This is a genomic window from Oribacterium sp. NK2B42 (assembly GCF_000424445.1).
Lineage (GTDB): Bacteria > Bacillota > Clostridia > Lachnospirales > Lachnospiraceae > Oribacterium.
Map to the genome: position 1 here is coordinate 90,027 of NZ_KE384187.1, position 57,671 is coordinate 147,697.

The following is a 57,671-nucleotide window of genomic DNA, read 5'->3' on the forward strand; positions in this document are numbered from 1 at the left end:
AAGTTGTGTCTAATGGCGGTATTAAGACCGGAAATCAAGTACGGGTTGTGTCAGATGTGGACACTGAAACTGAGGTTAAGATGGTTATGCCGAAAGCTGAAGTTTCTTATGTATCTGAAATGGCTGCAAGGGTTAATGCTGTTATCAACAGTCATGTGGAGGAGATTTCGGGTTATGTGGAAAAACTGTTGGCCTTGTCTGAAAAAGAAAAGAGCCGGGACGGAATTTCCGACAAAAGCAGCGAAGCACTTGTGGATAAGATCATTGAGGACGGACATTTTTCCAAGGTGATGCAGGATCAGCTGAAGCAATATGTGAAGTATGCGGTTCTCAGCGGCATTGATTGGGAAAATGCTGTGCGAGAACTATATAGTGATGGAGTGCTTCCTACGATAGATAAGCGTGGTGGTAAGAAGGTACTAGATAGGATAAAACAATGCATTATGAACTGAACAGACCTTTTTCACATATTTATGTGGAGGAAAAGGTATTTCTGGATAAGGAGTATCGGAAAAAAGCGGAGGAGATAATCTCGCATTTTCCGGAGACGGTTGTGGTCCGGATAGGGCATTATAAGGATGTGTTTAACAGGCACAGGCAGAATTATGTCAGGCAGCATGAGGCGCAGGCGCTGATCCTTGCGGTGAAGCAGGGGACGCTGGTGTATCCTGGGGCTAAGGTTTGCCAGAGCATGGGGAATGAGCATTTTTACTATACTTCCTGTATGATGAACTGCCTTTTTGACTGCGAATACTGTTATCTTAAGGGCATGTATCCTTCCGGAAATATGGTGATCTTTCTGAATATCCGGGACATTTTTTCGGAGGTGGAAGCACTTCTTAAGGAGCATCCGGTTTATCTCTGCGTGTCCTATGATTCGGACCTGATGGCTATTGAAAGGCTTACTGGTTATGTGAGTGAGTGGATAAATTTTACGAACCGGCATCCGGGGCTTACCATCGAAATCAGGACGAAAGCGGGAAATATTGACTTTGACAGCTTGGTCAAGTCTAATGATGCGGAGGCTATAAACGGTAGCAAAATGGATGATAAAGCTGATGCGGATGTCGGGCATACTGCTGGAACGATGTCTTTCTCTGATGCGGTATTGATGGGGGATTGTGGAGAGTGTGACAAGGCGATTCACGGGGCGGCAATTGTGAGCCCCCGGAATATATTTGCATTTACTCTTTCGCCTGACTATGTGGTGAGGCATTATGAGCATAAAACAGGGAGTCCGGAGGGGCGGATCAGGAGTGTGAAAAAGGCGCTGGAGCTTGGTTTCACGGTACGGCTTTGCTTTGACCCCATGATCTTCTGTCCGGACTGGCGAAATGAATACGGAAGTATGATGGATAAGGTATTTGCTGAAATTCCTGTGGAAAAGATATTTGATTTCAGTGTGGGAAGCTTCAGACTTTCGGAAGAGTATCTCAAGAATATGCGGCGCAATATGCCGGACAGTGCCGTGGTGCAATACCCTTATGAGAACGATCATGGAGTGTACCACTATAGTCAGAAGCTTACGGATGAAATGGAAACCTGGATGGTGGATAGGCTCAGGAAGAAGCTTCCTGAGGGAAAGATCTTCAGATGGAGTTCGGTCAATGAATAGGGATTCTGTGCTTTTGGGCTTTGATATGAAATTATATACGGAATTGATTTTGACCGGTGATTTGGTTTGGAGAAAAATGACGGTGAAAGGTATACACTATGAGCTGTGATGTTATGGAAAAGAAAATTGCAATAGTGACCGGAGCGTCCTCCGGGATAGGAAAGGCGATATCTGAACGCCTTGTCAGGATGGGTTATGAGGTGTATGGCATTGGACGGAATTTCGGATTGTTTCCCAAGGAAAATGCGGCAGGTGGCGTTTCGGACGATTCTAAAGTGAATTCGGTTGACGGGAGATGCCGCGGAGAAGACATTGGCTCCGAATTATGTGGTTACGGGTGTTTTCATCCTATAGTGTGTGATCTCAGAGATACGGGGAGGCTGCTGGATATCCTTAGGAATATCATGAAGGAGGCGGACGGGAAGCTTTCGCTTTTGGTGAACAATGCCGGAGCTGCTTATTACGGACTTCATGAGGAACTGAATCCCGATAAGATCAGTGAAATGGTCAGGGTCAATCTGGAGGTTCCAATGATCCTGACGCAGCAGCTGCTCCGCACTCTTAAGGAGAATAAGGGTAATGTCATCAATATTTCCTCTGTCACTGCCATTTCAAGCAATCCCCACGGAGTTGCCTACGGTGCCACAAAGGCGGGACTCATGAATTTCAGCAGAAGCCTTTTTGATGAAGCGAGAAAATACGGCATCGGGGTGACTGCCATACTTCCGGATATGACGGATACGGCGCTTTACAGGAATGCGGACTTTGAAGCAGATGAACATCCTGAGGCACATCTTGAGCCGGAGGATGTGGCGGACGCGGTGGAATATGCACTTTCGGTCCGGGAGGGGACATGCGTCCCGGAGATAGTATTGAGACCTCAGCTTCACAGGATAAAGAAGAAAAAGGAGACGTGAAAATGGAAAATTGCAGGATCATAGTAGCAGGCATCGGAGCTGTGGGCGGACAGATCGCAGCCATGCTGGGAAGAAAATATGAAGATAGCATCACATTGATCGCAAGAGGGAAGCATGCTGAGGCCCTCAGGGAAAAAGGCCTGATATTTAAGAGCGAGTTTTACGGCGACAGCATTATGCATCCTGCGGCAGTGGTGGAACGTGGAGATGAGCTACCGGTGCAGGATTTTGTTTTTATATGCTGCAAGAACTATTCCATAGATCAGATCTGTGAGCAGGTACGTCCCTGCATCGGACCGAACACCATTGTTATGCCGGTGATGAACGGAGTTGAGCCCGGGGACAGGATCAGAGAGAAATTCCCGGACGCCATATGCATTGACTCCCTTATCTATACCATAACTTCAAAGGAGCCGGACTATTCCGTGAAGCAGTCCGGAAAGTATACTCATATCTTTATCGGTTCAAAACCCAGGGATGAGCGCCACATTGAGGCCTCCAAAAAGGTTTATGAGCTTTTCAAAAGTGTGGGCTTTGATGCGAGATATACTGACGATATCATGTCAGAGGTATGGCAGAAGTTTATCCTTAATTGCGGTTTTAATGTCATGACCTCCAGGTATCAGACCACCTCGGGGAAAATCCGTGAAAATGAGGTGTGGTGCAACGATCTTGCGGAACTCATGAAAGAAGCCGAAGCGGTTGGCCGTGCTGAAGGTGTAAACATCCCCGAAGGCACAGCAAAGGTGAAGTATGACTACTGTATGGAGAAACAGCCCTACGATGCTACCTCTTCAATGAGAAGAGACGTAGACGCCAAAAGACCCACAGAGCTCGATGCCTTTCTGGGCGCTGTTATCCGAAAAGCCGACAAACTTGGCATCGATGTGCCCTACGCAAGAAAATACCACAGAGAGCTTTCGGAAATCATAAATTCATACGGCGGAAACATTTGAGATTAAAAGGTTCCGGTCTGTGATGGTTCGTCACAGACCGGATATTTTTTTGATAAAAAATAGGAAAAACCTATGCTGCGCATAGCCAAAACATTATGAATATATCAGACACATTTAGATATGTCTTATATTCCCACGGTTTATGAAAATAAAATATTTCTTAAAATAATCTGCGAAAACCCTTGATTTTATGTTTGGATGCCATTATCATATAACCATAATTTAAAGCGTTTTGCAGATACATAACTTTTTAAGACCAAAAACAGTCTCAAAAATCTAACACTGTGTCCCTAATCATGTCTTTAAATGCTAACTGAAGCAGTGCCGGATGACCCGGGATGCAGGGGGCAGAAGCTTAAAGGTTATAGAATCTACAGAACCAATCATAAAAATGACGGAGGGGGACTTAATATGAACGACAACAAAAACGTTTCCATGGCTGCAGCTGCTGAGCTCGACGCAGATTCAAAGGCATTTGCAGGCGCAGATGGTAAGGTAAAGAAGAGCAGCGGAGCACTTTTCGGTGCAGCATTCCTGATGGCCACCAGTGCTATCGGACCGGGATTCCTGACACAGACTTCATCCTTTACAGGACAGCATCAGGCAAGCTTCGGATTCGTTATCCTGGCATCGGTTGTACTTGCGGCTATCGCACAGCTCAACATCTGGCGCGTGCTTTGCGCAACCGGCTTAAGAGGACAGGATATCGCCAATAAGGTTCTTCCGGGTCTCGGATATTTCTTGTCAGGACTTATCGTTCTGGGCGGTCTGGTTTTCAACATCGGTAATGTCGGCGGCGGAGCACTTGGATTCAACACACTTCTCGGAATTCCCACAACAGTGGGCTACGTACTGACAGGTGCCATCGCCATCGGAGTATTCCTTTCCAAGAATGCCAAGGGTGTTATGGATACACTGGTTAAGATCCTGGGCGGCGTTATGATCGCAGTTATCTTCATCGTCATCCTGATCGTAAAGCCACCTGTAGGTGATGCGGTTGTCAATACTTTCGCACCTTCAACAGGCTACGCACCGCTTTTCACTGCGATCCTTACACTTCTCGGCGGAACAGTAGGCGGATATATCACCTTCTCAGGTGCACACAGACTTATCGATGCAGGCATGACAGGTAAGGACAAGCTTTCAGAGGTTACAAAGAGCTCAGTTACAGGTATCCTTATCGCAGCACTTGTAAGAGTATTACTTTTCCTTGCAGTACTTGGTGTAGTAGTAAACGGAGCAACTCTTGACAGCGGTAACCCTGCGGCAGATGCATTCCGCCAGGGAGCAGGTCAGTTAGGATATCGTTTCGCGGGACTGGTTCTTCTCTGTGCAGCGGTTACATCGGTTATCGGTGCAGCTTATACATCAGTATCTTTCCTTAAGACCTTCAACAAGGGAATTTCAGATCACGAGAATTTATGGGTTATCGGATTCATCACAGTTTCAACACTGGTAATGCTCATCTCCGGTTCACCGGCGGCTCTCCTTATCATAGCAGGTGCCGTTAACGGACTTATTCTTCCTATATCTCTCGGAATCTCACTTGTAGCTTCACAGAAGAAGTCCATCATGGGCGCTGATTACAAGCATCCTAAGGTTCTCCTGGTTCTCGGAGTACTGGTAGTTATCATTTCGGCTTATGTAGGTATCACAGCACTCGGAAACTTCAGCAAGCTGTTTGCATGATCATTTAATTATTAAAAGTGTTTAAGAGTAAACGCTCATGTGGCTTACCCACATGAGCATTACTTATATTATTAGGTATAGGAGCATTTATGCAGAACATCAAAATAGTGCCGGAGGGAGATGCCTCGCTGCTTATACAGTTCGAGCAGGTCATAAGTCCGGAGGTCAATCAGAAAATCGCTGCGGCTGCAAAGCTCATCAGGGCACAGCAGATTTCCGGTATCATTGACATGATACCCACCTACTGTTCTCTTCTTATCAATTACAATCCTCTGGTAATAAGCTATGAGGCTCTCTTTAAGAGAGTGGAGTCCATAGTTCGTATGGAATCCCGCTCGGAGGCAGGGAAAAAGAAGGTCTGGGAAATCCCGGTGGTTTACGGCGGGACCTATGGCCCTGACCTAGGTGCCATTGCGGAGCATGCGGGAATAAGTGAGGAGGAAGTCATTAAGATCCACAGCAGTAAGGATTACCTTATATATATGTTGGGATTTTTGCCAGGTTTTACCTATCTGGGAGGTCTGGATGAAAAGATACATACACCGAGACTTGCGTCACCGAGAGTCAGGATACCGGCCGGCTCTGTAGGCATCGGCGGATCCCAGACGGGAATTTATCCTATGGACTCTCCCGGAGGATGGCGGCTCATGGGTATGACACCTGTGAAGACCTACGATCCGGACAGAGAAACACCGATTCTGGTGGAAGCCGGCGATTACATAAGATTTGTGCCTGTAACGGAAGAAAAGTACCTTGAGATCAAAGCGGCCGTGGAGGCAGGTACCTACGAAGTCACAGTGCATGAAGGGGAGGACTAAATGGGATTCAGAGTTTTAAAGGGAGGACTGCTTACCACGGTTCAGGACTTCGGAAGATATGGATACCAGAGCCAGGGCTTCAATGTAAGCGGCGTTATGGATCCGCGTTCCTTTAGGATCGCAAATCTTCTTTTGGACAATCCTGAAAATGAGGCAGTTCTCGAATGTACACTTATCGGTCCGACCCTGGAGTTTACGTCAGACCAGATCATAGCAATCACAGGCGGAGATTTCCGTCCTGAGCTTAATGATGACCCCGTGCCCATGTACACCGCCATCTATGTTAAGAAGGGCGATGTGCTGAAGGTGGGTTCCGCAAGAACCGGAAGAACCTGCTATATAGCGTTTTCAAATTACCTTCAGGTTCCCGTGGTCATGGGTTCCAGAAGTACGAATCTAAAGTGCGGTATCGGTGGTTTCAAGGGAAGAAAGTTAAGGGACGGAGACTACATTTCCACCAGAATCAAGAGAAGAAAGTATCTCCCGTATTTCCTTTCGAGAACACTGCCGCTTCATGAGTTTGATGATAATGCTGTCACCGTGAGGGTTGTGATGGGACCCCAGGCGGAGGCATTCTCGGCGAAGGGACTGGACACTTTTTTGAACAGCGAATTCACCATTTCAAGTAATTTTGACAGAATGGGCGTGAGACTGGACGGACCTTTTGTGGAAAGCAAGGCGGGCTCAGACATTATCTCTGACGGTATAGCTCTCGGAGCCATCCAGGTTCCGGCTCACGGAAAGCCTATCATACTGCTGGCGGATCACCAGACTGCCGGGGGGTATGCGAAGATCGGAACCGTTGCAACCGTGGATCTTCCGAAGGTGGCGCAGAGACGTATAGATGACAAGATAAGGTTTCAGCAGATATCGGTTGAGGAGGCCCAGCATCTTCTGAAGGTGCAGGAGCATGAGTATCAGGAGTTCAGAAACCGCATCCATAAGCCTTGCAAGGAGGTTCTGGAGGTGAGGCTCACTGCCAAGAGACTGGAGAGGCTGTTTGAAGAGTGAGATTCCGGAATTATATGTTCGATCCGGCACGGCTGAGAGATTTTGCGCCGGCGGAGAGTATTGTGATCAGACAGGAATCAGTAGATAGTGGAACGAATGGAAGGGGATACCTATGATTGATTTAGAGAAGATAGAAGGACTGGTAAAGATACTGGAGGGCTCAACTCTCGATACCATTTCCATAAAGGACGGGGATTTCAAGATCTCCATGAGTAAGACAGGAATCAAAGACTGCGGCGCTGCACAGCCGATGCTGTATCAGGGCGCAGTGGGAACACCGGTTGTGGTTTCCGGTAATGCAGCAGGCAGCTCGGCATTTTCGGCAGGAGGGCAGACTGCAGCTCTCGGAGCAGTGGATGATGAGACGGAGGTAAACATTACCTCTCCTATAGTAGGAACCTTTTACTCCGCAGCAGGCCCGGAGATTCCGGCCTATGTTAAGGTTGGAGACAAGGTTAAAGCGGGAGAGACCGTCTGCATAGTTGAAGCCATGAAGATGATGAATGAGATCACCGCAGACTATGACTGCGAGATCGAGGCAGTGCTGGTTTCCAATGAGCAGAAGGTTGAGTACGGACAGCCGCTTTTCAGAGTTAAGAAGATCTGATCCGGCGGTGGTCCGGAGGACAGTCGATACTTTCATCACTGTTTGTGCCGCCCGAAAAGGTGGCGGAATGGAGATATAGATGTTTAAAAGAGTTTTGATCGCGAACCGCGGCGAGATAGCCGTGCGGGTCATCAGAGCGCTCCGGGACATGGGCATTGCTTCTGTTGCGGTGTACTCAAAGGAAGATAAAAATGCGCTTCATGTGCGTCTGGCGGATATGAGGGTGTGTATCGGTGAGGGACCTGCAAGGGATTCCTATTTGAACATTGACGCCATCATTTCTGCCGCGATAAACACGGAGTGCGAGGCGATTCATCCGGGTTACGGTTTTCTGTCCGAGAACAGCGAGTTTGCCCGGAAGTGTGCGGAAAACAACATTGTATTTATCGGGCCTGATGCAGACATCATCGACAAAATGGGCAACAAATCCGCTGCCAGAAAGATGATGATGGCGGCAGGGGTGCCGGTGGTGCCGGGAACAAAGGAACCGGTTTTTGATGCGGCACTTGCCATGAAGGAAGCGGAGAAGATAGGCTTTCCGGTGATGATAAAGGCAAGCTCCGGCGGCGGTGGAAGAGGCATGCGTGAATGCTTCACGCCTGAGGATTTCGAGGATGCCTTCAATACTGCCCAACGTGAGTCCGCCAATGCCTTCGGTGATGACACCATGTATATCGAGAAGCTGGTGGTTCATCCGCGTCACGTTGAGGTCCAGCTAATTGGGGATAAGTTCGGTAATGTTGTGACCCTGGGGGAACGTGACTGTTCGGTGCAGCGTAATCACCAGAAGCTTATAGAGGAGTCGCCGTCGCCTGCCATCAGCGATGAGACCAGGGAACGGATGTACCGGGATGCGGCGCTGGCGGCAAAGACCGTTTCATATAACAGCGCAGGTACCATTGAGTTCATCGTGGATCAGAGCGGGGAGTACTATTTCATGGAAATGAATACCCGTATCCAGGTAGAGCACGGGGTTACGGAAATGGAAACCGGAACGGATCTTCTGGTGGAGCAGATAAGAGTAGCAGCCGGGGAGAAGCTTAGCTTCAGTCAGGAGGACATCGTGCTCAAGGGTCATACCATAGAGTGCCGTGTCAATGCCGAGATCCCCGAGAAGCATTTCATGCCGAGCCCCGGAAAGATCACGAATCTGCTGCTTCCCGGAGGAAACGGTGTCAGAGTGGATAGCGCTGTCTATACAGGCTATACCATACCTTCGGAATACGACTCCATGATCGCAAAGATCATAGTTCATGCTCCCGACAGAGCTTCTGCTATAATGAAGATGAAGGCGGCTCTTGATGAGACCCTCATCATGGGGGTTGATACAAATCTTGATTTCCAGTACAAGATCATGAACAATCCCACCTTCTGTGAAGGAAAGGCAGATACAGGGTTCATCGAGCTGTTTGTGAAGGGAGGTAGATGAGATGCGGGTAGATTTAAACAGTGATTTAGGAGAGAGCTTCGGGCGCTATACATTGGGGATGGACAGCGAGATAATCCCGCTTATAACAAGTGCCAATGTTGCCTGCGGATTTCATGCTTCGGATCCTACGGTTATGCATAAAACTATAGAGGCGGCAAAGGCTGCCGGTATCAGGGTGGGAGCACATCCAGGATACCCTGACCTCATGGGCTTCGGGCGCCGCAACATGGTGGTTTCCGATGATGAAGCTTATGATTACACTCTTTACCAGATAGGCGCTCTGGATGCTTTTCTGAAGGCACAGGGGATGAAGCTTCAGCATGTAAAGCCCCATGGTGCATTTTACAATATGGCAGCAAAGGACCCTGCAATGTCAGAGGCGATCTGTAAGGCCATAAAGGACTATGATCCGGAGCTTATAGTTATGGCCCTTCCTTCAGGAGAGCTCTGTAAGGCTGCAAAGGCCATGGGACTCCGAGCCGCGGCAGAGGTATTTGCCGACAGGGCTTATGAAGAGGACGGAACTCTCGTTAACCGTAAAAAGCCCGGGGCAATGATAACGGACGAGAACGAGGCATTAAACCGCGTGATCCGCATGGTGAAGGAGCAGAAGGTAACCGCCATAACCGGAAAGGACATAGATATTACGGTGGATTCCATCTGTGTACACGGAGACGGGGTGAAGGCTCTGGAATTTGTCCGGAAGCTCCGTGAAGGACTTACAAAGGATGGCATAGAGATAAAGCCTCTGGCAGAGTTCCTTTGATAATGATCCGGTTACCCAAAGAGGATTTCAAACTCCGGAATAAGCTGAAAGCATATAAAAATCCACGTTAGCCGGGAAGGCTTTGAAACCGGTGTAAATCAGCAAAATAATAGGAAATAAAACTCAGAACACCTGTCGGAAACAGTCTTCCGGCGGGTGTTAATTGTTTTTTTATAAGTACGAAAGAAGTTTTGCTGTTAAAAAGGATAAAGTTTTTTAATTTTCTGCCGATACAATATTTAGCGAAGAAAAATTGCGGATACCCAAAGGGATGTGGGCGGTAAGTAATCTTTGCAAAGGCTCTTAGGATGAGAGCGGATATAATTAAGGATGATTATGTTGTCTGCAAAGGATTGCAGCAGATTATAGGAGAAATCAAGGATGATTGATATATATTTACATGTGCACCCTATAACTTTCGAGGATTGTGGAGTTTTGGGTGGAAGAACTGCATTTGCGGAAGGTATCGAGATTCACAGCAAGAACGGCAAGCCTTCTTCGGATTTTATCGAGGATGTTCTCAGGGTTCTTGTCAGGAAGTCAAGACATGGGAAGCTGGTATATCCATTCAAAAGAATCGCAGTCTGCTTCATAGATTTTAACGGCGCCGTCAGCATCGCTTATACAGGCGATAATGATATAGAGAACAACACTTATTCTTATATATCCAATGACGGAAATACCGGCAAGGTTTTCTATTATTATGATATCGGTCAGATTTTCAGGCAGAGAAGCATACAGCTCTACGCAATCTTCCAGCAGCAGGAGGATGATACTTACAGAGTTGTAGGAAATAAGATTCATAATGAAAGATTTTATGTAGATGCTCCGGACAGGGAAGAGGCATTTGTTTCCCGTGAATTAAAGGGATTCAATGAAGGTTTTTCCGGCGGTAAGGATCCGTTCTTTTCCGGCACTTATAACAAGCCTTCATCAGGAGATTTCAATCCGGGCTTCGGACAGGTTTCAAGGGATAATGTTTCCGGCGAAACAAGGATGGGCACTCCGGTGATAGAGCCTGAGGGCGAAACCCTGGACGATGGTGGAGTTCAGGTAAATATCAAAGACCGTAGAGAGGTGTGCGGTTACATTTATGATGTACTGAGATGCCTTGATCTTCGCGGCTACTGCAGAACCAGAGTGGTTGAAGCTTCGGATTTCCGTAACTATATCAAGTACGATATGGGGCAGGATTTCTATATCGAGGCTTATGATAATTTAAATACTGATTCCCGGGAGTACTGGGTTGGCAGAGAATATACAAGAGACAAGATGCTCCTGGATTGTTTTTCACTCGATGATCCTGAAAAGGACGAGGTTATAGACGCGGACTGGAAGATCATGATCGATGACAGGCTTGCGGAGATTTTGTGCAATCTTACGGATAAGAATGAATATCTGCTTATCGACAATGATTATCGTCTCAGGATGTATGGCTTAAATCTTGTGAAGTAGTCAGTTTGAGAATTGTCTGAGGTGGGATGATAAAAAAATAAACCCTTCGGTTGGAGCCAGTAGTAACAGTCCGGCCGGGACTTGAGCAGATCAGACCCGGAGAGCAGCCATTTGAATACGAGTCACAACTCAGCTCAAAGTATTCAAATGGATGCTCTCCGGTTTTTTATTGCCATGGCAAGGCTGGACTTTTACAGTAAGTTATAATGTCGGAAAGCTGACAGGCATGACTACTGTTCCGGAGCTTGTAAAGGAGCTCGGTTTCTAAACTTTTTATGAACAAATGGCTGATGGATTGACACCGGTTTACGCCGGTGTTATTCTTTTCTAAATCATTAGCACTCGATTTAATCGATTGCTAACAGGACGATGTAAGCGCCTCACGTATGCCATACAAGGCTTGCCACCGATGAGAGACAGCTAAAGCTGCACGGCGGCAAGCAGGCAAGACACTGTGTGTGCTTCACATATTCCAGAAAGGTGTAATTTATGAAAGTATTGCCACTTTATAATGTACTGGTTTTACCGAATTCCAATATTTATTTTCAGACTCAGGCTTTCCGTGCCATTGCCGGTAACAATGTTTATCAGGGGGATGATGTCACACTCCTTATCATGAAGGAGCAGCAGACACGGGAAGAGATTACTGAGGACAGTTTTTATCCCATCGGTGTTGAAGGCAAGATCGAGGAGATCAGCGGAGAAGGTTATGTCATCATTAAAACCGGAAGACGTATCAATGTTGATGAAATTGCCATCAATGAGCAGCATGAGATCTTCGTCGAGACTTCGGTACGCGAGGATATAAAGGATTTGAACATTAACGAAGCAAGACAGAAGCTTTACGAGATAAAGGCGGATCTGAAGGAGCTTTTGTCCAGATTCCGCTGGGGCTCCATCATGGAGAATTATATCGATCAGTATACTTCCATAGAAGAGGCGGCTTCGGTCCTCAGCTCATGGATTTCCATCACAAATGAGGAACGCTATGCGGTTCTTGCCATGGATTCCGAAAAGGAAAGATTTGAAGCTCTGGAGAAGATCATCTATGAGTACGCGGAGGTGACAAAGGTTACCACGGATGCCCACACTGCCCAGCAGCAGGATTATCAGAAGCTTTACAAGGAGAATGCCCTTAAGAAGCAGATCGATTATCTCCAGAAGGAGCTGGATGAAATGCATCCGGAGCAGGTATCGGAGGTTCGCAAGTTTGAGCTTAAGATACAGGAATCCGAGATGAATGAGGAAGCCAGACGTGAGGCTACGAAGGTTCTCAACAGGCTGAAAAACGACGGCGAGCATTCCTCCGAGTCTGGAATGCTTTACGATTATCTTGATTTCGTTACGGGTCTCTCCTGGAAAAAGGAGCAGCCTGAGCTCATCGACCTTGATGAAGCCGAGAAGGTCCTCAGCGAAGAGCACTTCGGCATGAAGAAGGTAAAGGAAAGAATCATTCAGCAGATCGCGGTAATGAACCTTAAGAGAAAGCAGTCAGGTTCCATCATTGTGTTTGTGGGTGCGCCGGGTACAGGTAAGACTTCCATCGGAAAGTCCATTGCGAAGGCTCTCCACAGAAAGTATGTGAGGGTATCTCTCGGAGGCGTTAAGGATGAGGCCGACATCAGAGGCCACAGACGTACCTACATCGGCGCTATGCCGGGACGTATTATGGACGGTATCAGTAAGGCGGGAGTTTCAAATCCTGTAATGGTACTTGATGAGATTGATAAGCTTTCAAGCTCCTATAACGGTGATCCCGCAAGTGCACTTTTGGAGGTTCTGGATCCGGAGCAGAATAATACTTTCACGGATCACTACATGAATGTGCCTTACGATCTCAGTGATGTGCTTTTCATTTGTACAGCCAACACTCTGGATACCATTCCGGCACCGCTTCTCAATCGTATGGAGGTTATTCAGTTCCAGGGCTACACACCCCTTGAGAAATTCCAGATCGCGGAGAAGCACTTGCTCCCGAAAGCCCTGTCGGCAGTGGGGCTTCAGAAGGGAGATGTCAAGGTTACGGATGAGGCCATGGAGACCATCATTTCCGATTATACCCGTGAGGGCGGTGTCAGAGGTCTGAAGAAGAGGTTGGATACACTGTGCCGTATAGCTGCGGTGAAGTTTGTCAGGGAGAACGGGGTTCCGGAAGATAATGCTTCGGAAGAGGAGACTGTGGTTAAACCTGAAGGAGTCGAGCCGAAGATCATTGTAACGAAGGACGAACTGAGAGAATATCTCGACATGCACGCCCTGACCCACAACAAGGTAAAGGACGAGGCGAAGCCGGGAGTTGTCACAGGTCTTGCCTGGACCCAGGTGGGCGGCGAGATCCTCTACATCGAGACGCTGTTCACAAAGGGTGAAGGAAAGCTCAATGTTACGGGACAGCTTGGAGATGTGATGAAGGAGTCGGTTCAGATAGCATTGTCGGTGGTTAAGGCGAGATTCCCTGAGCTTGCTTCGAAGTTCAAGGATAACGATCTGCACATTCACGTGCCGGATGGCTCAACTCCGAAGGATGGACCTTCTGCGGGTATCACCATGACGACAGCCCTGGCATCTCTCGTTACCGGACATCCGGTTTCTCCACACATCGGCATGACCGGCGAGATTTCCCTTGAAGGTACAGTCAATGCCATCGGTGGACTTCCCGAGAAGCTCATGGCGGCAGAGCGTGCCGGGGTCACCAAGGTGTTTATCCCTAAGGATAATGTTGAAGACCTGAGGGACGTAGCGCCTGAGGTAAAGGACAAGCTGGAGATCGTTCCCGTGGAGTATGTTGAGGACGTGCTCAAGGCTGTTGGAATCATGACAGAATAATAAATCGACGAGATACAGGTGGCGATTGCTACCTGTATTTTTTCTTGAAAAAGCACAAGATGATAATGTAAACTATATTTGCAGGAGGTGCTGAAATGAGTATATTAGAAACAACTATTTCCCTGATGAAGGAGCTTCCGGAGATTGAGCAGAAGAAAGTGTTGCTATATGTGCAGAATGTTGTATCTTCACAAAAAAATGAAGATTATTATAAACCGGTTTCGAAATCAGAAATTCTAAATGATCTGGCTATATCAGATCAGGAGTATCTGGAGGGAAAGGCCCAGGATTTTGAAGAAGCCATAATGCATATGAGAAGAGAACATGGATTTATTTAATGTTATTATTACACCACGTGCAAAATCGATGCTTGATCAGCTTGTCTGTTATTTGGAAGTCAAAAAACAAAGCCCTCAATCGGCAGATAATGTTTTTATTGATGCCTTGGAAACAGGTGATCAGTTAAAGACACTGGCTGATAGCTTTGGGTATTGCGATGATTCAGATTTGAAGAGAATGGGATTTAGAAAATTAAAGTTTATTCATCATGATTATATTTTGATTTATCGAGTTGATGGGATTAATGCAGTAGTAGAAGCATTTTATCATCAGAGTCAAGATTATGAACATGTTTTTTCTAAAGATATTGGAATAGTTTGAAAAAAAGGAGTGGATTATTTGATGAGTAATGGAAGTGTTATCGATAAATTCAGGAAGATCACAAGGGTATCGGCGGTGGCGTTGGTGGCAGTGATGGTGATGGTGATGGGATGTTCTGTGACGTCTCTGGCGGCAACGAAGGTGGCTTGTATAGGAGATTCTCTCACAAGGGGCTATCTTCTTAAGAATCCGGAGGAGTCTTATCCTTCACAGCTTCAGAAGCTTCTGGGAGCGGATTATGAGGTGAAGAATTTCGGCTATACTGCGTCTTATGTTATTGACGACGGGGCGCTGGAGTATATCGATACACCGATATATCCTGACAGTGTGGCCTATGATGGAGATATCCTCATATTTATGTTTGGTGCCAATGACATCCGTGCTTACGACTGGACACCTAAGTATTTTGAAAACCAGTATGCGAAGGTTGTTAATACTTATACCAGAAGCAATAAGCAGCACAAGATTTTCTTTGTTATCCCGCCTGAGTCAAGGGATGAATATTTCAGCCTTCAGAGAAATGCCGTAGAACCTACACTCAAGGTTGCCGCAAGGTTTGGCGCAACTGTCATCGACAGCTATAATCTTGCCATCGGTCATCCGGAGTACTACATGGAAGACAAGGTGCACCTGACGGGAGCTTTCTATGAAAAGCTGGCTCAGCTTGCAGCAGCTTCTGTTAAGGGCGAGATTACAGGAAAGACAATTCGTGGTGCCGAGTATATCTATGCACCGGAAGAGACCGTGTCATCCGAGGTTACGCAGGAGAACAACGTACTTTATGCAGCGGCACAGGAGGCTAAAGCGCAAAGGGATGAGGCGAACAAGCCATACCTTGAGAAACTCCTGGCAGAGCATCCTGACTATGAAACAACGGGACTTTATAATTAAAGTGAAATGAGAACGGGAGCGGAGAAATCCGCTCCCGTTTTTTGGTTTGCAGTTGAGCATAAGATTATCTTTAAAGTATTTGATATACCCTAAATTTTAGGGTATATTATTGATATAAAAAAGGTATGGAATGGAGGTTGGTATGATCGAGCTTCTTTCAAAAAATCTTTATATACAGGAACGTCAATCCTCTAAGGGTAATCAGTTGAAATGGAAACAAGATGGTATCTGGTACAAGGCTGATTATACAGGTTATGAGGGAATTTCTGAATATGTGGTATCCAGGCTGATGACACAAAGTAATCTCCATACCGAGGAGTTTGTTTTGTATGAAACTGAGCAAATACATTATAAAAACAAAGATTATCTGGGGTGTAAAAGCCGGGATTTCCTGGGAGAATCCGGACAGCTGATAACCCTCGAACGATTATATAGGAAACAATATGGTTCAAGTTTTTACGAAGAGGTATATCATCTTTCTTCGGTTGAAGACAGGGCGAAATTCCTTGTGGATACAGTGGAGAAGCTCACCGGAATTACCGGTTTTGGTGAGTATCTTTGTAAGCTTTTAACAATTGATGTTTTTTTCCTAAATGAAGATCGGCATCTTCATAACATAGCAGTCGTTCTGGACAAAAACAGACGGTATCGGCTATGTCCATTTTTTGATCAAGGGGCTGCTTTACTGTCAGATACAAGCCTTGATTATCCCATGGACGGAGACATTTATGAGATGATGGATTCCGTTCATTCTAAAACAATTTCTCAAAGTTTTGAGGAGCAAATGGAGGCTGTATCAAATCTTTGGGGAGACAAATTAAAGTTTTCATTCAGTAAAAGTGATGTCAGAAATGTTTTGGAAGAGGAAGCTTTTTATCCGGACGTGGTAAAAAAACGTGTTGAAACTATTATTTATGAACAGATGAGAAAATATGCGTATCTGTTTGAGAAGTCCTAAAATTAAGGCTCAAAAATAGCGTTAATAGATGAGGAGGGTGATTGACTGTGGCTGCGACTCAATATGCATTTGCACCGGAAATGACCGGAGATGAGATAAAGACAGTAAGAAAAATGGTGAATATGACTCAGCAGGAATTTGCGGATTTCTGCAACGTATCCCGAAAAACGGTTGAACACTGGGAGAGCGGGAAGGTCAATGTGACCGGTCCTATAGTTGTACTGCTCAGGCTGGTAACGGAGGACACAGGTATTCCGAAGCAATACGAAGTACCACCTCAGACAACACCTTTACGTATTCTATATATGTACAAAAAGGATCTTTGTACTGTTATAGATGTGGATGACCGTGAAGAAACCGTTAAGATCAAAAATTATACGGATAATAATCAGTTCAGAGCTTTTGGAGTTATCACGGAACCGACCTATAAGGACTATCAGGATTTTTTGGAAGAAAGATGTTTTCCAAGAACACGGGACAAGATGAAAATCCAGTTGGAGGCATTGGATCTTCCGTTTTATGATCCCATGCTGATAGTTGAAAAGACACAGGGCAGAATGGCAGAAGATTTTTTTTGGCTGGATATAAGAAGAAAAGACGGACAAGAATAGGTAGTCTTGCGAGAAAATTCGCTTTCAAAAATACATAAAATAATGTAAAATTTATATATAAAATCACACTATATGATGTCATTTGCGAAGATATTTAACGTGAAGGCCGTTATACGAAAGACGCAGGAGGTTGTATGTACCGAAAAGTAAAGGAAAAACTGAAACAGTGGAAGCAAAATCCCTACAGAAAACCACTTATCCTGCAAGGACCGCGTCAGGTTGGGAAGACCTATCTTGCACTGGAATTTGGACGGGAAGAATATGAAAATGTAGCATATTTTAATTTTCAGACTGATGGACGGCTGATGGAAACATTTGAGGAAAATATACAGCCATCATATCTTTTGCCTATATTGTCCAGAATCAGCAAGACCAGCATAATAAAAGAAAAAACATTGATCATTTTTGATGAGGTACAGCTTTCGGAAAAGGCCCTTGCCTCACTTAAGTACTTCTGTGAAGAGGCACCGGAGTATCATGTGCTTGCGGCGGGAAGTCTTCTTGGAGTGGCTGTTAATCGTGAGCAGTTTTCATTTCCTGTTGGTAAAGTTGATATGATTGGTATGTATCCGATGGATTTTGAAGAGTATCTTCTCGCAAAAGGAGAGGAAGAGCTGAGAAACAGGATCAGGTCATCTTTTGACACGAATGAAGCGTTACCTTCGGCTGTACATGAAGACGCATTAAGGTTATATCGGGAGTACCTTGTTGTGGGTGGGATGCCTGAGTGTGTGGCGAAATACATTGAAACCGGTGATCACATCCTGATCCGTCAGACGCAGGAAACCATTCTTGCAGGATACATGAGTGATATGAGTAAGTATAATAAAAATACTGAGATTCCCAAAACCAGACTTACCTATAATTCCATCGTCACTCAACTTTCGAGACAAAATACAAGATTTCAGTATAAACTTGTGAAAAAGGGTGGAAGAGCTTCTGAACTTGAAAATGCCATAGAATGGCTGGTTTTGTCAGGCATTGTTGACAGGGTATATGGTTTGGAGCAGGCAAAAAAGCCTTTAGAGAATTATAAGGATATAGACGCGTTTAAGATATATATGTCTGACACCGGTCTCCTTTTGGCAAAGCAGCAGGTTGTCCCGGAAGATGTGCTTTATAACACTCATGAGCTTGATGAATTTAAAGGAGGAATGACAGAAAACTATGTTGATGCCCAGCTTAAAACAAGTGGGTATACTACGTATTTTTGGACAGGTGATAACAATTCGGAGGTCGACTTTGTGATACAGCGAGAGGGGAAGATCATTCCTATCGAAGTAAAGGCTGCCGAAAATGTTCGCGCAAAGAGTCTTAATATCTTTATGAAAAAATATGACTCAGATTATGCAATAAGACTTTCAACAAAGAATTTTGGTTTTGAAGAGGGAAAAAAGGCAGTTCCGTTATATGCGGCGTTTTGTATATGAAAATGGCTTACATTTCTAAAGGATACCGGGGGACGGTTCTCGCCGGAGAGAACCGTCCCCGATGGTATGTTGGTGTGTGAAGGGAAATCCAAATGGCATTAACATATGAGATAAAAACAGAAAAGGGATTGAGCTTTGTGTCTGTTACAGGCTATGAAGGGTCTGTACGGGTGCTTTTTGTGCCGGAATATATGGAGGCAAGAGGGGGCTGTGAAGCTTCGGGAGGTATAAATGAACCGGGAGATAAGGATAATGCAGGTGCCGGATCAGAGGATGATGGAAATGGGCCTCTGATTCCGATTGGGGAAATCAACAACAGAGCCTTTGCATCAAGGGATGATATAGAGTCCGTGACTCTTACGGATAAGGTGAAGAGGCTCCGGCCCTATGCTTTTCACAACTGCCACCATCTTCACTACATGAAGCTTACTGACAGTGTGGTGGATTATTATGACGGGGCCATACGTCAGTGCCAGGAGCTGCAGGAAATTGACATTACCTTTAATCAGATTGGGAGTTTCCGGCTTTTGAAGGAGATAATAGGCGACAGTGATGCCATGATCCCGGTGCTGATTCATTTTCCTGTGGATGAAGAGCACCTGAAGGTGGATGAGGTTTTGGATAAGCTGCCGGAGAGAGTTTTAAGGCGGGAGGAGATCGGGAATCCGGACGGGAGCATTAGCCGGAGGACCATGGTTACGGCGGCGCTTACGTTTCCGTCCTATGCGGATAATTACGAGGAGGATACCTTCAGCCGGGCGTTTCATGAACATATCGAGGGCTCCGGCTACAACACGAGGCAGCTGGTTACGAGAACTGAGATCGATTTTTCGGGCTATGATAGGCAATTTCAGAGGTTTACCTATGACGAACCGGCCAGTGCGGTTAATGCTGCCTTCGGAAGACTTATGTATCCCTGGAGACTTTCCGATGATTATAGAGAGCAGTACCGCGAATATCTGAGGAGTCACAGCCCTGAGATTTTGCCGAGGCTGATTCAGGGGCAGAAAGCGCCCCGCTTCGGACATGAAGGGGAGCTTATCTGGATACCTCAGGACAGCAGGAGAACAGATGAAAGGATCAGGTTTCTGGTTGAGGAGGAACTAATCTCTGAGGAGGCAATCGCTCCGGCGCTGGAGGCGTCTTCTCGGGAGGGAGCGGTTATTACTTCCGCAATGCTCATGGACTATCAGAACCGGAATTTCAGGAGCGGTGCAGCGGGTAAAATGGCCACGGGGCCTGAAACATTTGAGTTATAAAATACCGGAATTCTAAAATGATATTAGGATGTTTTTTCTGTTTAAAACTGAACTTTAGTATATTTGAAATATGTTATTTGATCTCGCAGGTGCTTTAATATAATTAAATTTGAAGTTATGTACCTTGATCAAGTTGAGGAACAAACAGCTTTGGGAAGTTTGTATTTTGTTAGACTCAAAGAGTAATGAACAATTAATATACATGGTGAATTTATGGCAGATCAGAAATTAATGAAGTCCCATCGGGATCTTATGGATTTTGGAAACAGAATACTTGCGGAATCAAGAACCGAGCTGTATCTCGCCATGAGATTTATGGGGAGGGCGCTGGACAGCCTGGGGTATACATTGGACCTTAATACCCAGAGGATGGGGACGGATGCAAGGACTATACATTATAATCCGAGCTTCGTGTTCCATCTTTTTATAGAGAGTCCCCAGAAGCTTTGCAGGCTGTACCTTCATATCGTGCTTCACTGCATCTTCAGGCATATGTTTACGTCGGACCAGTATGAAGATAAGGAACTTTGGGACCTGGCGTCGGATATACAGGTGGAGTCGGTGCTGGATTCCATGGATTATGACATCATTAACCGCCCGGCGTATCCCTTCAGAGAGGAGTGGTACGAGAAGCTTAAGGCTGAGTGCAAGGTGCTGACGGCGGAGAGGATTTATCATTATCTTAAGAGCATCAATCTCGATATAGATACGAAGCTGAAGCTTCAGCAGGAGTTTTACAGGTGCGACCATCAGTTCTGGAAGAGGCTGGAGGATGACAGCAAAGATTCTGAAGCCTGGCAGCCTCCGGAGATTCCGGATGATATGATGCCGCCTGCAGGTGTCGCAGGTGATAATGCTGACGACGGGGACTCGGATGACTCACATCAGTCAGATGACGGCTCCGGTTCGGAAAAACCGGATGGTAATGACAATTCCGGGGAGGATCAGGCTGACACAGGCAGTGGGATGAAGCAGGATGACAAAAACGGTCAGCCACGGTCGGGTGATTCAGGGTACGATGGAAATTCCGACTGGGGGAATGGTTCTCCTCTCGGCGAAGACATTGAAGAGCGAAACCGGGAGGATGCCGGCGGAAGTGCGCCGCTTCAGCAGATTCCGATGGAGGAGCTTGACGAGAACTGGAAGGATACCGCCGAAAGGCTAAAGACAGAGCTTGAGACTTTTGGAGCTGAAGAAGGGGACGAGACGGGAAGTCTCGCCTGGGTGCTTTCTGCGCAGTACAGAAAGGAAACGGATTTCAGAGAGTTCCTAAGAAAGCTCACGGTTGTGAGGGAGGAAACCAGAGTCGATCCCGAGAGCTTTGATTACGGTTATTACAATTACGGCATGGAGGTCTACGGAAACATGCCGCTTATAGAGGAAAACGAATTCTGCGAGGACAGAAGGATTTCCGATCTGGTCGTCGTCATCGATACCTCGGCTTCCACCAAGCAGGAGCAGGTCCAGAAGTTTCTCAATGAAACGGCGGCGCTCCTCAGGAACAGGCAAAGCTTCTTCAAGCAGATAAGAGTCCATATAGTAGAATGCGACGATCAGGTTCAAAAGGATGTGACTCTCCTGAAGCCTGAAGAGATTGAGGAGTATGCGGAGGGCTTCCAGATCCGGGGTGGCTATGGCACGGATTTCAGGCCGGCCTTTAACTACGTAGAAGAGCTTCGGAAAAGGAGAGAGCTTCCGGATATGAAGGGAATGCTTTATTTTACCGATGGTTACGGAGAGTTTCCGGAGAAGGCACCGGACTATGATACGGCATTTGTATTTGATCCGTTGGCGGATATCAATGACAAAGACGTGCCAGACTGGGCGATGAAATTGTATTTGAAAGAATAAAGCCCTTTGTTTTTGGTAGAAAATGACGACACGCAGAAGAGCGAATGAAGACCAGGTGCGTGTAAAAAATCTTACAGAGGTTGTTATGAACATCAAAGAAGCGAAACAGGAAGTTGTAAATACAGTAAAGGCTTATCTTATGAAGGATGAGACCGGAGCCTACAGGATTCCGGTGGAAAAACAGAGACCGGTGCTCCTCATGGGACCTCCCGGAATAGGAAAAACTGCCATCATGGAGCAGATTGCGGAGGAGCTCAACATTAACCTGGTGTCCTATACCATCACGCATCATACCAGGCAGTCTGCCATCGGACTTCCTTATATAAGTAAGAAGAGCTATGGCGGGGAGGAGTATTCGGTTACCGAGTACACCATGTCCGAGATCATTGCGTCGATCTATGATCAGATTGAGCGTTCCGGGGTGAAGGAGGGAATACTGTTCCTGGATGAGATAAACTGCGTGTCGGAGACATTGGCACCCACCATGCTGCAGTTCTTGCAGTACAAGACCTTTGGTTCCCATCGTGTGCCGGAGGGCTTTGTCATCGTGACTGCGGGAAATCCGCCGGAGTACAACAAGTCGGTCAGGGATTTTGATATCGTAACTCTGGACCGCGTAAAGCGGATCGACATCCTGGAGGACTTCAAGGTTTGGAAGGAATATGCCTACAGGATGGATGTTTGCGGCGCGATCCTTGCATATCTTGAGATAAAGAAGGACAAGTTCTATTCTGTGAAGGCCGGGATAGAAGGGAAGCATTTCGTCACAGCCAGAGGCTGGGAGGATCTCAGCCGTATCATCAAGGTTTATGAGGATATGGAACTCAAGGTCACGAGAGATCTGGTGGCAGAGTACATTGGAGACCCGGAGATAGCAAGAGATTTTGCAACATATTATGAACTTTACAATAAGTATCGTGTGACCTATCAGGTTCCTTCCATACTTGCCGGTGAATTCCCGAAGGAGGTGTGCGCAATCGTGACGGCACCTTTTGATGAGAAGCTGTCACTGCTTGGGCTTATGATAGAGGCACTGAACCGGGAGTTCAGGAAGTATGCGGAGAATCTCGACATCCAGAGAGAAGTGTTTGCGGAGGTGAAGAAGCTGAAGGAGGCTGTGGCGGATACTGCGGCAGCCGGCTCGTCAGGAAGTGCGGGAGAGTCGGGTAAAGCAAGCACTGCGGGAGCTTCGGTTCATGGTAATGAGGACCTTCTTGACATCCTTAAAACCGATCATGATTTCCTGAAGCTTCAGATGGAAAGAAATATCAAGGCCCATATGCTCAGCCGTTACCAGGAGAGGATTCAGAAAAAGATTCTGCTGGCTCTTGAGGAGCTGGAGGAGAAGCTGACTCTTTCGGAAGGCGACGATGCAGAGCTTTTCGCTGTGGCAAAACAGTGGTTTACAGAGAGGGAAGCGGCCAGAACCGGAGCTATCAGGACTACAGGTGATCACCTGACCAATGCCTTTGAATTTATCAATAAGACCTTCGGTGAAGGACAGGAGCTTGTCATTTTCCTTAGTGATCTTAATGCTGGCTTCTATTCTCTTAAGTTCATCTCAGAGTGCGGAAATGAAGCCTACTACAAGTACAATCAGTATCTGCTTTTAAAGGATCAGAGGGCGAAGCTAAGAGATGAGGTCATGAAGGTGATGGAGCTTTAGAACAGGGTTTTACAGCAAAGCTGACATATGAGAACAGCTCCTTTAAAGCTTATTAAAAAGGGGCTGACATTCCCGGAGGTGAGGGTAACAGTAATGAGTAATATTCGACAGAGGCAGGTTAGGGACAGGGAGAGATTCCTGCCTGCAGTCCTTGCGATAGAGGAACTTATCAGGACAGGCGATGACTGTCTCATCATTGCCATTGACGGGCGCACCGGAGCCGGAAAAACAACAATTGCAAAATACCTTCACGGGAAGTTTGGCGGGAATCTTTTTCACATGGATGATTTCTATCTGCAGAGTCATCAGCGGACTAAGGAGCGTTTGCTGGAGGTTGGCGGTAATGTTGACTACGAGCGTTTCAAGCGGGAAGTGCTGGATGTGATCGAGAGGCGTGAGGTGGTGCATTACAGACCTTTCAACTATCATACGATGGATTTTGATGCGAAGTATGCGAGGGATATGGTGCCGAAGCGGCTCAATATCGTTGAGGGGACGTACTGTATGAATCCGTATTTCGGGGAGCCATATGATCTTAAGATTTTCATGGATGTGGAGCATCAACAGCAGATTGAGAATGTTATCGACCGGGAGGGCACTTCCGAGCTTGATGACTACATCGACAAGTGGATTCCGAAGACGGATATCTACATCGAGCGCATGGGCATCGAAAAGAGGTGCGATCTCCGGATCATGTACTCGAAGGATTGAAAGACGGACGTGACAGTTCAGCCTGGGCATAGGTAGTCCAGAGTCGGAGGGCATCCATTTAAAATCGAGGCGCCTCGTCGGAAAAATCTAGAATCGGACCCCTAAGAACCACTAGGCCCTCGCCAATGTAGGAGATTTTCTTGATGAAAACTCCTACTTGGCGAGGGGGCTAAGGAAAAAGGAAACCAAGTGGTTCTAAGGGGTCCGATTCTGATTTTTCACGACTCGGCTTAACGATTTTAAATGGATGCCCTCCGACTCTTACCTGCCTATACCCAGGCTGAACTGTCACTGATTTATTTCAGATAGTTCATTCATCAACGAAACCAGGTGCGGCGGAGCTAAGGCAGCTTTTTCGAGGATGTCGCTGCGGGTGAAGATTTCTTCGGGGGTGCCATCAAGGAGGACTTCGCCGTGGGCCATGGCGATGACACGGTCGAAGGTGCCTGCTACAAAGTCCATGTCATGGAGTATGGCAATGATGAGTTTGCCTTTTGAGGCTTCGGAATGAATGATTTCTTTTATTTTTTCTTTGCCACGGTGGTCCTGGGCTATGGTGGGTTCATCCAGGATCAGGACGTCAGGGTTCATGGCAAGAACCGAAGCGATGGCAACCAGTTTTCTGTCGGACAGCTCAAGGTCGTAGGGGTTCTTTTGACAAATGTCATCAAGTCTTACAATCTTTAGGGCGTCATGAGCATGGGCTTCTGCGGTTTCCTCTGACATCCCTATGTTCCTGGGTCCGAACATGACTTCTTCAAGGACGGAGTGATTGAAGATCTGGTCATCTGGATTCTGGAAGACATAGCCTACCTGCTTTGCAAGCTCTGCTACTGTTTTGGTGCCCAGATCCTGTCCGCGGAAGGTGAGGGATCCGCTGTCGGGTTTTAAAAGCCCTTTTAGTATACGTACAAGGGTTGTCTTTCCGGCACCGTTCTGACCGATGATGGCTGTGGACCTCATGTCAAAATCGAGATTCAGGCCTTTAAAAACTTCCGTTCCTGCAACATAAGAGAAGTGAAGGTCAGAAACGGAGAAGGTCTGCAGGCTGCCTTCGGGTTTTCCGGCAGTTGAAACTGCAGATGTCATTTTATTATCCTGGGAATAGGAACTGTCATCCTTTACACCGTCGGATGTCAGGGACATGCGGGAGATTCCCGGGGCAGTTCTGTTATTTTCGGCATCCTGAGAAGGATCGTTTGGTTCCCGATTGGTTGTTGTCGTGTCCTTTGATGATTCAGCAGCGCCCGGGTTGCCGTAGCTCATGTCCTTTAGTGACTTGAGAAGCTCCTCTTTGTCAGGTTTTCGTTCCTTTATAAGTGCCAGGGTCTCCGCCTTTGTCACCGGATAAGCTCCGTCGGCATTTCCGAGACCGTTCTTTTTTGCAAATTCCGTAAAGGCGGGAGCGCACATTCCGTAGTCCGAAAGATCCTCTCTTGAAAAAATCCTGCCCGGGGTATCAAAAGCCACAAGGGTTCCTTCGTGAAGGAGGGCGATTCTGTCACAGTATTCCGCAAGCTTTTCCGGCTTCTGCTCGATCATGATGATGGTAACGCCGGATTCGGTCAGCTCGTCGACTGTCCTGAATACTTCTTTGGAGCCTGCGGGATCCAGCTGGGAGGTGGGTTCGTCAAGGATCAGTACCTCCGGTTCCATGGCAAGGACAGAGGCGATGGCCACGCGCTGAAGCTGTCCTCCTGAAAGGTCGAAGGGATTTCTTTCCCGGAATTCCCATATTCCGAAGCGTCGGAGCACATTTTCGATGCGTGAGCGGATCAGATCCGGCTCGATGCCGAGATTCTGAAGTCCGTAGCCCACTTCATCATAAACCGTATCCTTGGCGCCGCTTAACTGATTGAAGGGATTCTGGAATACCAGGCCTACTTTCCGGCAAAGCTCTGCGGTTCCGGTTGTCTTTGCGTTCATTCCGTCAATGTTTACGGAACCTCCGTAGGCGCCTTTATAAAACTGAGGTATGAGTCCGAGAAGTGCCTGGGAGAGGGTGCTCTTTCCGGCACCGTTTTCGCCCGCAATTCCGATGAATTCTCCCTTTTCGATATTTAAACTGATATCCTTAAGAGCTAGTTCTGTTGCTCCCGGATAACGATATTTCAGATTTTTGATTTCGATATATGACATGATAGATTCTTAAATGTAATGATGATTTAATCCACCGGGGATAGTTCTCGCCGGCGAGAAGCGTCCCCGGTGGAAGTCTGCTTATTTTGTTCTTTTTGTATCGGACATACAGATGCCTGTCCGGTCGGTTCAGTTAAAAAGATTAAGGATCTTCCAAACGATTACTCCGATAAGGCTCAGTATACTCACCCATTTTATGATTTTATCCGGTGTTCTGTAAGGGTGGCTGTAAAGGTAGGTCTTTTTTGAAGTGCATCCGAAGCCTCTTACTTCCAGGGCTATGGCGCGCTCTCTTGTGGAAGTCAGGGCAGACATGACTACCGGAGAAATGAGAGGCAGGAATGCCTTTATTCTTGTCAGAAGATTTCCCTCTGTCTCCATACCGCGGCTTCTCTGGGCATCGGATATGGTTTCCATGGTGCCCATCATCTCCGGCACGATCTGAAATACGGAATTGATAACATATCCAAGCTTCGGACTGAAGCCTTTCTTTTCAAACTCTTCCACAAGCTCCGAAGGCTTTGTGGTGAGGACAAGAACGGAAAAGCTAAGCAGCATATTGAGGATATTAAGTCCGATGCGGGAGGAGTACAGCAGTCCTTCCCTGTAAAACTTCAGGGGACCGAGGGTGAAGAGGACGGAAGCATTATCCTTATAGAAAAGTCCCTGAATGATGAAGATAGTCAGCAGGATACTGAAGGAAAATGTTATAAGCGGCAGTGCTTTCCGAAACACCCTTGTACTTAAGAGCCCGATAATGCTTAATGCGGCGGTCATGATGTATACCATAAGATGACCGGAAATGACAGGTATGAGTATGACTGACACAAGGTAAAACAGCTTGGTGAAAGGATGAAGCTTTGTCATCCATGAGTTATTGTCTGTATATAAAGAAATTGATTTCATGATTGCCTCTCAGGAAATACATCGTCACGTGAAGGGGTAAAATTCGTGCTCCGTCTATGTGATTATGCGTCATTATGCAATGAAAGGCGGCCATGAATCCCATGACCGCCTCAGTTTCCAAAGTCCTGTTTAATCTTAGCAAAAAAATATGATCAATCAAGGGACTCCAGCATTTCGTTTTCATCAAAAAGTGCAGTGAGCTTTTTCGGAAGCCTGCTTATGATGAGGTATACGATGAGTCCGGTGATGAGTTTGTCAGGAATATCAACAACGATCTCGTCGAGGAGTGAACCGATAAATACCGGCAGACCCTGAGCCTGAGTTGCTGCGAAAACCGCATCGCCCCAGACATTACTGGTGGTGCCGCCCCAGAAAAGTATGTTAAGTGGAGTTGAAACGATAACTGCGGCAATTCCACCCACACAGGCTGTCATCATTGCCTTAGTAAATGTTGTCATGAAGCCAAGCCTTGCCATTATGCCCACAGCGATTCCGATGGCCACTGAAGTGAGAGCATAGATAAGGGTAATGTTGTCGCCGGTTGTGAAACCATAGATCAGGTTGTTGGAGGCTCCGCAGATAGCGCCGATGATCGGGCCGCCGAGGATGGCTCCGAGGCAGGTTCCGATGGAATCAAGCCACAGTGGAAGCTTCAAGGCCTGGGCAAAAAGTCTTCCGATATAATTGATACCGATGCATGCAGGAATCAGAACGATCACCGGTGTTGAAAAAGTTGTTTTAAATATTTTTCCCATAGTATTACGCCCCTTTGAATTTGATTTTTAGAGCTAATGCTCAGCCCTCCAGGCAAATGAATCAACCTGATGCGGCAATGCCGTTTTTTATTTGGATGAAAATCCTCATTATTATACACCTTTTTTTCCTGATTGAAGATATTTTGTTAAAAAAACTACTATCTGTGGATGAAAGTATCATAAATGAAAATTCTGTGAAAGAAAGTGCAAGGCATCCGGGAGTGAAAAGCGGAAAACCTTTGGTCCGGAATAGATATAACAGAACTGATCTGATACTATGATATAGGTGTGAGTGCAGAGCGCGAAGTGGTCCGGTATCGATTTTTACTCACATATATTTTTGGAGCCGGTTAGATATGTATCTGTTTGTCAGATATAAACGGTAAAAAAGTTACGTTTATAGAGCCGGTTAGATTGACATCTGTGTGTCAGATATAAACGGTGGAAAACATGCATTTATAGATGAGGAGATGCGATATGAAGAAAGAGGATTTGGTTCTGGTTGTAGATATGCAGAAGGTGTATCTGAAGGGGAATCCCTGGGCCTGTGAGAACGTGGGGAAGGCAGCGGAGAACATTTCAAAGCTTCTGGACAGGATCATTGAGCTGAAGGAAAAGTCGGAGACACCGGACAAAACCGGATCGGGTGATGATATCGGGAATAATGCCTCAGTCGATCTGAGCTCACGGACAATTAACGGAGCAGAAGTTCCGGAGGTTATGCTGACCCGCTTTATCGCACCTCCGGAGGAGGACGCAATCGGTGTCTGGCATGACTATAACAATGTAAATAAGGAAATAAATGATGATCACGTGATGGAAGAGTTTATTCCGGAGATCGCAGGATATGTTGAGGACTTTCCTTATTATGATAAGAGTACCTACAGCTGTTTTTCCCATCCTTATATCAGGGCGGCGGCTGACAGAGCTATGGTTCACGGGGGAGACATCGTCCTTATGGGGGTTGTGAGCGAGTGCTGTGTTCTTTCGACTTTCTTCCAGGGGGCGGATCTTGGGTATCGCTTTGTGTATCTCAGGGATGCCTGCGCGGGGCTTAATGATGAGACCGAGAAGGCGACGCTGAAAATCCTGGAGGGGCTGGCACCGCTGCATGTCAGGATCATGACGGCGGAGGAGTATTATAGCGGGACGAGCAGGATGGCATCCATTTAAAGGCGAGTCGCTTCGATGGATGCCCTCCTGCTCTTTCATACTATATGTAGCGGTTAAACTGTTAAAATATGGAAAATATTACTATTTAGCCGTAGCAAAAAATATAGAAAAGAGGTATGCTTGTGGTGTTGCGCTACACTATATTACGGCGCGATTTCAGAGGGGTAGAGAAGGTTATGATTAAACATATTTTTCGTTCGGCGGTTCTGGCACTTTCAATTAGTGCCTTAATGAGTGTTTCCGCTTTTGCGGATACCGATAACTATGTTACTGCGACTGTTCCGGCGGGGGTGGAGGCACCCAATTCGTCAGTTTATACACCGGCAGATATCAGTGCCATGCAGGCGGCTCAGGCGCAGCAGGCGATCAATACCGCAAATGGAGTTAACTCACCTATAGATATGGCAGCGGTTAATGCTTCAGCTTCGTCACCTTTTGAAGCTATGGTCAAGGGTCAGAAGCTTGCTTCGGTTAATGGCATGTCAGTTACATATCAGATGGCAACGGGAGAAACCGTTGTGCTTGACGGACTTACCATTGCATCCTGGGTTACGGGAAATGACGGTTCATCCATTTATGTTGATCAGAATCAGGTTGCGGCTTATGTTCAGGGCCTGAAGGATACCTATGATACAAAGGGTGTACAGACCTGGCTTAGTGCGGACGGAACCCAGAAGTCCCTTGCTACAAGCTACGGTTATTATATTGACCTTGCAGGAGAGACGGCAGCTCTTACTGCCAATATCCAGGCACTTCAGTCCGTGGTAAGACAGCCGGTTTATTCCTCTGTAGCAGCCCGTGGAGCCATGCCTCAGTGGGGAGATACCTTTGTGGAGGTTTCTATTGCCTCCCAGCATGCTTACTACTATCAGGGCGGCAACTGTGTTTGGGAAAGTCCTATAGTTTCAGGTACTCAGACAAATCCTGATAGAGCCACACCCAAGGGTGTATTTTCGGTTTATTCCAAGGAAACGAACAGAGTTTTGAGGGGACCTATAAGCTCCAGTACAGGAAAGCCTACTTATGAGTCACATGTAGATTACTGGATGCCTTTCAATGGAGGTATCGGACTTCATGATGCAAGCTGGAGATCCTCTTTCGGCGGAAACATTTACCTTTCAAACGGAAGCCATGGCTGTATCAATCTTCCGAGGGACAGGGCGCAGTCTCTGTACGGTCTCATCGGTAAGGGAACCGTAGTGGTTGTGTGCGATTAAGAAAACTATTAATATGGAAATAATTTTTGTAAAAACAGAAAATGCAATATTAAAAATGAAATATTTTATAAAATTTTTATGATTTAGTAACTACGTTCATAAGAATTTGCTCGAAAATGGTAAGTATTGTTTATTGGTTTTTCACCTTGAGTTCATATTTGATATTTAGAATAGCCTCCGTTGTGTGAAAACGGAGGTTATTTTTGAATTTAAAAAACAGATTATTTGGTAGTAGCGAAGCAAAGACTAAAGAGATGGACATGATTGAAAGCATCTCTGTATCCAATTTCATGGATACCAAAAAGCTCATGATCTCTACTATCGCAGTTATGACAATTTTGACAATGTTTACAGTGCCGGCTTTTGCGGATACTAAAACCAGAGACAATACAGCACTTGAGGAAACTGTAAACGCAGAGTACGAAAAGAAACTTAAGGAAGCAGAAGAGGCGGCTTCATCATCTATTCAGGAAGCGGCAGTTTCTTCGGAAAGCTCGGATTCAAGCAGCAACAGCACAGTTAAGACAAAAACATCAACCATAGCAGAAGGTGTTTCATCAACAGAAGGAAACACAGGTGAGACAGATGATGCTGCTCTAAGCATTCCCGATGCGGAATCTGTAGCAGCAGATGTTCTGAACTATGCAGCGGGAGAGGACTCCCTGGGAGATAAGGTAGTACAGTTTGCCAGCCAGTTTATAGGTAATCCCTACAGATATGGTGGCAGCAGCCTTACTTCAGGAACAGATTGTTCGGGATTTGTAATGAGTGTTTACGGGAACTTCGGTATTTCCCTGCCTCACTCCTCATCAGCGATGAGATCTGTGGGTGTGGCGGTAGGAAGTCTCTATGAGGCTCAGCCCGGCGATATCATTTGTTATTCAGGACACGTTGGCATATATCTGGGAGAGGGCAGACTGTTATCGGCTCTCGGAAGCAGATATGGAATTACTATAAACAGCGCAACATACAAAAGAATATTGGCTATAAGACGACTGGTGTAATAAGGCAGGTCAGAGCCGGAGGGTTGCCCTCCGGCTCTTTTCATACTTCGTTTTTTAAGTATTTCACCAGCTTTTTCAGCGCTTTATCATTACGGCGGAAGTAGCTGTACCTTCCTTCGTATTTTACTTCAAGGAAACCGGCCTTTACTAAAAGGTCAAGGTCATGTGACGTGGTGGATTGGGCCTTGCCGGCTTTTTTCTGAATGTCAGCGACTGAGACCCCTCCTGTAAAGTCAATGTCTTCTAAATTTTGTTCCTTGCGGTCCGGAAAATACTTGTCCGGATTCGAAAGCCATTTCAGAATATTAAGCCGGGTTTCGTTAGCCAGTGCCTTAAGCATTATAAGCAAGTTGTCTCTTTTTTTACCCATAGTTCAATTATATGTTTACATCATTAAAAGTCAAAAAATTTTTTCTCTGATGTGGAATTCGAAAAAGTTATCAACATGATTTATGCACTATTTAAAAAAATTTATACTTATACACAGACTTATCCATATTTTGTGGACAAATTTAATTGATTTCATAAGTATTTCAAGGGGAATAGTGGATATTACTGTGGATTATATTTCTCCCCTCCAGATATAAAAAATAGGAAATTGCAACTGAGGGATTAAATGTCTATATTTTTTAATTGTGTAATTTAAAGTGTAAAAGTGTTGAAGTGTGTTGTCCTGTAGTTGCGTATTGAATCAAAAGATCAGTTTCCCGGGAGTCAATGCTCCCGGGTTCTTTACGTTAAAGGGGACGGGCATGGGAGGTTCAAAATGGAAAAAAAGAAAAGAGGCAGTTTTACCGGTAAGCTTGGATATGTACTTTCGGCGGCCGGTGCATCGGTCGGACTTGGAAATATCTGGAGATTTCCGTATCTGGCAGCAAAATACGGCGGAGGAATCTTTCTTCTGGTTTATATCATTCTGGCGGTGACCTTTGGCTATACCATGATCATGGCGGAAACCGCCCTTGGCAGAATGACGAAAAAATCCCCGGTCGGAGCATTTAACAAATTCGGCCATGGCTGGCAGTTCAGTCTGAGCGGCTGGATCAATGCTGTCATACCGATTCTTATCGTTCCTTATTACAGTGTTATCGGTGGCTGGGTAATCCGCTATCTGGTTGAATATCTAATGCCGGGAGGAACAGTAAAGCTTGCGGAGGATGGTTTTTTCACAGACTTTATCACAAACGGATCGCAGGTTGAGATATGTTTTATTGTCTTCTCTGTTATGACGCTCCTTGTTATCTATTTTGGAGTTGAGAACGGTATAGAGAGAGTTTCGAAGTTCATGATGCCCGTACTTGTGGTGCTTGCAGTCATCATTGCAGGCTATTCAATGACCAGACCCGGTGCCGTAAGCGGTATTCTGTATTTCCTGGTACCTAATCCGGACAATTTCTCCTGGATGACAGTGGTTTCTGCCATGGGACAGATGTTCTATTCACTGTCTATTGCCATGGGTATACTTGTGACCTTCGGTTCTTATATGAAGAAGGATGTTTCCATCGAAGAGGCTACCGAGCAGGTGGAGATATTCGATACAGGCATTGCGATCATGGCAGGTTTAATGATCATTCCTGCAGTATTTTCCTTCTCAGGGGACTCTGCGGCAGAGAATCTTAAAGCCGGTCCATCACTTATGTTCATCACCATGCCGAAGATTTTTTCAAGTATGGGCTTTGGTACACCGATGGGGATTCTTTTCTTTGTACTGGTGCTTTTTGCGGCGCTTACTTCAGCTATCGCCCTTAGTGAGTCAGCGGTTTCAACCTTTGAGGATGAGCTTCACTGGAGCCGCAGAAGAGCAACGGTATTCACAGGTGTCATCATGGTGGTGCTTGGTACTCTTTCGGCCCTTGGTTACGGACCTCTTGCCGCGGTTACGGTTATCGGAATGCAGTTCCTGGATTTCTTTGATTTCCTCACCAACTCTGTAATGATGCCGATCGCTGCTATGTGTACCTGTCTCCTTATCGTGAGAGTTGTTGACGTTGATAAGATCGCTGAGGAGGTAATGCTTAACGGGAAGCGATTCCGCCGTAAGCCGGTATTCGACTTTATGATAAAGTATCTGTGCCCGTTCTTCGTAGTGATAATCCTGTTCTCGTCAGTGGCCAGTGTTTTTGGACTTATAAGCATGTAAGCGTCGTCCCGGAAGGTCGGCCGGAGCCGGTGGGCATCCATCTAAAGCCGAGGCGCTTCGTCGGAAAAATCTAAAATCGGACCCCTAAGAACCACTAGGCCCTCGCCAATGTCAGAGTTTTCTTTATGACAACATCTGACTTGGCGAGGGGGCTAAGGAAAATAGAGCCAAGTGGTTCTAAGGGGTCCGATTTTGATTTTTCTCGACTCAGCTTAACGGCTTTAGATGGATGCCCACCGGCTCCGGCCTTTCTGTATACGGGTAATGGGTTGCTTTCAAAATTCTGTCATTTTTTTAAGCTTCCATCACATCTATTGATATGATTTGAGTCTGCTGTTATCCTAAGTCTACGACAACATATTAGAAAGGTTATTATATGAGATCACTTAGATACAGAAAAACTATAGCGGCGGCGCTTACGGCTGCGATGGTGGCCATGGGAGCTTTTGGAGGAAGCATTAGCGCACTTGCAGAAGGGACAACAGGTGCAGCCGCAATTACGGGGGATACAAGTACCGACTGGTGGCATGGTTTTGTCAATGAAGACGGTTCAACATTTATGTATATTGAGAAGGGTACCGAGGTTTCCAAGTTCCAGAATATGGACGGAGACATTGACTGGCAGGCGGCTAAGGCTGACGGTCTTGACTTTGTTATGATCCGTATCGCTTACGGTACTACTATGGATCCTTATGCCTATGTTAATATTCAGGGCGCTCAGGCTGCCGGTATCAAGGTGGGAGTTTATCTTTGTTCCACAGCACAGAATCTTGAGGATACAAAGGAGGAGACTGAGCTGACGCTTCAGATGCTTCAGGGAATCACTTTGCAGTATCCTGTGGCTTATGACGTAGAGGTAAATAAGATGCTTGAGGGTGGTGCCACAGCCGATGATATGACGGCTATGATCAACTATTACTGTCAGGCTATGACCCAGTCGGGATTTACTCCGATAGTTTATGCCAACAAGACCTGGCTTACAAAGCATATGAATCTGTCACAGCTTCCTTATGATGTGTGGTATGCATCCTACCCTTCGGATAAGGTTTACAGGCCGGTTCAAGGTGCCGTTACCACTATCTGGCAGTCCAGTGAAAAGGGAACCGTTAATGGTATCAAGGGCTATGTCACAACAGAATTTTCCGTAAAGCCCTATGGCGGATCCAACGGAGCTGCCCATGGCAATATGTATGATACGGCTGCATCCGGAAACATATATGAGACAGCTGCAGCTGAGGGAATCACCGGTACAGCCCAAGGTCTTCAGATTCCGGCTGTAACAGAAACCACCGCTGATGGTGCTCCTGTCTCTGCCACGGTGCCGACAGCAGGTGTTTCGGCTTCGGTTTCTTCCGATGGCACAACAACAGCTTCCGGAACTGCTGCGGCATTTTCCGGTACCGAGATAACCACCAACGGACCTTTGAGAGGCACCGAATCAGTTGAGAATACTGTTATCGGATCCACTGAAACTCCGGTTACCACCGGAAATACTGTTATCGGATCCACCGAAAACCCGGTTACAACCGGAAACACCGTTACCGGCTCTGCCGGAAATACTGTTATCGGCACCACCGGAAATTCCGGTACGGGTGAAAATGCTGTGACGCAGATTGTTGAAGCTGCAGAAACCGCATAAGGCTAGAATTAAGAAGCTCTATGGATTTAAGAAATCCGTAGGGCTTTTTCTTGTTTTTGACATTATGACTGCGGTTATGTGGTCGATATAAATTGAAGAATAGAAAAAATATGTTAAAATATAAGATGCTTTTCGAAAGGAGCGAACATAGATGAAGCTACGTAGTATTTTTTTGACCACAACGGCTTTTGTTACTGCATTTGCATTATCATCACTGGCAGCGGAGATCAGTACTGTGCGACTGAGTCTGGAACCGGATAATGAAAGCTCCATGGGGGCCGGTGAGCTGTCAAGCGGTGGGGAACCGGGAACCTATGACAGCACATACTTTATTTATGATTACAGTATGTCCGGAACCAGGGATAAACCGAAAACCGCCTATACCTATACCATTGATGTCCATCCTTCGGAGGGGAATACCTTTTCTGACGGCTGTGCTGTGGAAGTAAGTGCTGCTACCTCTGTGAGTATCCTTTCGAGAACAAACCAGAGCATACGTGTCAAGGCGACAACCTTCCCGTTCTATGTATTGAAAAATCCGAAAAATATCCAGCAGAGCGGGAACAATATAACCTGGGACAAGGTGGATTACGCCGACAAGTATTCTGTCTATATTTACTGGTCAGACAGTAATGGAGACGACCATGAAACCCATACAACGGTTAACAATAACAAGCATAAGGTGAGTATTTCAAGCTATGAAACCGGCGATCGTTCCCTTCAGTATATTTCGGTTCAGGCACAGGCCAGCGGGGATGGGGGAAAATTTGTCGCGAATTCGCAATACGTGAGAAGTGACGATGGCGGAATAGATGATGACAAGAGCGATGCGTATTATAATTTTAATATCCCCATTGCAAGGTCCAATTCCCTGGTCACCTCATCTTCTACCGCAACTGTGAAAAACAGTGCGGAGAAAGTATTCGGACCCGGATTCAATCTTCAGAACAAACCCGGAACAGTCAACTCCCCGGAGGGAACCTGGATGAAGTATCAGAATGACTGGTACTATCTCAAGGACGGACAGTTCCTTACAGGATGGATATGCCCGGATGGAGTCAACAGATACCTTCTCGGATCCAACGGTGCGATGCTGTCGGGACTTCAGAGAGCGAACGGCAAGTGGTATCTTCTGAATACCGACCAGTCGTCTGCCACTTACGGAGCAATGCTCCATGGCTGGTGGAAGATAAATGATAAGTGGTATTATTTCAATGAGCAGGTGGGCGATGACTATGGTGCAATGCTTACAGACACCACTACACCTGATGGTCTTCATGTGGGTTCCGACGGAGCCTGGCTTGGATTCTAAAAGCATCCGGAAATATGTATTCCGGAAACAACATTATAAAAACTCGAAAAGCTTTCCGGAAAAATACCGGTCAGCATTTCCTGAATAAAACGTAAGTGAGGATAGATAATGAAGAAAACAGCACTTGTAATTATGGCGGCAGGACTTGGTTCACGTTTTGGCGGAGGTATCAAACAGCTGGCAAAGCTGGGACCAAGCGGAGAGATAATCATGGATTATTCGATTCATGATGCTATTGAAGCAGGATTTGACAAGATAGTTTTCATTATAAGAAAAGATATCGAGAAGGATTTCAGGGAGATAATCGGAAATCGTATCGAAAAGGTGGCAAAATGTGAGTACGCTTTTCAGGAGATAGACAAGCTCCCTGAGGGATATTCGGTTCCTGAGGGTCGTACAAAGCCCTGGGGAACAGCCCATGCCCTTATCCAGGTTCGTGATCTCATCGATTGCCCGTTTGCGGTTATCAATGCCGATGATTTTTATGGTAAGGAAGGCTTTAAGCTCATCCATGATTATCTTGTAAATCAGATGGATGAGGATGCTTCTGCATTTGATATCTGTATGGCAGGCTACATCGTTGGAAATACTCTTTCAGACAACGGAACTGTTAACCGTGGTGTCTGCAGAATGGGTGAAAATGATTATCTCAAGGAGATCAATGAAACCTATGATATCGAGAAGCGTGCTGACGGAAGCCTCGTAGGAAGTGATGCAAACGGAAATGAAGTAAGAGTTGACGGTGATGCCATTGTGTCCATGAATATGTTCGGCCTTCCGGAGAAGTTCCTGGATACTCTCATTGAAAATTTCCCTGCATGGCTTGATAAGAATGGTAAGGAGATGAAGTCAGAGTATCTGCTTCCTCAGGAGATAAGCGGTCTTATGCAGGAAGGAAAGGCAACAGTAAGAGTCCTTAAGGACCGCGACAAGTGGTTTGGCGTTACTTATGCAGAGGATAAGGAAGCGGTTCAGAAATCCCTTAAGGAGCTTGTGGACAAGGGAGTTTATCCTGCCAGTCTTTTCTGAGGAGACAGAATGATCGGTGTTTCTGTCAGAAGGAAACATTGATCCCATGAGGTCGCCCAAAATATAGTGCCTGAAGAGGCACTAAAAAAAGTGAAACGGAACATAGGTTTTAATGGCTGATTCATATAGAGAAAACAGAAAAAATGAGCTCAGGAGGAGAGTCGTTGATACAGAGACTCTCCGTGAGCGTGAACATAGGAAACACGAAGAGCGACAGGGCAAAAGGCCCCGTCGTTTCTTGGTGTTTTTGCTTATTATGATAACTGTCATGGTGATAGCTGCCGGAGGGTTTTATCTTGCTCACCGGCAATTCAGTGATTACAGTGTGAACTGGACAGTGGAATTTACGGCTCAGGAAGGCGCCATTGATTCGGATTATGAGGAATACTACATTTATGCAGATGGTTTACTGAAGGTGACACGTGACGGAGCTTCCTACATCAATTCGGCAGGAAAGACCATTTGGAATCAGGCTTATGAAATGAGCCATCCCTATGCCACTGTCAACGGAGAGTACTGTGCTATCGGAGACCAGGGTAAGACGGCTATCTTTATCATGAATTCTTCCGGTACTACAGGACAGGCAGAGACTACTCTTCCCATAAGCAAACTTTCGGTTTCCGGAACCGGAGTTGTATATGCACTTATGGAGGATTCGGCATCAAGTCACATAGCTGTATTTACAAGAGAGGGTGCAGCCCTTGACATCAGCATTAAATCCATCCTTTCGGGAGATGGGTATCCTGTAGATATCAGTGTCTCACCGGATGGTACAGAGCTTATAGTCTCCTTCGTTGCTCTTGAAGGCGGAACAATTCAGAATAAGATTATTTTCTACAACCTTGATGAGATAGGACAAAATGCCGGAAATAATCGTGTTGTAGGTGGTTTTACAGAAGATTTTGCGGGACATCTCACAGGAAGAGTTCATTTCTCTGACAATACCTATGCCCAGGCATTTTATGACGGCGGTATAGCGTTTTTCAGCACAAAGGTGCTTACAAGTCCTGAGCTTATCAATAACGTTGTCATATCTGAGGCCATGCGTGCCATAGCCTATTCCAAAGACTACGTCGGCGTTGTGACATTGAACTCCGATGACAGTGTTCAGGAGGCTTACAGGCTGACGGTTTACAGGACAAACGGGCAGACAGTATTCAGTACAGCTTTTTCCTTCAATATGTCAGGATTTGATATAGACGGAGATAAAGTATTTTTATACAATGACAAGAGTTTGAGAATTTACGATATGAGTGGAAATATCAAGTTCGATGAGGATCTGGATATTCCGGTTTCGAAGGCCAGAGGAACCGCTAAACTCACAACCCCGCTTGGAATGGATGTTCTTGTGGGAAGCACCAGTCTGGTGGAATCCGTCAAACTTAAGTAAGCAGACAATCCGGCTAAAACAAAGAATGTCGGATAAAGATAAAGAAGTCTGAACAGAGCCGATCGGATCTGCATGAAGTGTCAGATATTAAGGCTCAGGAAAAGGGTTAAAAGAGGAGGGTATGCTATGAATCAGTATGTTGTTGGTGTAGATGTCGGAGGTACCACAGTAAAATGCGGTATTTTTGCTATCAATGGTGTTCTTATCGATAATTGGGAAGTACCAACAAGAAAAGAAGAGGAAGGCAAGTATATTCTTCCGGATGTGGCGGATTCCATAAAGGCTCATATGGCTGAGAAAAAGCTGGAGCTTGATGATATCGAAGGCATCGGCATCGGAGTTCCGGGTCCTGTACAGCCTGACGGTTACGTTCATGTATGTGTGAACCTTGGCTGGCATGGACACTGGCCCGCAAAGGAAATGAGAGAGCTTATGGGCGGAAACATCAGATGTGCGGCAGGAAATGATGCCAATGTTGCGGCCCTTGGCGAAATGTGGCAGGGCGGTGGAAAAGGTCACAGCAATCTGCTTATGGTGACGCTGGGAACCGGTGTCGGCGGAGGTCTCATCATTGACGGACACATCATCCCGGGTGTTCACGGAGCAGGAGCTGAAATAGGACATATACATGTCAGAGACGGTGAGCCGGAGAGCTGCAACTGCGGCGGTCACGGATGCCTTGAGCAGGTTGCCAGTGCCACAGGAATAGTTCGTGAGGCAAAGCGTACTCTTGCGGTTTCAGAAGAGCCTTCTTCCATGAGAGATTTCGGAGATGCTCTCACAGCAAAGGATGTTTGCGACTGTGCCAAGGCCGGGGATGCGCTCGCAGTTAAGAGCCTCGGAACAAGTCTTAGGTATCTTGCTCTTGTTATGGCACATGTATCTATGATATCCGATCCCGAGCTTTTCGTTATAGGCGGAGGAGTTTCAAAGGCAGGTCAGTATCTTGTGGATGTGACCAGAAAGTATTATGAAGAATTTACACCGCTCTTAAACAAAAAGGCAGATATCACTCTGGCAACCCTTGGAAATGATGCGGGAATTTACGGAAGTGCAAGACTTGTGCTTGGTAATGAATAATACGAAACATTGAAGAAATCATTATTTTTGAAATTTATAGCGGCATATATCATATTTGGTGTGCTGGGCTTCTCTGTTGTGGCCATTCTGTCCTCCAGGCTGACATACAGGTATCTGGTTCAGGAGAGGGCCAACAGCCTTTACAGTGAGGCAACCCTTATCGCCACAACGTACTCTGAAACAAAGGATACAAGTCTCAGTGAGGCGGTGGTTACCGAACAGATGAATGCAGTTTCCACCTTCCTGGACGCAGACATCTGGATCGTGGATCGTAGCGGAGTGATCCTAAGTGATGCAGGTAAGGAGGGATACAAGGGACAGCAGATAGAGGCCTTTGATACTACCCGTACCGGTACCAGGTATGAGGTCGGAACCTATCATGACATGTTTCAGTCGGAAGTGCTTACGGTCATGGCACCCGTGACCAGGGACTATGTGACCAATGGCTATGTAATCATTCACAATTCCGTAGACAATATCCTTTCATCACAGTATGAGATATTGAATATTGTTTACATAACAGCACTCATCATATTTATATTGTCTCTGTTCATCCTGGTGGTGTTCTATGTCATTGTATACAAACCCCTCAACAAGATAACCGTCGGAGCCACTAAGTATGCAGCCGGAGACTACAGCTATAAGATAGAAACAAAGTCCGGAGACGAAATGGGATATCTTGCAGAGACCCTTAATTTCATGTCGGATGAGATTTCAAAGGCAGATGACTATCAGAGACAGTTCATTGCCAATGTAAGTCATGATTTCAGATCTCCCCTGACCTCCATAAAAGGATATCTTGAGGCCATACTTGACGGAACAGTTCCAAAGGAGCTTGAGGAAAAGTATCTAAAGAGACTTATCTCCGAGACAGAGAGACTCACAAAGCTTACCCAGTCAATGCTCAATCTCGGTACTCTTGATAAAAAGGGCTTTCTCAGCAGGACAAACTTTGACATTAACAGAGTCATAAGAGATGTCTGTGCCAGCTTTGAAATGACCTGCCAGCAAAAAGAAATAGTCTTTGAACTTACCTTTGCGGAAAAGAAAGAAATGGTCTATGGTGATTACCCGAAGATACAGCAGGTACTCTACAACCTTATAGATAATGCTTTGAAGTTCAGTAATCCGAAGTCCTCCATCAAGATCACTACCGGATCAAGAGCAAGCAAAGTATTTATCTCAGTAAAGGATACCGGTATCGGTATTCCTAAAAAAGACGTACAGAAAATCTGGGACAGATTCTACAAAGCAGACCAGTCCCGAGGCAAGGACAAACACGGCACCGGCCTCGGCCTCAGCATAGTGAAATCAATCATCAACGCCCATGGCGAAAATATTGATTGCATTTCAACAGAGGGTGTAGGTACAGAGTTTGTTTTTACTTTACCCGTCGCGTATTATCCGGAGCAGGAATAAGCCCACCCCTTGCATTTTCTGTCCCATTTCATAACTATCCGGTTTCAACCAACTCTGAACTTATACCCGATGCCCCAAACTGTCGAAATCTCCCACTCGGTGTTGCCGGAGATCTTTTCGCGAAGCCTCTTGATGTGAACATCCACGGTGCGGCTGTCTCCTGCGAACTCGTAGCCCCAGATATGATCAAGAAGCTGTTCGCGGGTGAAAACCTGATTCGGAGATGAAGCCAGGAAGAACAGGAGCTCCAGCTCCTTTGGCGGCATCTCGATGGCGTGGCCTTTGAAGAACACGGAATAGTTTGTTTTATTGATGATGAGATCCGTATACTCGATGTAGTTACCGCTTCGAAGAGCTTCTTCGCCTTCGCTTACGGCATGGCTTCGTACAGAATCCGTTGAAGCCGTTGTCTGCTCCTGCTTGTGCTGGTATCTTCTGAGAACAGCCTTAACACGAGCCACAAGCTCTTTGGATTCGAAAGGCTTTATCATGTAATCGTCGGCTCCAAGCTCAAGACCAAGTACCTTGTCAAAGGTTTCGCCCTTTGCGGAAAGCATGATCACCGGAACCTGACTTGCGGTGCGAAGTCTTCTGCACACTTCATAACCGTCGATGCCCGGAAGCATGAGGTCGAGAATCACAAGATTCGGTTTGTATTCAGGAAAAAGCCTGAGAGCTTCCTCGCCGTCTTCGGCACACATGGTGTCGAACATTTCCTTTTCTAGATATAAGGAGATGAGCTCCGATATATTAGAGTCATCATCTACAATCATAATTCTTTGTTTTTCAGCCATTTTCCCTCCCCTGAGTCAGACCTGATAAGATTTTTTCCTTACTATTTTGTGACAGCTTTCATGAAACGGCAATTATTTGCTCTTAAGAGCATAACCAGAGACCGGCTCACTTTTTAAAAACTACAATGGTAACACCATCCTGGCCTTCGCCGAACTCTCCCAGACGGAAAGACTCAACGTACTTCAGCTTTTTAAGCTGCTGGTGAACTGCCTTCCTGAGGGCGCCGGTTCCTCTCCCGTGGACCACACGGGCCTGCGGAATATGAGAAAGGTAGGCGTCGTCCAGATATTTCTGGAGTTCGGGAATGGCTTCGGCTGTGGTCATGCCGATGAGATTGATCTCGGGAGATATGCCCATGGTCTTCTGCATGCGGATATCACCGCCGGAGGTGCTGCCTTTCTTTTTTCTGCCCATATTTTCAAGTCCGGGACCTGTTACCTTGCCGGAGTCCACAAGTTCTATATCCCTTACGGATACCTTGGTGCGAATGATTCCGGCGGTTACATAAAGCTCTCCTTTATGATCCGGAAGCGTGGATACTGTAGCATTGATATCCATTGATGCAACATGAACGGTATCGCCGATGCGAAGACTCTTGGCGGAAACTGGCTTTGACGGCCCCTTGATCTTCTGGGATACTGACATGCTTGCCTGGGTATCCTTCAGCTTTTTGTTCAGGGCTGAACGTGTCTTCTCGGCTTCAAGAGTGGCGGCTCCGTTCTGCTCCTGACGTCTCAGTTCTTTAACTATGCTGTCTGCGGTTTCCTTTGCGTCCTGGAGTATCTGAGAGGCTTCCTCGCGGGCCTTCTGGAGTATCTTGTCACGACCCTTTTCGACGCCCTTGGAGTTCTCTCTTGCACGTCTCTTGTATTCCTCGATCTCTGCTTTATAGCGTTCGATCTCCTGTTTTTCACGTTCTATGGTTACGCGGCTTTCTTCAAGACTCGCGATAACATCTTCAAACTTAACATCCTCCTTCTCGAGGCGGCTCTTTGCATCATCGATGATGTAACCCGGAAGGCCCAGCTTCTGTGATATGGCGAAGGCATTGGACTTGCCCGGGATACCTATGAGCAGTCGATAGGTGGGGCTTAATGTTGTCACATCAAACTCGCAGGAAGCATTTTCAACACCGGGAGTTGAGAGGGCATAAACCTTTATTTCTGCATAATGAGTGGTGGCAACAGTCCTGGTCTTCATGTTGTGAAGGAAATTAAGTATTGCCATGGCAAGGGCGGCACCTTCCGTGGGGTCGGTTCCGGCACCAAGCTCGTCGAAGAGACAAAGGCTGTGACTGTCTGCCTTTTCAAGTATCTTAACCGTGTTTGTCATGTGCGCAGAGAAGGTGGACAGGCTCTGTTCGATAGACTGTTCGTCACCGATATCTGCGAAAATTTCCTCGAAAACAGAAAGCTCGGAGCCCTCGGAGGCCGGAATGAAAAGTCCGGACTGTCCCATGAGCTGGAAAAGACCAATGGTCTTAAGGCAAACGGTTTTACCGCCGGTATTTGGACCCGTGATGACCAGCATGTCGAAATCCTTACCGAGATAAACGGTAGTGGGAACCACCTTCTTTGGATCGATAAGCGGATGCCGTCCGTTAAGGATGGAAATGTAGTACTTATTGTTAAGCTTCGGCATGGTGGCATGCATGGACTCTGCAAATTTTGCCTTTGCAAATACAAAATCCAGATGTGCCAGAATTGCGATATCGTTCCTTATGGTTTCTGTATGAGGCATGAGGGATCCGGATAATGCTTCCAGAACCTTCTCAATCTCTTTCTTTTCTTCTGCCTCCAGTTCCTTTATGTCATTGTTAAGCTTCACGATGCTCATGGGCTCTATGAATAATGTTGACCCCGTTGAGCTCTGGTCGTGAACCATGCCCTGAAAGCTTGATTTATATTCTGCCTTTACCGGAAGACAGTAACGTCCGTCGCGCATGGTAATGACTGCGTCCTGAAGCATTGATCTCGAGCTGTTGAGAATGCTGTTGAGAGAAGTGTGGATGCGCTCCTCGAAAACGTGCTTCTTTTTACGCACGGAAAAAAGACCGGCACTGGCATCGTCAGCAACGGTGTCCTCGGAAAGGATACATCTGGTTATCTCTTTATTCACCTGAGACAGGGGTTCAATGTCTCTGAAGTAGCCGGATAAACTATCGTCAGCTACAGTGTCCTTCAGCTTCTCCGGATCCTGCTGATTTTTCGTGTAGTGAGCATTAAGCCGGACAGCTCTCGGTACAGGCTTCTTTTCCTCCGGTGCCTTCTCGGAGTCTCTTGCATAGGCTTTTGCACGACCCGCGGCAGTGAGCACTCCGCTTATCTGAAGGAGCTCCGGTATGGAAAGAGATGCAGCTATATCGAGTCGCTTGAGACTGTCATTTACATCCCTGACTCCCGAGAAGGAGATATTGCCATGAAGCCCCAGACGAAGCAGGGCGGCATCTGTTTCCAGAAGGTTCTGCTCAATCTCGTTAATGTCTACAGAGGGTAAAAGCTCCTTAACCAGCTGCTTACCCATGGGAGAGTTTGCATATCCCTCCAGGCGTTCTTTTATTTTATTAAATTCCAATGTATTTAAAGCTTTATCATTCATAAAATTCAGTATATCAAATGAGAAAGGCTTTTGCCACTTGCTAAACGCGGAATTCTATCGGGGACGGTTCTGACCGGAATTCCGTTTTCACTTTCTTGCGTGTATAAGACAGGTTGTATATAATAGGTGCTATGGGAGAAAACGACTTTATAAAAGAGAATATCGTGGGACGGAAAGAGGGCTGGAAAAAGACCACCAGACACTATATCAGGGTCGCTTTTTCGGCACTTTTATTTGGTGTACTCAGTGCAGGAACCTTTGCGGCTACGAGACCTTTGTTTTCCGACTTTTTCCATAATGAAGAGCAGGAAACCGTGAAATTCGAGACGGAACCGGTAACGGAGGAGACAGAATCGGAAACCGAAACTGAGCCGGAAACCCAGACTGAGACTACAGAAGAGGTTACGGAACCGCCTGAGACAGAAACCACCGCAGAGACGGTACCTATAGAAGAAGTAGTAAGGGACGAGGTTCGTAAATACGAGTACAATATCGAAGATTACAAGCGCCTGAACAACACTTTAAAACAGGTGGCCCTCAGCGCTGACTATGCTCTTACTGAGGTCAGAAGCCGTGTTACGGATACGGATCTTTTCGGAGAGCATGTAAAATCCGGCAGCAGTGCCTCCGGTGTGATCATTGCCAGAACCTCGGGAGAGATTCTCATACTGACAACGGACTCGGTTCTTAAGGATGCCGGTGATATAGAGGTTGTATTCTACGGCGGCAGAACCTACAGCGCTTCGGTCAAGGCTGTTGATGAAACGGATGGAATAGCGGTAGTCACAGTTCCGTTATCAACCATCACCTTCAGGGACAGTCAGGTTATCAAAAACATCGATATCGGTGATTCGTCAATGCTTCAGAGAGGAGATATGATCCTTGCGGTGGGAGCTCCTGCCGGAACCTATGGATCATCCACCGTGGGGTCGGTAGCTTCGGTTTCCTACGATGAGATCCAGGTAGACGGCTATTTTAAGGATATGATCGCAGATGTAGACATTGACCCGAAGTATGGAAGCTTTGTTATAAATACAGCCGGAGAGCTGGTGGGATGGTTCGGTTCGAATGAAGGCGATGCAGAGGGCTATCACCGGATAAAGGGTATTTCGGATTATCTTGACGAGATTGAAACCATCTCCAATGGTACCAGATATCCGTTCCTGGGTATCAGGGCTCAGGAGCTCACATCGGATATTACCGATGCAATTCCTGAGGCGGATTTTCCGAAGAAGGGGCTGTATATCCAGTCCTGCATCAAGAATTCCCCTTCCTATAATGCCGGCATTCAGAATGGGGATGTCCTTGTGAAGATCAATGATGAAGAGATCGGCAGCATGGCTGACTATGAGACTGCATTAAGAAAACTCACAGGGGAAGAGCAGGCTGTGATCACCATCATGAGACAAAACGGGTCCGGATACCAGGAGGCTGATTTCAGGGTGACCGTTGCGGGAAGATAAAAAACATGGTAGTATGAGCACCGTGCCAACGCCGGGGGCAGATGTAATACCCGCGGGTAAGAGAATAAGTTTCCTGTGCGGTAGCGGCTCTTAAACAAAATGATCAACCAAACTAATTAGAAAGACAGAATCTATGGAAATAAACGAATTTTTTAAAGAAATGAATGGGGATTCCGCAGGAGCGGCGGGAATGAGATTTATCGAAAATTTTTATGACGGAGCAAGGGTTTCGGATGTATATCTCGTAAAGACAAAGAATGCTGCTCTTACAAAAAACGGTAAAGAGTATCTCAATGTAATACTTCAGGACAGAACAGGTCAGGTGGATGCCAAGGTCTGGGAGCCCAATTCTCCGGGAATCAGCGATTTTGATGTGCTGGATTATGTTTATGTAGAGGGTAATGTTACTGTTTACAACGGCAGCAACCAGTTAAGCATTCAGAGACTGAGAGTTGCAAAGGAAGGCTCCTATGATCCGAAGAATTACCTTCCGGTGTCATCAAGACCTGCAGAGGAGATGGAAGCATCCCTCAGTCAGTTAATAAAATCTGTTAAGAATCCGTATCTCAGCAGACTGTTAAATATCATATTTATGGAGGATGCGGATTTTCATAAGAAATTCATGCTTCACAGTGCGGCGAAGTCGGTACATCATGGTTACGTGGGAGGCCTTGCGGAGCATACATTATCAGTGGCAGGCATATGCGATGATTTTGCCAGACGCTATCCCGATCTTCACAGGGATCTGTTAGTTACTGCGGCTCTCTGCCATGATATCGGCAAGGTAAGGGAGCTTACAGCATTTCCGAGAAATGATTACAGTGATGAGGGTCAGCTTATCGGGCATATCGTTATCGGATACCAGAGGATAACGGAGGTTGCAGGCAGCATCGAAGGATTCCCTCCAACTCTTGCTGCGGAGCTTGGGCACTGTATCCTCGCTCATCACGGGGAGCTTGAGTTTGGTTCACCAAAGAAGCCGGCACTTATGGAGGCCATGGCTCTGTCCTTTGCGGACAATGTTGATGCCAAGCTTGAGACCATGAGAGAGGCTCTTGACGCTGCGGATAAGAACGGAAAGTCAACAGAAGGAGACGGATGGATAGGATTTAACCGTCTTATCGATTCAAATATGAGAAGAACAAGCAGCGAGTCCTGAAAAAGGGCTCGTTTTTTTGTACTCCTGACGGTGCACGTTTCTGACTGGTTCAGGTCCTGAATCCATCGGGGAATGTTCTCGCCGGCGAGAACATTCCCCGATGGATTCTGTAAGAATTCTATTCTATTTTTGTAATATTTATTTTCATGTAATTTCTTAATATATGTATCTTTTCATGCCGATGTTACCTGTAGGTTTATTGAGGGCACATGTCTGCCCGTAATTTGAGTGGTTCGGAAAAATCCGTAAGGATTCTTTCATGGTGGGATTTTATATAAAGAGGGATAGTATGGATTTATCAAAGTACAGTCAGGATATAATCAAGAAGATAGATAGCCTTGAAGAAACCAAAAAAGAGGCGCTGGAGTCAACCTTACGGGTGTGCAATGAGCTTCTGCAGGTTGCAAGAAGGAGAAGCGATAAGTCGCTTTCAAGCCTGTGTAATTATTATATTGCAAGATATTACTACAACAGGGGCAACTGCAGTGAGTGCGTGAGATATCTGAAAAAAACCATCAAAGATGCCACAGAGTCTGATTCAAAGCTCGAGTTGTGCCGTGCCGTAACACTTCTTGCCAGCGCATTCACAAGACAGGGCAATAAGTCCAATGCCATGCAGTGTCTGGCCACTGCCATAAGAATTTCCGAAGAAAACATTGAAAAACATAAGGAGTTTGCACATATACTGATCCGTTCTTATATGGATCTTTCCGATATTTGCTATAACATAGGCAACTACAATGAGGGTGTCAAGTTTCAGATTGCCACGGAGAGGTTTTTCTATCTGATAAACAGGGAAAATTTTTACCCGCTTTACTATGTGCGCCATCTTTGCTCTCTGGTGAGATGCTATGTGCTTTTGGGTGATACCACAAACGCCGGAGACATTATCACACAGATGGATAATTACATTCAGGAGAATAAGAATATCTCCTTTGAACCTTATGTTTCCGTTGCACATATTGTGTGGAATGAATTCACAGGGGATCATAAGTGGGACGATGCTTACATCGGCAAGCTTAACAGCTATTTTTCTTCAAAGAATTTCAAGGGAGATTACGTTTCGGAGTATTTCTTTATACTGAATATTCTTGCGGAAAACGAGAGTTATGTGGATTATTTCAAAAATCTTTCCGTAAAAATGGAGAATTTTCTGAATTATACCGATCTTTACGGCTTCAAGCAGGAGCTTAGTAATGTAAAGCTGTATTTCTATGAGAACAGCCAGAACAACAGCAGAAAGTTCGAGGAACTTGAGAAGTTCCGCGAGTATTCCAATGCTGCCTTCCATGCTCAGAATCGTGCCATGAGTCTGTTGATTGAAGTTGATGTTATGGACTTTTTGGATTATGATTTCAGAGCGGCTTTAGAGAAACGTACAGTGGAAGATGACCTTACAGGCCTGCCAAACCGTAAATCCTTTAATGATATGGCGGACAGATTCTTTGAAAGATGCTTGGCCAAGCAGATGACTTTCGGAATAGCCATGCTGGATATCGACAATGTGAAGCGTATAAACGATATGTATGGTTATGCCATAGGTGATCGCTGCCTGGTTGAGTTTTCCAATGTCCTTAAGAGGTATGTATCGGAACATCTTTATGCTGCCAGATACGATGGCTCTGAGTTTGTACTGCTTTTTGAAGACTATAGTGATGATGAAGTTATAGATCGTCTGAGAAGCATAAATGATGATATCCTGAAGGCTATACGTGTACAGCAGCTTCCGGAGTTTACATTGTCCCAGGGCATATGTACCCATAAACCGGAGGATTACAACAGGATATGGGACTATACCTCCTGCGCAAATCTTGCTCTGGACAAGGCCAGACTGACCGGTACAGGTCAGGCGGTTCTGGTTCACAACAATCAGGAACTGGGCACTGCAAAGAGTGTTACGCTCAATGTTGCCGGAAAGGTATTCATTGACCGGAGGTAACGGGATACTTGTTCAGACGACAACTTCATCCGGAGATAGACTTGGAGACTAATGCTTCCGCCGGGAGATTTTCAGATGAAAAAGAATGAACAGTTTACAGTTACAATAGAAGATTTTTCAAGTGAAGGACTCGGCATCGGTAAAACCGATGCCGGGTTTGTGTGGTTTATAAAGGATACTGTTATCGGGGATACGGTGCTGGCAGCAGCCACAAAGGTTAAAAAGAATTATGGCTTTGCGAGACTTATAAAGGTTCTGGAAAAAAGTGAGTTCCGTGCAGAGCCGCCATGTCCCATTGCGGGAAAGTGCGGAGGCTGTCAGCTGCAGCAGATGAGTTATGAGGCTCAGTTGAAGTTTAAACAGGATAAGGTCTATAATGATCTGCTTCGCATAGGGGAGGTGGAGAAGGAGGTTCTGGACGAGACATTTGAACCTGTAGTCGGTATGACTGATCCTTTCAGATACCGTAACAAAGCCCAGTTCCCCATAGCCAGAAATAAAGAGGGCAGGATCATCGCAGGCTTCTATGCCGGCCGGACCCACAGTGTTATAGAGTGTGAGGACTGTCTCCTGGGAGTAAAGGAAAATAAGATCATACTTGATAAGATCATCGCATGGATGGAGTGCTATGACATTGACCCTTATGATGAAGCTTCAGGTAAGGGGCTGGTTCGTCATGTGCTCATCAGAAAGGGCTTTAAGTCAGGGGAACTGATGGTGTGCCTGGTGATAAACGGAAGGTCGCTGCCGTGTAAGGAAGAGCTGGTAAAGGAGCTGTGCGGTGGAGAACAGGAAAGGAATAAAGGTATCACCCCGGAGATGAATGAGGCTGTCATAGAAAGCTGTGAGAATTATGGGGAGCATCCTGATGATTTTTCCGGGATAAAGAAGCCGGAAGTGAGTTCCGGGGAGATTTCTAAGGACAGGCTTTCAAATATGATCACTGTTGACTCATTAAGCTTCAGTGTCAACACTGAAAGAACCAATGTCATCATGGGCACCACGATTGTTGATATCTACGGTCCGGGATACATTGAGGATTCCATCGGAAATATAAAGTTCCGGATATCGCCACTGAGTTTCTACCAGGTAAATCCTGTTCAGACAGAGCAGATGTACGGTGCTGCACTTGAGTTTGCAGACCTTAATGGAACAGAAAACGTCTGGGATCTTTACTGCGGAATCGGCACCATTTCGCTTTTTATGTCACAGAAAGCGAAAAAGGTTTACGGAGTTGAGATAATTCCGGAGGCCATCAGAGACGCAAAACAGAACGCTGAGCTTAACGGCATTAATAATGCTGAGTTCTATGTTGGAGCCGCAGAGGAGGTGCTTCCCGAGTGGTACAAACAGCACCCGGAAGAGCGCATAGATGTGGTGTGCGTAGATCCGCCACGGAAGGGCTGCGATGAGAGAGCATTGGCAACCATAGTGGAGATGGCACCGGAGAAGCTTGTGTACGTAAGCTGCGACCCGGCAACCCTGGCCAGGGACGTAAAGTATCTGAGAAACAACGGGTATGAGCTAAGGAGAGTGAGACCGGTGGATAATTTTTCGCAAACGGTTCACATCGAGACGGTTGTTCTCATGGGTAAAACAGTTACAAGGTCGAAATCTCATGTGGATCTTGGCTTAGATGTAGAGGATTACTTTAGGATAAAGGATTCTGAGAAGAAACAGGATGAGTAAGCAACAGGTCCATTATATTATGTCCACGCATTGCGAGCGACTGTTGATCGTGATATACTTAAACCATAAACACGCAATGCGAGGTGACGATATGGATATAGCAAAATCAGTAAAAGAGCTGAGAGAAAGCACAGGGATGTCACGTAAGGAGTTTTCAGAACATACAGGCATCCCTGTTCGTACATTGGAAGACTGGGAAGCAGGGCGCAGAACTCCTCCGGAATATATCCCGAGGATGTTGGCATATCAGATAAAATCTGAGGGGATTTTTGCTGGAAAAAAAAGCAAAAAAAAAGATTGACATTGTTACTGATCCGGACGGGAACAAAATAGTCTTGATTAATGATATTTTATTTAAGTCAAGAAGATCGATTAATTGGGATGACATAGAACAGATATTAATGCACTATATCGGGGAATACTATGAGATTGCCGAAACTGCAGAAAAGGTATATATAGGATCAGATTTTCCGGATGAGTTTACACATTCAAAATATACAAAAGCTATTAGAGGTGCAAATGAGAAGGCAAAGGCTAATGTGATAACTGCAATTGGTGAATTAATCCAAATTTCAGATAAGAAGGCAGAATTTCCGGACTATGGCAACCGTCATGGTAATAAAGCAAAAAACGGATGGTATCGATATGATACAAGGTTTGGAATTCCGGTTTATAGTGAAGTTGGTGAAATTGAGAGATACAATATTTTCAGAGCAAGAATGCTGGTTCGATGTGATGCGAATGGTAAATTATTTCTGTATGATATTGTGCAAATAAAAAAAGAAACGAGCACGCCGCTTGAGTAAAAACTGTACGGTAGAAAACTTCGCTTCTTTGAATGTATGTTACTACGTAATCTTTAGAATGTCAACGCAGAAATGATTTTTTGTTGTTCATAGAAAACGACATCGAGACTGTTGCTCTCTTAACGAAAACGACAGAGAAAGAAGTTTTCGTTAAGAGAACGCTGTTGTTCTGGCGAGCCCCGCCAGATCTATTCTCTCTGGCTACTCAGAAATGCGGTGCTGATGATCGAGTAGATCAGATATGTTATCAATACTCCAAAACAAACATCTGACAAAAAATGATTGGTCATATGGATCCGGTTATAGCCGTAGATAACCACAAACACACAGGATAGCGAAAACGCTATCTTGTTTTTTCTAATGCTTCTCTTTTTCATAACATCCGTTAACATTGGCAGTGCAAACATCATGCTTGCAATGGTCATATTACCACTGGGCCAACTCTTAAAGCTGTCATCGCTGCCTGCCAGATTTGGAACCATCTGCCACCAGTTGCGGAATTCCGCCCTTGGATCATCTAGGGTGATAAGATACTTGTACCGCGGGCGGGAAGCCACCTGTTTAAGCCAAAGGTTTATATTATCTGCGGCAATTCCTGCAATCAGGATAGATGCGCCCACCGCAATCAGCTTATCTGGATTATTGTCATCAACCAATCGGATCACAACAAATGGAACCCAGCTATACAGAACCGCCCAGAAAAACCAGCTTATAACAGACAGTGCTGCAGATGACTCCCCGGCTGTGTATCCAAACAGAGAGCGGACATCCTTTCCGTTATAATTGTTGGAATAATATACCGCCATAAACCAGCCAAGGACAAGAAGAGTCCGGGACAGCAGACGATATCGTTCCCCTTTTTTTCTAAACCCTGAGTATAGGCAGGCTCCTGCTGCAGGATATAGACAGTAAGAGAAGTAAGAACCATAGGTGGCAAAAAAAGAGCCCAGCTCGGTTTTATTAGCCAAAGCGACATTGATTTCAAAATCACGAAAAGAACCTATTACAATTCCCAAAAAACATGTGGCGATGACTGCCCAGAAGCAGGTTATTGGCATAGACATTATAGTTTTTTTGTTCATGACTGATTCCTCCATATATACTGTAACATATTTGAGTGAAAAAGTGCCTGATAAAGTCACTCTGGAGTCAAAAACAAAGTGCTTTCGACAAATGATATGAATGTTGTACTGAAAGAACAGAGAGATATTCTGGAAGAATTCAAGGACGATTTCGGTAAACACCTGGATGAAAATGAAAAAGAAGAAACGGATTTTACTTTGCTTGGGAGAATAAATCGCGTTTTTGACTCAATACCGGCTTGTTTGTTACCATGCTCGAGGAGGGTATAGTGCGGGCAGGATCCTTAGCGGAGAACTTGGGATGTATAAAGGCGCTATATATGAAAATATTGTAGCGGATGCTTTTTCAAAAAGCGGAAGGTCACTGTTCTATTTTCATAAAGAAAGTGGACTGGAAATTGATTTTATAACACCCTTAGATGCGGAAGTTACGCTTGTAGAAATAAAAGCGACAAACGGAAATGCAAAATCAGCCAATACGGTTTTAAAGAACAAGGATCAGTATGGCGTTAATAGGCGTATTAAGTTGAGTGCAAACAATGTCGGACAGGTGGGCGAGAAATTGACATTGCCATATTATATGGTTTTCCTGCTCAAATAGTTGATTTTACCCCAAGGAAACGACGTCGAGACGTGTGTCCTGCTGTGTCGGGAAAAAATCGAGGGCAGGAAGATGGTCAGCGTGACGTATGAACCAACGGATGAGGAAATCGTTCCGCACCTGTCACCGTCGGCGACATACGCAGAACTGAAGCAATGGATAGAGGAAAATATCACACAAAGGTTTCATCCCTGTATATTGCCCAGGTGAAAGGCAAACATGGATTGGACAAGCGTGAGAACTACAATAAGCCTAAATCCCCAAATGCCAAACAGCCAGTTGTACCTGTCGAGAAAGAGAAGATGATTGAAGAGGCGTTGAGACAATTTAGGATGATAGAATAAGTAAATTGCTCCGATGGGATTTCCTGTCGGAGCGTTTATTTTGTTCAAATTGAATTTAAGGGTACAGGACTGCCTGTTGAGGCTCTAAAATGCAATAGCGTAAACGAGAGACACATGAAATGGGTATTCTGGATGTCAGGGTTACAGGTAATGGAGAGAGGGGGTGGTGGGTGGTTTTGGTTTATAAAAAATTAAAAATAGACGCATTGATTTTCCTGTGTATCTGTGTTATAACTTACACATGCACACAAGTACACAGGTGAATGTGAGGTATAATTATGGCAGAAGAAAGAAATATGGTTAATTTAACTCTTACGGTAACAAGAGAGGAACGGAAAGCATTAAAACAGTTGGCACTTGATAAGGATACAACTGTATCTGCTCTTTTACGTGAGTGGTTAAAAGAGCATTTGGAGCAGGAAAAGCCTGCGAAGAATTGACTGTCCATAATGATTGTGTGAATGTCGGCGGCATTCTCCGCTGTGAACGTTGGGAACACGTATAAGCCAAGGAGGAAATGTAATGTCAAAAGAAGTATTTAGACTGGGTGAACTGTTTTGTGGCCCAGGCGGAATTGCGTGCGGAGCACACAATGCAGTTAGCGATGATGGAGAAAAATCCATTGTCCATGTGTGGGCAAATGATTTTGACCCAGACACTTGTGAAACGTACACGAAAAACATCTGTCATGGCGATGGATCTTCCGTTTATTGCAGCGATGTCCGTGAGTTGGATATACCATCTCTTGGACCGATAGATGCTTTTGCTTATGGCTTTCCCTGCAATAGTTTCTCCAATGTTGGAGAACATCAGGGCTTAGAAAACGATAAGTTCGGCCAGCTCTACACATATGGTGTAGAAGTGCTGAAATACTATCAGCCTAAGTGGTTCCTTGCCGAGAACGTGTCTGGTATTCGTTCTGCTGGTGACGGTAGTCACTTTAAGATTATTCTGGATGACCTTGCGAACGCAGGTTATACGCTGGTGACGAACATGTACAAGTTCGAGGAATACGGAGTACCGCAGACAAGACATAGGATAATCATTGTCGGTATCCGTAATGACCTGGATGCTCAGGGTATAAAATTCAAGGTTCCGTCGCCAGAACCTTATAAGAACTGTGATATTTCTGCGGGTACTGCTCTTGCAAACATTCCCGCTGATGCTCCGAATAATGAGATTCGCAAGTTGCAGGACAAGGTGAGGCTCCGCCTCTCTTACATCAAGCCAGGACAGAATATCTGGCAGGTAGAGAATCTTCCGCCAGAGTTGATGATAAAGACGAGGACGAAGATTAGTCAGATATATAGGAAACTTGACCCCTCAAAGCCGTCTTACACGGTGACAGCTGCTGGCGGTGGAGGCACATTTATGTATCACTGGTCAGATGAACAGCGTGAATTGACAAATAGAGAGCGTGCGAGGATTCAGACCTTCCCAGATGACTTCGAGTTTATCGGGAAGTATTCATCTGTCAGAAAGCAGATTGGAATGGCGGTTCCTCCAAAGGGGGCTGAGATTATCTTCAGAGCCATTCTGAATACCTTTGCTGGGATTGAATATCCGTCTGTGGAGCCGAGCATGTCATAAAAAGCAATATGATTGGAGGAGACAATCATGGCATATATGCACTGGTTCGTATCGAGACAGAAACGGCAACTGACAACGATACTTCAGGCACTTGTTGCCTATAGTGATGTCTGTGTCGGTAGAGTATGGAATCACGAACTCCAACTTGATTTTGAAGATATTCTTGGTGGTAGAGAAATTACCGAGCACGGTTCTCTTCGAGCGAGACGTGCTGGCCAAGGTGGTGGCGGGACAAGGACGCTGTTTAAGCAGATGAAAGACCTTGGCCTTGTATTTCTTGAGGATGAGAACAAGAAATGTCGTTTGACACTAATTGGCGAAGAACTGGTAAAGGGAAATATTTCTTTTGTGGATGCGATGCGTCTGCAACTGCAGAGGTATCAGTATCCATCAGCGGCTGTATGGTCAGGTTCCGGTAGTGTTGACCATAGCATAAAGGTTCATCCTTTCCAGTTCATGTTCCGTCTACTCCGAGATGAGCGTTTGGAAAACACACTGAGTATGGAAGAAATGTACGGTATCGTGATACACAGAGCCGTTTCAGATTCTGATGCTGTGTTTGAGGATATCGTTTTACGTATAATCCGATACAGGCAGAATGTTACCGATGATTTTGTTTACGATACGGACACGAAAACCTATAGCAATATAGCCAATACGTTCTTCAATTATATCAACCTTACTCAATATATTGATAGAGGCTTTAAGACTATCAGTGTGCGTCAAGGCAAGGAAGCCGAGGTAGATGCTTTTATAGAAGCCTCTCCTACTTTTATTCCTCATCCTGAACTGACCGAGAACTATCAGCGTAAATACGGCAGGGGCAAAGTAGCGAAGGATTTGCGTAACTTTGACCGTGAGAATGCTCTTTCGCAGAAAGAGTTGAATGAAGCGCGTATCAGGCGTGAATATGTTCTGTTGGCATTGAAAACACCGATTACAGGCATTACTCCTGATATTGTGGAGCATGTGTCTCACAATACAGGTGTGGATGAAAAGACGGTGGAACGGTTCCTTATTCAGAACTATCCGCATGGAAATATCGACGATTTCTTCTTATGTTACAAGGAACTTGCTCATATGGGCACAGCAGGGGCCAGGGATTTTGAGACTGCCACTTGTGAGATGTTCCGAAAGATATTCCGAATGAGGGCTGAACATGTCGGTCCGATTGGGAACACACCGGATGTGTTTGTAGAATCGACAGATGCTGGCTATTGCGGGATTATTGATAATAAGGCATACAAGAATGGATACAGCATCAGTGGCGACCACAAACGGGTCATGGAAGATGTTTATATCCCGAATTATAAGACCTATGGTCAGACTGAACAGCCACTGGCTTTCTTTACGTATATTGCAGGTTCCTTTGGAAGCAATATCAATAGTCAGTTGGCAACAATCACGAGGGATACGGGAGTGAGTGGTTCTGCTATGCCTGTTGATATTTTTATCAATCTGGCTCAGGATTATGCGGATAAAGGCTATGACCATAAATTCTTGAAAGATATATTCAGCGTGAATCGTGAGATTCAATTGTCTGACTTACAGCCGAAGAGCAAGGCGTTCCAATATGATTTCCAGTCTCAGAGCCTTGGGATGGTTGCAGAGCCTACAGTTCCGTATGGCAAAAAGGACTGACATATGGCTGATGATATGATTCCTGAACAGCGCAGAAGAAACATGCAGCATATCAGGTCGAAGGATACGTCTATTGAAGTGAAACTGAGAACGGCACTCTGGCATGAGGGTATCCGCTATCGGAAGAACTATAAGAAGTTGGTCGGAAAACCTGATATAGTTATCACGAAATATCGGATTGCTGTGTTCTGTGACGGTTCGTTCTGGCATGGAAGAAACTTCGATACGAAGAAGCCTGTGGATACCAATCATGAGTATTGGGATACGAAGATCAGACGTAATATGGCTCGTGATGACGAAGTTGATAAACAACTGAAAGCCGAGGGCTGGACTGTACTGCGGTTCTGGGATGCGGAGATAAATAAGCATCTGGAAGACTGTGTGAAGACGATTAAGGAAGCAGTACTGGATGCGAAGAATCACAATAATTGAAAAATATTTTTAAAATATTACACGCTTTGATTTCAACTAAGGTTGTATCAAGGCGTGCTTTTATTTTTCTCATATTCGTAACATGTGCCTTTTCAAAGAAATATTTAATATAATATTTGAAAAATGTGACGCAATATATGGCGTATATTATTGACAGAACACGATTGAACTGCTATATTATTCTCAGAATATTAGCAAAAGGA

51 protein-coding genes (1 of these 51 only partly in view) are annotated in these 57,671 nt (G+C 45.7%); 44 read left to right on the forward strand and 7 right to left on the reverse strand.

Features of this window, described 5'->3' with window-relative positions; all coding sequences use genetic code 11:
* The 22 genes from G625_RS0115080 to G625_RS0115200 form a co-directional block, all read left to right on the forward strand.
* Window positions 1–452, forward strand: partial view of a phosphorylase family protein gene (locus G625_RS0115080; protein WP_029201756.1) — the end only. Its footprint begins 727 nt before the window's first position; the window shows 452 of its 1,179 coding nt (coding positions 728–1,179); its start codon lies beyond the left edge, outside the window; its stop codon occupies window positions 450–452.
* Window positions 437–1,615: an SPL family radical SAM protein gene (locus tag G625_RS0115085; RefSeq protein ID WP_029201757.1), complete on the forward strand. Its 1,179-nt coding sequence runs from the start codon at window positions 437–439 to the stop codon at window positions 1,613–1,615. The genes G625_RS0115080 and G625_RS0115085 overlap by 16 nt, the downstream gene beginning before the upstream one ends.
* A 113-nt stretch (window positions 1,616–1,728) precedes the next feature.
* Window positions 1,729–2,532 carry an SDR family oxidoreductase gene (locus G625_RS0115095; RefSeq protein WP_029201758.1) on the forward strand — a complete coding sequence of 268 codons (804 nt, stop codon included), beginning with the start codon at window positions 1,729–1,731 and terminating at the stop codon, window positions 2,530–2,532.
* A gap of 2 nt (window positions 2,533–2,534) precedes the next feature.
* The gene (locus tag G625_RS0115100; RefSeq protein WP_029201759.1) at window positions 2,535–3,488 is read left to right on the forward strand and encodes a ketopantoate reductase family protein; all 954 of its coding nucleotides are present in this window, start codon (window positions 2,535–2,537) and stop codon (window positions 3,486–3,488) included.
* Between the two features lie 537 nt (window positions 3,489–4,025).
* Window positions 4,026–5,177 carry an NRAMP family divalent metal transporter gene (locus G625_RS20320; protein ID WP_044933157.1) on the forward strand — a complete coding sequence of 384 codons (1,152 nt, stop codon included), beginning with the start codon at window positions 4,026–4,028 and terminating at the stop codon, window positions 5,175–5,177.
* An 89-nt stretch (window positions 5,178–5,266) separates the two neighbouring features.
* Window positions 5,267–5,995 carry a 5-oxoprolinase subunit PxpB gene (gene pxpB / locus G625_RS0115110; protein ID WP_029201760.1) on the forward strand — a complete coding sequence of 243 codons (729 nt, stop codon included), beginning with the start codon at window positions 5,267–5,269 and terminating at the stop codon, window positions 5,993–5,995.
* A complete protein-coding gene (locus G625_RS0115115; protein ID WP_029201761.1) occupies window positions 5,996–7,006 on the forward strand; it encodes a biotin-dependent carboxyltransferase family protein in 1,011 nt (336 codons plus the stop codon). It abuts the gene before it with no gap.
* Window positions 7,007–7,118: 112 nt separating this feature from the next.
* On the forward strand, window positions 7,119–7,613 hold the full coding sequence (accB, locus tag G625_RS0115125) for an acetyl-CoA carboxylase biotin carboxyl carrier protein (RefSeq protein WP_084152930.1): 495 nt from the start codon (window positions 7,119–7,121) through the stop codon (window positions 7,611–7,613).
* 79 nt (window positions 7,614–7,692) lie between these two features.
* Window positions 7,693–9,042, forward strand: a complete 1,350-nt coding sequence (gene accC, locus G625_RS0115130) for an acetyl-CoA carboxylase biotin carboxylase subunit (RefSeq protein ID WP_029201763.1) — start codon at window positions 7,693–7,695, stop codon at window positions 9,040–9,042.
* A gap of 1 nt (window position 9,043) precedes the next feature.
* Complete coding sequence (locus G625_RS0115135; RefSeq protein WP_029201764.1) at window positions 9,044–9,808, forward strand: LamB/YcsF family protein; 765 nt, start codon at window positions 9,044–9,046, stop codon at window positions 9,806–9,808.
* A 381-nt stretch (window positions 9,809–10,189) separates the two neighbouring features.
* On the forward strand, window positions 10,190–11,263 hold the full coding sequence (locus G625_RS0115145; protein ID WP_029201765.1) for a hypothetical protein: 1,074 nt from the start codon (window positions 10,190–10,192) through the stop codon (window positions 11,261–11,263).
* Between the two features lie 489 nt (window positions 11,264–11,752).
* Entirely contained in the window at window positions 11,753–14,089 is a 2,337-nt protein-coding gene (lon, locus tag G625_RS0115150; RefSeq protein WP_029201766.1) for an endopeptidase La, read from the forward strand.
* Between the two features lie 95 nt (window positions 14,090–14,184).
* Window positions 14,185–14,427, forward strand: a complete 243-nt coding sequence (locus tag G625_RS0115155) for a hypothetical protein (RefSeq protein WP_029201767.1) — start codon at window positions 14,185–14,187, stop codon at window positions 14,425–14,427.
* Window positions 14,414–14,749 carry a type II toxin-antitoxin system RelE/ParE family toxin gene (locus tag G625_RS0115160; RefSeq protein WP_029201768.1) on the forward strand — a complete coding sequence of 112 codons (336 nt, stop codon included), beginning with the start codon at window positions 14,414–14,416 and terminating at the stop codon, window positions 14,747–14,749. The genes G625_RS0115155 and G625_RS0115160 overlap by 14 nt, the downstream gene beginning before the upstream one ends.
* Window positions 14,750–14,770: 21 nt before the next feature.
* The gene (locus G625_RS0115165) at window positions 14,771–15,640 is read left to right on the forward strand and encodes a GDSL-type esterase/lipase family protein (protein WP_029201769.1); all 870 of its coding nucleotides are present in this window, start codon (window positions 14,771–14,773) and stop codon (window positions 15,638–15,640) included.
* 142 nt (window positions 15,641–15,782) lie between these two features.
* Complete coding sequence (locus G625_RS0115170) at window positions 15,783–16,598, forward strand: hypothetical protein (protein ID WP_029201770.1); 816 nt, start codon at window positions 15,783–15,785, stop codon at window positions 16,596–16,598.
* A 47-nt stretch (window positions 16,599–16,645) separates the two neighbouring features.
* The gene (locus G625_RS0115175) at window positions 16,646–17,209 is read left to right on the forward strand and encodes a helix-turn-helix domain-containing protein (RefSeq protein ID WP_029201771.1); all 564 of its coding nucleotides are present in this window, start codon (window positions 16,646–16,648) and stop codon (window positions 17,207–17,209) included.
* Window positions 17,210–17,343: 134 nt separating this feature from the next.
* Entirely contained in the window at window positions 17,344–18,639 is a 1,296-nt protein-coding gene (locus G625_RS0115180; protein ID WP_029201772.1) for an ATP-binding protein, read from the forward strand.
* Between the two features lie 92 nt (window positions 18,640–18,731).
* Complete coding sequence (locus G625_RS0115185; RefSeq protein WP_029201773.1) at window positions 18,732–19,898, forward strand: leucine-rich repeat protein; 1,167 nt, start codon at window positions 18,732–18,734, stop codon at window positions 19,896–19,898.
* 213 nt (window positions 19,899–20,111) lie between these two features.
* Complete coding sequence (locus G625_RS0115190; protein WP_029201774.1) at window positions 20,112–21,749, forward strand: vWA domain-containing protein; 1,638 nt, start codon at window positions 20,112–20,114, stop codon at window positions 21,747–21,749.
* A gap of 22 nt (window positions 21,750–21,771) precedes the next feature.
* Complete coding sequence (locus tag G625_RS0115195; protein ID WP_330365058.1) at window positions 21,772–23,415, forward strand: ATP-binding protein; 1,644 nt, start codon at window positions 21,772–21,774, stop codon at window positions 23,413–23,415.
* A 93-nt stretch (window positions 23,416–23,508) separates the two neighbouring features.
* The gene (locus G625_RS0115200; RefSeq protein WP_029201776.1) at window positions 23,509–24,126 is read left to right on the forward strand and encodes a cytidylate kinase family protein; all 618 of its coding nucleotides are present in this window, start codon (window positions 23,509–23,511) and stop codon (window positions 24,124–24,126) included.
* A gap of 288 nt (window positions 24,127–24,414) precedes the next feature.
* Here the strand turns inward: G625_RS0115200 and G625_RS23090 are convergent, their stop codons facing one another.
* The 3 genes from G625_RS23090 to G625_RS0115215 all read right to left on the reverse strand — a co-directional run bounded on the left by G625_RS23090 (window position 24,415) and on the right by G625_RS0115215 (window position 27,926).
* Window positions 24,415–26,265, reverse strand: coding sequence for an ABC transporter ATP-binding protein (locus G625_RS23090; RefSeq protein ID WP_044933082.1), 1,851 nt, complete (start codon window positions 26,263–26,265; stop codon window positions 24,415–24,417).
* Between the two features lie 129 nt (window positions 26,266–26,394).
* A complete protein-coding gene (locus tag G625_RS0115210) occupies window positions 26,395–27,171 on the reverse strand; it encodes an energy-coupling factor transporter transmembrane component T family protein (RefSeq protein WP_029201777.1) in 777 nt (258 codons plus the stop codon).
* A 152-nt stretch (window positions 27,172–27,323) separates the two neighbouring features.
* Window positions 27,324–27,926, reverse strand: coding sequence for a membrane protein (locus G625_RS0115215; protein WP_029201778.1), 603 nt, complete (start codon window positions 27,924–27,926; stop codon window positions 27,324–27,326).
* Between the two features lie 477 nt (window positions 27,927–28,403).
* On the opposite strand from G625_RS0115215, the gene G625_RS0115225 reads away from it, so the two are divergent.
* The 3 genes from G625_RS0115225 (at window position 28,404) to G625_RS22115 (ending at window position 31,320) form a co-directional block, all read left to right on the forward strand.
* A complete protein-coding gene (locus G625_RS0115225; protein ID WP_029201780.1) occupies window positions 28,404–29,099 on the forward strand; it encodes a cysteine hydrolase family protein in 696 nt (231 codons plus the stop codon).
* Window positions 29,100–29,275: 176 nt separating this feature from the next.
* The gene (locus tag G625_RS20330) at window positions 29,276–30,316 is read left to right on the forward strand and encodes a L,D-transpeptidase (RefSeq protein WP_049895940.1); all 1,041 of its coding nucleotides are present in this window, start codon (window positions 29,276–29,278) and stop codon (window positions 30,314–30,316) included.
* Between the two features lie 203 nt (window positions 30,317–30,519).
* On the forward strand, window positions 30,520–31,320 hold the full coding sequence (locus G625_RS22115; RefSeq protein ID WP_242826653.1) for a C40 family peptidase: 801 nt from the start codon (window positions 30,520–30,522) through the stop codon (window positions 31,318–31,320).
* A gap of 40 nt (window positions 31,321–31,360) precedes the next feature.
* Here G625_RS22115 and G625_RS0115240 read toward each other — a convergent pair whose 3' ends face one another.
* Complete coding sequence (locus tag G625_RS0115240; RefSeq protein ID WP_198014918.1) at window positions 31,361–31,669, reverse strand: ArsR/SmtB family transcription factor; 309 nt, start codon at window positions 31,667–31,669, stop codon at window positions 31,361–31,363.
* A 417-nt stretch (window positions 31,670–32,086) separates the two neighbouring features.
* On the opposite strand from G625_RS0115240, the gene G625_RS0115245 reads away from it, so the two are divergent.
* The 7 genes from G625_RS0115245 (at window position 32,087) to G625_RS0115275 (ending at window position 41,329) form a co-directional block, all read left to right on the forward strand.
* The gene (locus G625_RS0115245; RefSeq protein ID WP_029201782.1) at window positions 32,087–33,460 is read left to right on the forward strand and encodes a sodium-dependent transporter; all 1,374 of its coding nucleotides are present in this window, start codon (window positions 32,087–32,089) and stop codon (window positions 33,458–33,460) included.
* A gap of 376 nt (window positions 33,461–33,836) precedes the next feature.
* On the forward strand, window positions 33,837–35,099 hold the full coding sequence (locus G625_RS21595; RefSeq protein WP_049895941.1) for a GH25 family lysozyme: 1,263 nt from the start codon (window positions 33,837–33,839) through the stop codon (window positions 35,097–35,099).
* A gap of 151 nt (window positions 35,100–35,250) precedes the next feature.
* Window positions 35,251–36,411, forward strand: coding sequence for an N-acetylmuramoyl-L-alanine amidase family protein (locus G625_RS0115255; RefSeq protein ID WP_029201783.1), 1,161 nt, complete (start codon window positions 35,251–35,253; stop codon window positions 36,409–36,411).
* 108 nt (window positions 36,412–36,519) lie between these two features.
* Window positions 36,520–37,440: a nucleotidyltransferase family protein gene (locus G625_RS0115260; protein WP_029201784.1), complete on the forward strand. Its 921-nt coding sequence runs from the start codon at window positions 36,520–36,522 to the stop codon at window positions 37,438–37,440.
* Between the two features lie 112 nt (window positions 37,441–37,552).
* Entirely contained in the window at window positions 37,553–38,830 is a 1,278-nt protein-coding gene (locus G625_RS20345) for a DUF5711 family protein (RefSeq protein WP_049895942.1), read from the forward strand.
* Window positions 38,831–38,956: 126 nt separating this feature from the next.
* Window positions 38,957–39,910, forward strand: coding sequence for an ROK family glucokinase (locus tag G625_RS0115270; RefSeq protein WP_029201785.1), 954 nt, complete (start codon window positions 38,957–38,959; stop codon window positions 39,908–39,910).
* Between the two features lie 9 nt (window positions 39,911–39,919).
* Window positions 39,920–41,329: a HAMP domain-containing sensor histidine kinase gene (locus tag G625_RS0115275; RefSeq protein ID WP_029201786.1), complete on the forward strand. Its 1,410-nt coding sequence runs from the start codon at window positions 39,920–39,922 to the stop codon at window positions 41,327–41,329.
* Window positions 41,330–41,373: 44 nt separating this feature from the next.
* On the opposite strand, the gene G625_RS0115280 is transcribed toward G625_RS0115275, so the two are convergent.
* Both G625_RS0115280 and G625_RS0115285 read right to left on the reverse strand, forming a co-directional pair.
* Entirely contained in the window at window positions 41,374–42,123 is a 750-nt protein-coding gene (locus G625_RS0115280; protein ID WP_029201787.1) for a response regulator transcription factor, read from the reverse strand.
* A gap of 106 nt (window positions 42,124–42,229) precedes the next feature.
* A complete protein-coding gene (locus G625_RS0115285) occupies window positions 42,230–44,722 on the reverse strand; it encodes an endonuclease MutS2 (protein WP_029201788.1) in 2,493 nt (830 codons plus the stop codon).
* Between the two features lie 164 nt (window positions 44,723–44,886).
* On the opposite strand from G625_RS0115285, the gene G625_RS0115290 reads away from it, so the two are divergent.
* The 6 genes from G625_RS0115290 (at window position 44,887) to G625_RS0115315 (ending at window position 51,778) form a co-directional block, all read left to right on the forward strand.
* Entirely contained in the window at window positions 44,887–46,185 is a 1,299-nt protein-coding gene (locus G625_RS0115290) for a S1C family serine protease (protein WP_198014919.1), read from the forward strand.
* 190 nt (window positions 46,186–46,375) lie between these two features.
* Window positions 46,376–47,344, forward strand: a complete 969-nt coding sequence (locus tag G625_RS0115295; RefSeq protein WP_029201790.1) for a 3'-5' exoribonuclease YhaM family protein — start codon at window positions 46,376–46,378, stop codon at window positions 47,342–47,344.
* A gap of 289 nt (window positions 47,345–47,633) precedes the next feature.
* The gene (locus tag G625_RS0115300) at window positions 47,634–49,283 is read left to right on the forward strand and encodes a GGDEF domain-containing protein (RefSeq protein WP_029201791.1); all 1,650 of its coding nucleotides are present in this window, start codon (window positions 47,634–47,636) and stop codon (window positions 49,281–49,283) included.
* Between the two features lie 75 nt (window positions 49,284–49,358).
* On the forward strand, window positions 49,359–50,972 hold the full coding sequence (gene rlmD / locus G625_RS20350; protein WP_084152956.1) for a 23S rRNA (uracil(1939)-C(5))-methyltransferase RlmD: 1,614 nt from the start codon (window positions 49,359–49,361) through the stop codon (window positions 50,970–50,972).
* Window positions 50,973–51,063: 91 nt separating this feature from the next.
* A complete protein-coding gene (locus tag G625_RS0115310; protein ID WP_029201792.1) occupies window positions 51,064–51,273 on the forward strand; it encodes a helix-turn-helix domain-containing protein in 210 nt (69 codons plus the stop codon).
* On the forward strand, window positions 51,242–51,778 hold the full coding sequence (locus tag G625_RS0115315; RefSeq protein ID WP_029201793.1) for a hypothetical protein: 537 nt from the start codon (window positions 51,242–51,244) through the stop codon (window positions 51,776–51,778). The genes G625_RS0115310 and G625_RS0115315 overlap by 32 nt, the downstream gene beginning before the upstream one ends.
* A 188-nt stretch (window positions 51,779–51,966) precedes the next feature.
* Here G625_RS0115315 and G625_RS0115320 read toward each other — a convergent pair whose 3' ends face one another.
* Window positions 51,967–52,860, reverse strand: coding sequence for a phosphatase PAP2 family protein (locus tag G625_RS0115320; protein ID WP_029201794.1), 894 nt, complete (start codon window positions 52,858–52,860; stop codon window positions 51,967–51,969).
* Between the two features lie 223 nt (window positions 52,861–53,083).
* Between G625_RS0115320 and G625_RS0115330 the strand changes: the two genes are divergently transcribed.
* From G625_RS0115330 to G625_RS0115355, 6 genes are all read left to right on the forward strand, one after another.
* Entirely contained in the window at window positions 53,084–53,461 is a 378-nt protein-coding gene (locus G625_RS0115330) for a DUF4143 domain-containing protein (RefSeq protein WP_256377650.1), read from the forward strand.
* A gap of 155 nt (window positions 53,462–53,616) precedes the next feature.
* A complete protein-coding gene (locus tag G625_RS20355; protein ID WP_049895943.1) occupies window positions 53,617–53,805 on the forward strand; it encodes a hypothetical protein in 189 nt (62 codons plus the stop codon).
* 278 nt (window positions 53,806–54,083) lie between these two features.
* Window positions 54,084–54,245 carry a hypothetical protein gene (locus G625_RS22585; RefSeq protein ID WP_156885156.1) on the forward strand — a complete coding sequence of 54 codons (162 nt, stop codon included), beginning with the start codon at window positions 54,084–54,086 and terminating at the stop codon, window positions 54,243–54,245.
* Between the two features lie 82 nt (window positions 54,246–54,327).
* The gene (locus G625_RS0115345; RefSeq protein ID WP_029201798.1) at window positions 54,328–55,395 is read left to right on the forward strand and encodes a DNA cytosine methyltransferase; all 1,068 of its coding nucleotides are present in this window, start codon (window positions 54,328–54,330) and stop codon (window positions 55,393–55,395) included.
* Between the two features lie 27 nt (window positions 55,396–55,422).
* Window positions 55,423–57,036, forward strand: a complete 1,614-nt coding sequence (locus G625_RS0115350; protein ID WP_029201799.1) for a restriction endonuclease FokI C-terminal domain-containing protein — start codon at window positions 55,423–55,425, stop codon at window positions 57,034–57,036.
* 3 nt (window positions 57,037–57,039) lie between these two features.
* On the forward strand, window positions 57,040–57,468 hold the full coding sequence (locus G625_RS0115355; RefSeq protein WP_029201800.1) for a very short patch repair endonuclease: 429 nt from the start codon (window positions 57,040–57,042) through the stop codon (window positions 57,466–57,468).
* Window positions 57,469–57,671: the final 203 nt, after the last annotated feature.

Bases quoted from the DNA above. Each gene is read 5' to 3' on its own strand.
- G625_RS0115085 (WP_029201757.1), top strand. From the start codon at position 437: ATGCATTATGAACTGAACAGACCTTTTTCACATATTTATGTGGAGGAA.
- G625_RS0115095 (WP_029201758.1), top strand. From the start codon at position 1,729: ATGGAAAAGAAAATTGCAATAGTGACCGGAGCGTCCTCCGGGATAGGA.
- G625_RS0115100 (WP_029201759.1), top strand. From the start codon at position 2,535: ATGGAAAATTGCAGGATCATAGTAGCAGGCATCGGAGCTGTGGGCGGA.
- G625_RS20320 (WP_044933157.1), top strand. From the start codon at position 4,026: ATGGCCACCAGTGCTATCGGACCGGGATTCCTGACACAGACTTCATCC.
- pxpB (WP_029201760.1), top strand. From the start codon at position 5,267: ATGCAGAACATCAAAATAGTGCCGGAGGGAGATGCCTCGCTGCTTATA.
- G625_RS0115115 (WP_029201761.1), top strand. From the start codon at position 5,996: ATGGGATTCAGAGTTTTAAAGGGAGGACTGCTTACCACGGTTCAGGAC.
- accB (WP_084152930.1), top strand. From the start codon at position 7,119: ATGATTGATTTAGAGAAGATAGAAGGACTGGTAAAGATACTGGAGGGC.
- accC (WP_029201763.1), top strand. From the start codon at position 7,693: ATGTTTAAAAGAGTTTTGATCGCGAACCGCGGCGAGATAGCCGTGCGG.
- G625_RS0115135 (WP_029201764.1), top strand. From the start codon at position 9,044: ATGCGGGTAGATTTAAACAGTGATTTAGGAGAGAGCTTCGGGCGCTAT.
- G625_RS0115145 (WP_029201765.1), top strand. From the start codon at position 10,190: ATGATTGATATATATTTACATGTGCACCCTATAACTTTCGAGGATTGT.
- lon (WP_029201766.1), top strand. From the start codon at position 11,753: ATGAAAGTATTGCCACTTTATAATGTACTGGTTTTACCGAATTCCAAT.
- G625_RS0115155 (WP_029201767.1), top strand. From the start codon at position 14,185: ATGAGTATATTAGAAACAACTATTTCCCTGATGAAGGAGCTTCCGGAG.
- G625_RS0115160 (WP_029201768.1), top strand. From the start codon at position 14,414: ATGGATTTATTTAATGTTATTATTACACCACGTGCAAAATCGATGCTT.
- G625_RS0115165 (WP_029201769.1), top strand. From the start codon at position 14,771: ATGAGTAATGGAAGTGTTATCGATAAATTCAGGAAGATCACAAGGGTA.
- G625_RS0115170 (WP_029201770.1), top strand. From the start codon at position 15,783: ATGATCGAGCTTCTTTCAAAAAATCTTTATATACAGGAACGTCAATCC.
- G625_RS0115180 (WP_029201772.1), top strand. From the start codon at position 17,344: ATGTACCGAAAAGTAAAGGAAAAACTGAAACAGTGGAAGCAAAATCCC.
- G625_RS0115185 (WP_029201773.1), top strand. From the start codon at position 18,732: ATGGCATTAACATATGAGATAAAAACAGAAAAGGGATTGAGCTTTGTG.
- G625_RS0115190 (WP_029201774.1), top strand. From the start codon at position 20,112: ATGGCAGATCAGAAATTAATGAAGTCCCATCGGGATCTTATGGATTTT.
- G625_RS0115195 (WP_330365058.1), top strand. From the start codon at position 21,772: ATGACGACACGCAGAAGAGCGAATGAAGACCAGGTGCGTGTAAAAAAT.
- G625_RS0115200 (WP_029201776.1), top strand. From the start codon at position 23,509: ATGAGTAATATTCGACAGAGGCAGGTTAGGGACAGGGAGAGATTCCTG.
- G625_RS23090 (WP_044933082.1), bottom strand. From the start codon at position 26,265: ATGTCATATATCGAAATCAAAAATCTGAAATATCGTTATCCGGGAGCA.
- G625_RS0115210 (WP_029201777.1), bottom strand. From the start codon at position 27,171: ATGAAATCAATTTCTTTATATACAGACAATAACTCATGGATGACAAAG.
- G625_RS0115215 (WP_029201778.1), bottom strand. From the start codon at position 27,926: ATGGGAAAAATATTTAAAACAACTTTTTCAACACCGGTGATCGTTCTG.
- G625_RS0115225 (WP_029201780.1), top strand. From the start codon at position 28,404: ATGAAGAAAGAGGATTTGGTTCTGGTTGTAGATATGCAGAAGGTGTAT.
- G625_RS20330 (WP_049895940.1), top strand. From the start codon at position 29,276: ATGATTAAACATATTTTTCGTTCGGCGGTTCTGGCACTTTCAATTAGT.
- G625_RS0115245 (WP_029201782.1), top strand. From the start codon at position 32,087: ATGGAAAAAAAGAAAAGAGGCAGTTTTACCGGTAAGCTTGGATATGTA.
- G625_RS21595 (WP_049895941.1), top strand. From the start codon at position 33,837: ATGAGATCACTTAGATACAGAAAAACTATAGCGGCGGCGCTTACGGCT.
- G625_RS0115255 (WP_029201783.1), top strand. From the start codon at position 35,251: ATGAAGCTACGTAGTATTTTTTTGACCACAACGGCTTTTGTTACTGCA.
- G625_RS0115260 (WP_029201784.1), top strand. From the start codon at position 36,520: ATGAAGAAAACAGCACTTGTAATTATGGCGGCAGGACTTGGTTCACGT.
- G625_RS20345 (WP_049895942.1), top strand. From the start codon at position 37,553: ATGGCTGATTCATATAGAGAAAACAGAAAAAATGAGCTCAGGAGGAGA.
- G625_RS0115270 (WP_029201785.1), top strand. From the start codon at position 38,957: ATGAATCAGTATGTTGTTGGTGTAGATGTCGGAGGTACCACAGTAAAA.
- G625_RS0115280 (WP_029201787.1), bottom strand. From the start codon at position 42,123: ATGGCTGAAAAACAAAGAATTATGATTGTAGATGATGACTCTAATATA.
- G625_RS0115285 (WP_029201788.1), bottom strand. From the start codon at position 44,722: ATGAATGATAAAGCTTTAAATACATTGGAATTTAATAAAATAAAAGAA.
- G625_RS0115295 (WP_029201790.1), top strand. From the start codon at position 46,376: ATGAGATTTATCGAAAATTTTTATGACGGAGCAAGGGTTTCGGATGTA.
- G625_RS0115300 (WP_029201791.1), top strand. From the start codon at position 47,634: ATGGATTTATCAAAGTACAGTCAGGATATAATCAAGAAGATAGATAGC.
- rlmD (WP_084152956.1), top strand. From the start codon at position 49,359: ATGAAAAAGAATGAACAGTTTACAGTTACAATAGAAGATTTTTCAAGT.
- G625_RS0115310 (WP_029201792.1), top strand. From the start codon at position 51,064: ATGGATATAGCAAAATCAGTAAAAGAGCTGAGAGAAAGCACAGGGATG.
- G625_RS0115320 (WP_029201794.1), bottom strand. From the start codon at position 52,860: ATGAACAAAAAAACTATAATGTCTATGCCAATAACCTGCTTCTGGGCA.
- G625_RS20355 (WP_049895943.1), top strand. From the start codon at position 53,617: ATGGATAGAGGAAAATATCACACAAAGGTTTCATCCCTGTATATTGCC.
- G625_RS22585 (WP_156885156.1), top strand. From the start codon at position 54,084: ATGGCAGAAGAAAGAAATATGGTTAATTTAACTCTTACGGTAACAAGA.
- G625_RS0115345 (WP_029201798.1), top strand. From the start codon at position 54,328: ATGTCAAAAGAAGTATTTAGACTGGGTGAACTGTTTTGTGGCCCAGGC.
- G625_RS0115350 (WP_029201799.1), top strand. From the start codon at position 55,423: ATGGCATATATGCACTGGTTCGTATCGAGACAGAAACGGCAACTGACA.
- G625_RS0115355 (WP_029201800.1), top strand. From the start codon at position 57,040: ATGGCTGATGATATGATTCCTGAACAGCGCAGAAGAAACATGCAGCAT.